The sequence below is a fragment of the Achromobacter sp. genome, assembly GCF_050285585.1.
In the GTDB taxonomy this organism is placed as follows: domain Bacteria; phylum Pseudomonadota; class Gammaproteobacteria; order Burkholderiales; family Burkholderiaceae_B; genus Achromobacter.
Genome location: NZ_JBLZXF010000013.1, coordinates 1 through 54,353, shown reverse-complemented (window position 1 = coordinate 54,353; position 54,353 = coordinate 1). Strand labels below are relative to the sequence as shown.

The window sequence follows — 54,353 nt, the reverse complement described above, 5'->3', positions numbered from 1 at the left end:
CAGCTGGAGCAGCACGCCCGCGCGGCGGCCGCCTAGTCCGCGCGCAAGCCGATCGACGCGGTCAGCGCCCCATAGCTGTCCATGTCGGCGGCGATCATGTCCTGAAAGCCCCCCGGCGTGCTGCTCGCGGGCGTAAAGCCCTGTTCGCGCAAAGAGGCCTGCACGTCGGGACGGCGGACGATCTTCGCCACTTCCGCGTTCAGCTTGGCAACCACCGCCGGCGGGGTCGCCGCGGGCGCCAGCAGGCCATGCCACTGGTCCAGGGCGTATCCGGGCACGCCCTGCTCGGCGACCGTCGGCACGGCGGGCATCAGCGGCGAACGCGCCGGCGAGGTAACCGCCAGCGCGCGCAGCTTGCCGGCCGCGATCAACGGCGCCGCGCTCGACGCGGTGACCACGCCCATGCCCACCTGCCCCGCAACGACGTCGGTCAGCGCCGGCCCGCAGCCTTTGTAAGGCACGTGCTGCAAGGGCGCGCCGGCCGCTCGCGCCAGCATCTCGCCGGCGAGGTGCTGCGGCGTGCCGTTGCCGCAGGACGCGAATGGCAGGGGCTTGCCCGCCCTTGCCGCCGCCAGCGCGTCATCCAGGCCATGCAGGTCCGAGGCAGCCGGCACCACGAAAACCGACGGCACGAACGCCACGTTGATGACGGCCGCGAAATCCTTGGCGGGCGAAAAGCCCAGATTGCGGTAGACGCCCGGATTGATGGCGAACGAACTGTTCACCATCAACAGCGTGTAGCCGTCGGGCGGCGACTCGGCCACGGCGCGCGCGCCGATATTGCCGCTGGCGCCGGGGCGGTTTTCCACCACCACGGGCTGGCCCAGCTGCTCCTGCAGGCGGGCTCCGATGCGGCGCGCCAACAGGTCGGTGCCGCCTCCGGGCGGGAACGTCACGACGATGGTGATCGCGCGGGACGGATAGGCGGCGTCCTTGGGCGCCTCGCCCGACGGCGGATTGCCGCAGGCGGCCAGCGACAGCATGGCTAGCGGAAGAACGGATCGAAACAGGCGTTTCATTTGCGGATCTGTGGCGGAAAGACTCAGGCGTCCAGGCCGATATCGAGCACCTTGGCGCTATGGGTGATCCAGCCGACGGCGATCTGGTCCACGCCGGTGGCCGCCACCGCCTCGGCGGTTTCGGGCGTGATGCGGCCCGACGCCTCGGTGATGGCGCGGCCGCGCGCCATGGCGACGGCGCGGCGCAAGTCTTCCAGGCTCATGTTGTCGAGCAGGACCACGTCCACGCCCAGGGACAGCGCCACTTCCAGCTGTTCCAGCGTGTCCACTTCCAGTTCGATCTTCACCATGTGGCCGACGCCGGCCCGCGCCCGTTCGACGGCCGTGGCAACGCCGCCCGCCAGCGCGATGTGGTTGTCCTTGATCAGGACCGCATCGTCCAGCCCGTGGCGGTGGTTGCTGCCGCCGCCGACGCGCACGGCGTACTTCTGCACGGCGCGCAGGCCCGGCATGGTCTTGCGCGTGCAGGTGACCCGGGCGCCATGGCCCGCGATGGCGCGCGCGATGGAGGCCGTGGCGCTGGCCACGCCGCTCAGGTGGCACAGAAAATTCAGGGCCACGCGTTCGGCGGTCAGCATGGCACGGGCATTGCCGCGTATGCGGGCGATTTCCGTGCCGGGCCGCAGGTCGGCCCCATCGCGCTGCGACACCGAGAATTCGATGCCCGGATCCATCGCGCGAAATGCCAGGCGCGCCAGGTCCAGGCCGGCCAGCACGCCCTCCTGGCGGGCCACGAGCCGGGTTTCCGCCACGGCGTCGGCCGGCACGATGGCGTCGGTGGTGAGATCGCCCGCGCGGCCCAGGTCTTCAAGCAGGGCCGCGCGCACCAGCGGCTCCAGCATGACTTCCGGCAAAGGGGGGACGGCCAGGCGGGAGGCGGTCGAAGGCGCTGCGGCTTTAATGCTCATTTTGAGTATTTTGAGAGTAAAAAAAGGCGCGCAAGAATTGCGCACCACTTATGCTAAGAGCGAGCATAAGGCTTGTCAAGCGTCAGAGCGCGCGGGACAGCGGCAATTTGCTGCCGGCGATGGCGCGTTCGAGCAGCACGTCGCGGCGGAAGCGGAAGAGCTTCGCGGGCCGGCCGGCCGTGCCGGTCGCCATTTCACCGGTCTCTTCCACCAGCGCCTGCTGCTCGATGAGGCGACGGAAATTCTGCTTGTGCAACGCGCGCCCGGCCAAGGCCTCGACGGCCATTTGCAGCTGCAGCAAGGTGAACTGCGCGGGCATCAATTCGAACACGACGGGGCGGTACTTGATCTTGGCGCGCAGGCGCGCAATCCCGGTGGCCAGGATGCGGCGATGATCGTGGCGCATGGGCTCGCCAGGCACCGCGGCGCCGCTGCCGCGCCCGCGCCGCGCCGCTTCGGGCACCAGCCCGGCCTCGAACAGCAATTCGTAGCGCTGCAGCACCATGTCCTCGTTCCAGGAGGCGCCTTCCAGCCCGAAAGTGATGGCGGCACGCTGCCGCCGGCGATTGCGCACGGCGGCGTCGGCGCTGTCTTCGCACCAGGCCGCCAGCCGCGGCACGATCTGCTCGTCGAGCAGCGCGGGCGTGCCGGCGCGCCTGTCTTCCCAGGGGAAATAGCGGTACCAGTCCTGCCAGCCCACCTGCGCCACGCCGGTTTCACCGGCTTCGCGCGTCAGCCCGAGGTAGCTCACCGACATCACGCGCGCCCCGGATTCGTCGGAGCGGTCGCCGTCGGCAAAGGTGTAGAGCTGTTCCACATAGCCCAGAGGATGGTGCGTCTGCGCTTCCACCCAGGCGCGCAGGCCCGCCTGCAGCGAACGGTGCGACAGCTCGAAGGGCCCCGCCGGCAAGGCGCGCGCGTCTTCGGTCGTCAGCACTCGCGGTTCGCCGTGGGTGACGGCGACGAGCACGGCGACGAGTTCTGCATGGAGGGAGCGTTCGACGGATTCAGTCAAGGTAGGCGTATGGAAAAAGTGAAAACCTGGCGCCATGCCGCAAAGCCGCGAGGCGCCGGAAATTATAAGGTTCGGGCTCTGCAACAGCCCCTTGCAAACGTGACAGGCCAGGGGCGCCACCGCGCCGCCGCGCCGTCCTAAGATGAAGATGCTGGAATCAGGCGCGTCGCCATCCCGGGACGCCCGCAAGCGGAGCAAACGTCATGTTGAAAACTGCCCCAGATCCCAACGTCGCCAAGGCCGCCGAAACCGAGAAGCCTGCCGCCACCGATCCGCGCAAAGGCACCGAAGTCATGCCGATGCCCGACCAGAGCAGCAAGCTCGTCGCGGGCATGCCGCGGCGCGGACGCGCCGTTGCAGACCCCGGCGAGCCCGGCGTCATCACGCCCGAAGACGACGTGCTGGACACGTCCTACGAACATCGCAAGGGTTGAACCCGCGCGTCAGGCGACCTTCGCGACCGCGTCCTCGCGCGTGTCGACGACCGTCAGGATGGAGAGAAAGCCGCTGATATCGAACACTTCGCGCACATGCGGCTGCAGGGCGCACAGCACCAGCGCGCCGGCGCCCTGCTTCAGCCGCTTGGCCAGCACCAGCACGACGCGCAGGCCGGCGCTGGAAATGTAGTTCAGGTTGGACAGGTCCAGCACGAAGCGGCTTTCGCCCTTTTCCACGTGGGACAGCAGATCGGACTCGACGCCCGCCGCGTTGGCGCTGTTGATCTGGCCTTCGGGCGAGACAACCAGGACTTCTCCGATTTTTTCTATTGCGAGATTCATAGCGGTTCCCGAAAAGTGGCCGGCGCCCGGCACCTGCGCAGGCGGACGGCGGCGCGATGGCGAGATGATACGCGAGCCGGCGCAGTCTCTCACACTCTGTTCGCCACGCATGGCTATCGTGCATACTTGCGCCTGCACGTGCTCCACTGAACGCAAGGCGACTCATGCCCCCTCAGCCCGATACGTTGGACCTCGTTCCCGACCAGAACGCCGTTGCCGCCGCGCTGCAATGGCTCGAAGGAATTGCCGAACGCGACGCATGGCCGCCCAAGCTGGGCTTCGGACTGTCGCTGAGCCTGGACGAAGCATTGACCAATATCGTGGACTACGCGTTCGACGATCCCGCGGCCGCGGGCTCTCCTCCCGCGGTGACGCTGCAGTGCCGCCGGGACGATACCGGCGTCGCGCTGGAAATCGTGGACAACGGCCGTCCCCACGACCCCACGAAAACGCCCCCTCCCCCCTTGGCGGCCACGTTGGACGATGCCGAGATCGGCGGCCATGGCCTGCGGCTCATGCGGCATTACCTGCACGACATGCGCTATGCGCGCAGCGGCGACCGCAACCGCCTGACGCTGATCGCGCGCGCCGACTAGCTTCGCGGCGCAAGCGATCGAATCACACTATCGGTTTCTTTTTTCAATAGACAGAAAGTACCGAACAAAACGGGCCCAACTGTCACTCATGCATGGACTGCGCGCCGGTTGCGCGACGCCTTGCACTGATGCCGCCCGTGAACGCCCCCTACCGACCGGAAGGACTGACCGCCCGTCCCCTGCACGCCCGCATCGATGCGGGCGCCGTAAGCCACAACCTGGCGCGCCTGCGCGCCGCGTTGCCGGCGGGCTCCGGCGGCCCCAGGCTCTGGGCAACGGTGAAGGCGGACGCCTACGGGCATGGCCTTGCGCGCATCCTGCCCGCGCTGCGCGCGGCGGACGGACTGGCGGTGCTGCACTTGAACGAGGCGCGCGCCTGCCGCGCGATCGGCTGGAATGGCCCCATCCTCGTCTACGGCGGGCTCTATTCGCCGGCGGATGCGCTGCTGCTCGACTCGCCGGGCCTGCACCTCGTGATCACGCATGCCGCCCAGCTCGAATGGCTAGCGCAGGCTCCGCTCGCCGCGCGTCCGGCCATCTGGCTGCGCTACGCCGGCGACATCCACCACACCGGCTTTTCGGCGGACGACTACCGTCCCGCATTCGAGGCGGCCGCCGCTCTTGCCCGCCGCGGCCTCGTCGGGGAAATCGGGCATCTGAACCATTACGCCCGCGCCGATGAGGCCGACGGCGTGGGCGCGGCGGACGCCGCCTTCCGCCAGGTGATCGCGGACCTGCCGGGTCCGGTGTCGACCAGCAACTCGGCCGCCCTGTTACGGCATGGCGAACTGGCGGCGGGCACGCAATGGGTGCGCCCTGGATTGGCGCTCTACGGCGCCAGCCCCTTTGCCGATCGCAGCGCCGCGCAGCTGGACCTGCGGCCCGCAATGTCGCTGCACTCGCAGATCGTGGGCATACAACGCGTGCAGGCCGGCGCGGGCGTGGGCTACAGCGGCGCGTTCCTCGCGCCCTCCGCCACCACGGTGGGCATCGTCACCTGCGGCTATGCGGACGGCTATCCGCGCCACGCCCCCACCGGCACGCCGGTCGTCGTCGACGGCGTGCGCACGCGGCTGCTGGGGCGCGTATCGATGGACATGATGGCCGTGGATCTCGGGCCGGTCCCGCATGCCTGCATCGGCGCCGCCGTCACACTATGGGGCGCCTGCGGGCTGGCGGTGGAGGAAGTGGCGGCCTCGGCCGGCACCATCGCCGCCGAGCTGCTCACGGGCTTGAGCGCGCGCGTGCCGGTGCAGCTGGCCTGCCGGGACGCGGGGCCTTGAGCGGCAGCGCGCGCGCCGGGCGCTGCCCAGGCGCGCCCTCCTGGGCAGCGCCCGGCCCGGGCGGCGGGGCGTCAGGACGCGCCGTCCCTGGGCCGGGCGGGCGCCAGCATCAGGAACAGCAGCGTGGCGCACAGATAGATGATGCCGGTGGCCGCCAGGCCCGCGCCCATGCCCGCGGCCCCGAACATGGCGCCCACCACCAGCGGCCCCGCCATCTGGCCCAGCTTGTCGGCCGCGCGCATGACGCTGGTGGCTCCGGCGGCGCCATAGCGCTGCACGTCCGGCAGCGCCAGCATGTAGGGCGCTTGCGATGCGCCCGCGAAGCAGCTGGCCAGCGCCAGCAACAGCACGGCCGCGGCGGCGGCCAGCAGGCCGCTGTTGAAATACAGGCCCAGCATGCCCACGCTGCCGACCAGTCCTCCCAGCACGATCCAGCTTTTCTTGATGCGGCTGCGGTCCACCACGCGGCCCATCAGCGGCCCCACGTAGATCACGCAAAGCCCGTAGATCATCAGGACCCGCCCGATGCTGGATGCCGCCACCCCCTCGGCTTCGAGATACAGCGGCAGCGCGAACGACAGCAGGCCCACCTGCGCAATCGAAAAGGGAATGACGCTGCCCAGCAGCAGCAGGCCGAAGTCGCGGGTGCACAGCAGCCGCAAGGTATCGGACAGCCGGGCGCGCGTGCGCGCCGCCGCCCGCGCCGCCCGTCCGCGGCCGCGGTCCATGTACGGCCGCATCAGCACCAGCACGCCGGCCAACGGCAGCGCCAGCATCGCCGCGCCCACGCCGAACACGGCGCGGAACCCCGTCTGCTCCATCAGCATCGCGCCCACCGCGGCGCCGGAAAGGTGCCCCGCGAACAGGCCGGCGATCACGCCGGTCATGTTGCGGCCGCGATATTGCGCGGGGCTGCGCGTGACGATGAAGCCCTGCAGCCCCATCCAGGTCAGGCCATACCCCAGGCCCACCAGACCGCGCGCCGCGCTGAACATCAGCAGATTGTCCGCCGCCGCGCAGGCCAGCATGCCCGCGCACGACACCGCCAGCCCCGCCAGCACAGGCACCTGCCAGCCCTTGCGGTCGGTCAGGCTGCCGGCGAGCAGCGAGGTCAGCAGGCCGCATCCCATCTCGACGGAGATGGGCAGCGCCAGCAGAAGATTCGCCGGCAGATCCAGTCCGCCGGCCGGCAGGCTGCGCGCATACAGCGGCAGAAAGCCCAGCGGCAGCGCCCAGGCGAACAGGAAGCCGAACATCACGGGCCGGGCGATGCGTCCGATCTCGGACTCGTCATCGGGCCCGACGCGGCTGCCGTCGGGCAGGGTCGCTCGCGCGGCAAAGGCGCGGTTCATCAGCAGCGACAGCAACAGCAGCATCTCGATGGCGGCCACCAGCGCCACCGCCACCACGGTCACGGCGTCCAGCGCCCGGCCGCGCACGCCCGCCGCGATCACCTCGTCGGACAAGCGCAGCACCAGATCGCCCCGCGCCCGGGGATTGGGATTCGACGCGCCGAGCGGCAGCACCAGGGTAAGGTCGTCGGAACGCGGACGCGCTACCGGCAGGCCCGCCACGTCCAGCGCGCCCTTTGCGTCGGCGCGGCTCAGCACGCGGCCCGCGCCATCCACCAATTCGATCTGCGACACGGCGGGAAAGGTCGCCGCCAGGCGCGAGAATGGCGCGTCCACGCCACGCAGCCGATCCAGCGTCAGGCCGTAGCCGAGCACCCGGTTCAGATCGCGCTGCAGGCCTTCGGCCAGCAGGCCGACATTGTTGCGCGTGACTTCCAGCCAGCCCGAACGGAACGTGGAGATCGTGTAGGCGGCATAGACGCCCTGGGCCAGCATCAGCGCCAGCAGCGGCACGACGAAACGCGCGCGGCCGCCGGCGGCAAGAGAGGTCAGCGGCACCAGGTACTTGAACACGGCCGCCAGGCCCAGGCCCACCAGCGCGGTGACGGCCAGCAGCACCTGCAGGTTGTCCACGATCAGCCTGCGGCTGGCCTCGCCGTCCTTGGACGCAGACAGGACCACGGCGCCGGCGACATTGCCGCCCGCGCCCGCCAGGGGCACGGCCAGCGTCACCGTGCCGTCGGCCGCCGACATGAGCGCGCCGGACGCGCGCCGCGCCGCGTGCTTGTCGCGGCCCGCCGCGGGATCCAGCGCCTGCGCGAGCGCGGCCGCGCCTTCGGGCAATTCGCCCTGCACGGCCAGCGTCCGGCCGTCGGCCCGCAACACCGCGGCGCCAAGCAGGTCGCGCGATCCCGATACGCTGTCCTGAAGGCCGTCGCGCAGGCCGAAGTATTGCTCCAGCGGCTTGCCCAGCCGCAATCCGTTTTCGATATTGCCCGCCGCCCGGCGGGCGATGACTTCCACGCGGTCGGCGGTGGTGTCCACCACCAGCCGGTTCAACGCGGACAGGCTCAATGCGCCGATCAGCGCTTGGGCCAGCAACAGGACGGCCAGGCAGGCCAGCGTGACTTCGAGTACCGGGCGGCGTCTCAGTCCTTCCAGCACGATTTGAATAGGCTCGCTACGCATGAGGCTGAAACACCGCAAAGTATTTACACACGGGCGACAATGGTATTTACAATTAATGCAATTTGCATCTTTTTTTACACCCTCACGCTCCTCCACCGCCTCCAAGTCCATGCCCGCCAGGTCGCTGCGTAGCAAGATTTTTCTTCTGGTCGTAGCGCTTCTTCTGGCGGTGGCCGCGTTCGTGATGCTGACGACGCAGCGCAATGTCACGCGCACGGTGATGAACAGCGAGCACCACGCCGTCAACAACGTGATGGAGCTGGTGCTGCGCGATGCCGAGGCCCGCTGGGGCGCGCTGCTCGCCGACAAGATCACGACGGTGCGCAGCGGCCGCCGCCAACTGATGCAGACGGGCACGGTGGTTGCGGCCGCGCTGAATTCCTACGCCGACATGGCCGAGCGCGGGCTCATGACGCCCGGCGCGGCGCGCGGCATGGCGCGCGCCTGGATCAACCGCCTGAAGCTTGACGACCGCCGCTACGCCTTTGTCTACGACGCCGATTTCCAGGTGGTGGCCAGCGGCAATCCCGACATGATCGACCGCGACCTGTCGCAGCTGTCCGACTTCAAGAACCGTCCCCTCGCCCAGGCCCTGTACGAAGAAAGCCGCAGCTCCGGATACGGCTTCGCCATCTACCGCTGGCCGCCGTCCGCGCAGCGCGGCGACAGCGAGACGCGCTACGCCTACTTCGGCTACTTCCGGCCGTGGAACTGGGTTTTCGTCATCACGGACAGCGCGCAGGACGTCATCGACCAGATCCAGACGCGCCGCGAACAGATGGAAAACTCGGTGCGGGGCATGCTATCCAAGCTGACGCTGGCGCAGTCCGGCTTCATCTTCATCACCGCCGACGATGGCCGGATGGTGGTGCCCCTGCCCGAACGGCGGGCAGGCCTGCTCGACGCCCGCGACGGCAAGGGCGAAACGCTGCGCAGCCTGCTGGCCCGCCAGGACGCGGGCGGCAAGCCGCAAAGCCTGCGGTTCGACGGCGGCGGCGGCCCCTGGCAGATCGACAGCGCGCGCTTCGCGCCGCTGGGCTGGACCCTGGTGACCGCCGTGCCGGAAAGCGACCTGACCGCGCCCGCGCGCGAACTGCTGAACCGCCAGGCCCTGATCTTCGCGGGCATGATGCTGGTGGCCCTGGTCTGCGCCTGGCTGGTGGCCGCGCGCATCGTTCGACCGCTCGAAACGCTGACCCGCTATGCCCGCCAGCTGCCCGAACAGGACCTGACGGCCGCGGCCAGCGTGCCGGCGCACATCGCCGCGCTGCCGGACAAGCACAAGGACGAAGTCGGCCGGCTCGCCGCCTCCTTCCTGTTCATGAACGACAAGCTGCGCGAGAACGTCGCCCGCCTGATGCGCGAGACCACCGCGCGCGAACGCTTCGAAAGCGAGCTGAACATCGCCCGCGCGATCCAGCTGGGCCTGCTGCCCGTGCCCCTGTCCAGCGCCACGCGCGACCAGATCGACCTGAACGCGGTAATGCTGCCTGCCAAGGAGGTGGGCGGGGATCTCTATGACTACTTCACGCTGCCCGACGGACGCCTGTGTCTGGCCATCGGCGACGTGTCCGACAAGGGCGTGCCCGCCGCGCTGTTCATGGCGGTGACCCGCACGCTCATCCGCGCCACGGCCGAAGATGAAACGGATCCGGCGCTGATGATGCAGAAGATCAACAACCGGCTCTCCGAGAACAATCCCAACATGATGTTCGTCACGCTTCTGCTGGGCGTGCTGGACCTGACCACCGGCGAATTGCAGTGGGCCAACGCGGGCCACCTGCCGCCGGCGGTAGTCGGCGCAGACGGCGCCGTGCGCCTGCTGGAAGGACGCAGCGGCCCCGCGTGCGGCGTGCAGGAAGGCCTGGAGTACCGCGGCCTTTCCGCCGTGCTGGCGCCCGGCGAAATGCTGGTGGGCTACACCGACGGCATTACCGAGGCCGTCGATCCGAACAACGCCCAGTACGGCGATCCGCGCCTGCTGGCCGTCCTGTCCAATCCCCCCGTGCCTTCGGCCAAGCTCTCCAAACGTCTGCTCGAGGACGTGCAGGCCTTCGCCGACGGCGCGGAACAATCCGATGACATCACATTGATCGTGATCCGCCGCCCATGAAGAAATCGCTGCCCACTCTTATGCTCTGCCTGGCCTTGCTGGCGCCCTCGGCGAGCATGGCGCAGACGGCCGCGACGCCCGCCGCCCAAGTGTTTCCGACCAAGCCCGCGGCCAAGCCCGACGGCGCGAAGTGGCGCATCGGGTACTTCGAGAGCGGCGACTACAGCGAGTACCCCCGCACGCTCCGGGTCACCGTCGAAGGACTGCAGAAACTCGGCTGGCTCAGCCTGCCCGCCATGCCCGACGGCCTCAACGGCCGGCAGATGTGGGATTTCCTGGCCGACAACGTCCGCAGCGACACGCTGGAATTCGTGCGCGACGCCTGGTGGCAGCCGGGCAATTTCGACGCCGCGCGGCGCCCCGCGGTGCGCGACGCCATCAAGCAGCGCCTCACGGCTCGGCGCGACATAGACCTCATCATCGCCATGGGCACCTGGGCAGGCCAGGACATGGCCGCCATGGGCACGCCCGTGCCGACCGTCGTGGCCTCCACCAGCGACGCCATCGGCGCGCGCATCACCCGTTCGGCCCAGGACAGCGGGCAGGACAACCTGCACGCGCGCGTCCAGCCCGAGCGCTATCAGCGGCAGGTGCGCCTGTTCCACGAAATCGTGCCCTTCAAGCGGCTGGGGCTCGTCTACGAAGACAGCCCGGAAGGCCGCACCTACAGCGCCGTCGCGGCCGTGGAACAGGTGGCCCGCGAACAGCATTTCGAGGTGCTGTCCTGCAATGCGCCGTCCAACGGCGTTTCGCCCGAGGTCGCCACGCGCAATGCGGTGGAATGCTATGCCAAGCTCGCGCCGCAGGTGGACGCCGCCTACGTGACCGTGCACCGGGGCGTGACGCCGGCGTCCATCGACACCGTGGCCGAGATCCTCCGCCAGGCGCGGGTGCCCAGCTTTGCGATGCTGGGATCCGAGGAGGTCAAGCACGGCCTGCTGTTGAGCCTGGCGCAGGCCGACTATTCGTACGTGGGCCTGTTCTACGCCGAAACGATGGCGCGCATCTTCAACGGCGCCAAGCCGCGCGAGCTGTCCCAGGTATGGATCGACCCGGCCAAAATCGCGCTGAACCTCGAAACGGCGCGCGTGATCGGCTTCGATCCGCCCGTGGATATCCTGCTGGCGGCGGACGAAGTCTACGAGGCGCAGTAACCCCGTGTTTCGTCCCGGCCGGCGCAATGACATAGAATAAGGCGCGTGCTCGGCCGTGGAACTAAAGTAGACCTTGGGTTACTCACGCACAGGGTCGTAGGACCGCCACGGCCACGTATCGGACACGCCGGATTTCTTGGCTGCATGACAATTTCATCGGTTACCCCTTCGTCGCCATTCATTTCCCTGGATGCCTTCGCCAAAGCGGCGGAAGGCGGCCAGGACGTTTACGTCGATATAGCGGGCGGCAAGCTGCAAGTGCTGGGCACGGGCACCACGCCCGGCGGCCGCAGCGTGGCCTGGGTGGCCCCCGATGTCGACACGACCGCAATGTTTGCCCAGACGCTGGCGCAGAGCTATGGGCAGGGCATCGCCAGCGCCGTATCGCGCGAACTCGGTTTGGAACCCAACCCCGGCAAGCCCCTGTCGGCGCGTACCGTGGCCGCCGCCATCGATATGGCCGAAACCTCCAGCCATGCCCTCTCGGGCGTGGACTTCATGACGCGCCTGGCCACTTCCGCCGCGGGCAACACCCCGGCATTCCAGCAGGCTTGCAAGGACGCGGGCGTTCAGCCCGCGGCCCTGGACGCCGAGCGCCGGGCCGCGCTGGACCAGGCCATGGAGGCCCGCTTCGACCAGGCGGCGCGCTCGGGGCAAAGCCCGGTCGCCCTCGCGACCGCCGCCGGCTGGCTGCGGGACCTGCTCAAGGCCCTCTAGTTTCCGTCAGGCGGAACCTGACGGATATCACTTACTTGTTTTTACATATCTAGCCGTATAAAGCCGAATTTTGGCCCAATATTTCCATTTTCGAAATATTGTGACGGAGTTAAGCTGCCATAATTCGTCATTTCGGTAGTAACTAGTAGCTTAAGACACGTTTCTTTTCGCCGCCCCATGACCTACCCCAGCGACAGCAAACCCGCTTCCTCCGAGGTGGACATGCCGCCCATTCGCTCCGACGAAGAAGGGCCGGGCTGGGACCCGGGCGACGAATACCTGCTGCGGGACCTGGTGCGCGACCATTCCAGCCGTTTGCAGCGCTTCATCATCAAGCACATCGGCAATACCAGCGAAGCCGAGGACCTGGCCCAGCAGGCGTTCGTCGAGGCGGCCCGCTCCTACCGCAATTTCCGCGGCGAGTCGCAGCTGTCTTCCTGGCTCTACGGCATCGCGCTGAATCTGGTCCGCAACCACCTGTCGCGCGCCCCCGAACGGCGCCATGCCTTCGTCAGCGACAGCGTGCTGGAAGAACAGGCGTCATCCGCGCTTTCCCCCGACCGCGTCCTGGAGCAGAACCAGACCATGGCCCTGCTCCAGGAGTCCCTGGACGAGCTGCCCGAAAACATGCGCGACATCCTTCTCATGGTCGGGCTGGACGACATTTCCTACGAAGAAGCCGCCGCGCTGCTGACGGTGCCCATCGGCACCGTGCGCAGCCGCCTCTCCCGCGCCCGCTCGGCGCTGCGCGAAAAGCTGGCGCAGAAGGGCCTGCGGCTGGACGGCTGAACCGCCCCTTGCCCTACGGCGCCCGGCCCGTGCCCGGCGCGGCCACCGGTTGTACCTGGATGACCGGCCCCTGGGTAGCGTTCGACTTGCCCTCCAGGATGGGCTCCATCGCGGGCGAGACCTGCAGCCACTCCGATGCCCGCACCGGCCCGCCGCTGGCGCGCACCGTCACATTCGGCTCGAACAGCACCCGCGTGCGCTGGCTCTGCGCCAGATCCAGGTACTGGCCCGCCGTCATGGGCCTGTCCACGCCGCCCCAGGTCGCGTTCAGCATGGGCGCGGTGTTCGACGCCGCGCCGGGCGTGCGCACCACCTCGCCGTTGACCGCGACTACCCTGGGCCGGATCAGGAACAGACGCTCGCGGCGCTGCACCGTCTTGGACTTGTTGGAGAAGAAGATGCCCAGGCCCGGGATGTCTCCCAGGAACGGCACCTTGTCGACCTGTTCGCTGTTCTGGCTGCTGTTGTAGCCGCCGATCAGCAGCGTCTGGTCGTTGCCCACGACGGCCAGCGTGCTGATGTTGCTCTTGCGCACCGTGGGCAGGTTGTCGATCTGGCGCTCTTCCTGGATGCGCCCGTCCTCGATGTCCACGGTCAGCTCGACGCGCGCGCCGTCCCGCGATTCGATGTGCCGCGGCGTGACCCGCAGCGACGTGCCCACCGTGACCGGCGTCACCGTGGCCACGCGCTCGCCGCGCGTCTGGATATAGAACGTGTCCGACAGGTCGATCATGGCGCCCAGGTTGTCCGCCGTCAGGATCGACGGCTGCGACAGGATGTTGGCCTGGCCCTTGGTCTGCAAGGCGCGCAGCCGAGCCACCAGGTTGGTGCCCACGCTGACGCCGATCGTGCCGGGCGACAGCCCCGCGGTGCCGTCCACCGGCAGGCCGCCGCTGGGCGCCAGCGCCAGGTTGCCGTAGCCGAAGCTGGCCGAGCCCGCTCGGGCTCCCCAGTTGACGCCCAGCTCGTTCACCAGATCCGAGTTCACGTCCACGATCATCGCCTCGATCTCGACCAGCGTGCTGGGCAGATCCAGCTGTTCGATCAGGCTGCGATAGATGGGGATGCGGTCCGGGATGTCCTGCACGATGATGGCATTCAGGCGCGCATCTGCCTGCACGGTCGGCTCGCGCAGGCGCAGACCCGGCTTGCCGACCAGGGCCGGCGCCTGCATGCCCGCCGCCGCCAGAGTCGGCGCGCTGTCGGCGGCGGGACCGCCATTGACCTGTGGAAAGGCCGGCGGGTTGTCGCGCAGCGGCGCGGCAATGGCGGCCAGCGTTTCATTGTTGTTCCCGCCTCCGCCCCCCGTGATCAGGTTGCGCAGCACGGTGGACAGGCCCGGCGTCACGACCTTCTGGTCGCGGTAGCTGATGGTGCGGTCGTTGACCGAAGCGTGCTTCAGGCGGAACACCGCAACCTGCTGGCCGCCGGCGCCCATCGGCAGCGCGGCGACGGTGCGCTCGACCAGATCCACATAACCGGGCGGGCCCGACACCAGCGCGATGCCCTGATCGGGCAGTTCGCCCCAGCCGAAGCGCGGGTCCAGGATGCCCAGTTGCACCAATGCCTGGCGCAAGGCGCTGATGGAGCTGCCCATGGCGCTGACCGAGCGCGTCTTCATGTCGTTCGTGCGGCTGACGAAGAGCGTGCCCGCATAGACGAACCAGTTGAAGCCGTAGACGCCGCCCAGGCGGTCCAGGAATTCGGTCGGCGTGTTGGCGTTGAACTTGCCGTTGACCGTGCCCGTGACGTTGGGCCCGATCTGCAGCGACAGGCTGAAGCCGCCGGCGAACTCGCGCAACAACGTTTGCAGGTTTTCTTCGCGCGCGTAATAGCTATAAGGCACATTGGGCCAGTTCGGCGCCGCCTGCGCGCCGCCCGCCAGGCCCAGCGACAGCGCGGTCGCCAGAATCATCCGCTTCAACACTCTATCTCCTCGGGTAACGGTCCCGGATATCTTGTTCATGCCAGCCGCCGCAGCGCGCCCGCCCAGAAAGACAGGGCGTTGGCGAAGGCGCCCAAAGCCTCGTCCAGCGCCAGCGCGCTGCTGCCGGGCCTCAATGTCTGCTGCAGCCACAATGCCCTGCCCTGCGGATCCACGACGCAGGCGGCCGCATGACGGCTCAACATGCCCGCGGCCAGCTTGCCGGTCTCGCGCGCCAGCGCGTCGCGGGCGGCGCCCTCTTCGGGAAGCGCGCACAGGCGGCAGGTCAGCGCCAGCCAGCCGTCCGGCGCCGCCTGCAGATGCACGCGGTAGGTATCGTCGATCACGACGGTGAGCCGGCCATCGGCGCGGACAGGGGCCGGCAGGCCATGGCGGCTCGCATAGGCCGAAATCAGGGGATGTGGGACGGATGTCATGGTTGCTGTTCCGGATCGGCGGCCATCTTGCGCACCAGCCGCAGCACTTCGGCAACGGGTTCGATGAGCTCGCTCGGGATGTATTGGTCGGCTTGCGCGTCGGCCATCAACGCGCGCGCCAGCGGAATGTTCTGCATGATGGGCACGCCCGCCTCGCGCGCGGCCCGCATCATCTGCTCGGCCAGCGCGCCCTCGCCCTTGGCCAGCACCACGGGCAGCGGCGTTTCGTCGGGTTCGTAGTAGATGGCGATCGCCAGGTGCGTCGGGTTGGTCACCAGCACCGAGGCCTTGCGCGCGCTCGAAACCGCGCCGTGCATCACCATTTCCTGGTGCAGGTGCTTGCGCTTGTGCTTGATGTGGGGGTCTCCCTCCATCTCCTTGAATTCCTGCTTGATCTCTTCCTTGCTCATCATCAGCCCCTTGCGGTACTGCATGCGCTGCCAGACGAAGTCGGCCAGCGAGATCACCACGTAGGCGAACGCGATGTTCACCACCAGCGTGCGCATCATGCCGCCCACGCCCGCTTCCAGCCCGGCCAGGCCGCTATGCGGCACGGCCATCAGCTCCGGGAGCGCATCGCGCACAACCAGGGTGACCAATACGGAAAGAAATGCGATCTTGACGATGGACTTCAGCAGTTCGACCAGATTCTTTTTCGAGAAGATGTTCTTCAGATTGGCCATCACGTTGAGCTTCTTGGCCGAAGGCTTGAGCTTTTCGAAGGCCAGCAGCACGCCCACCTGCAGGAACTCGGAGAACATACCGACGATCAGCACGATCAGCACGAAGGGCAGCACCAGCGTCACCGCCTCGCGCAGCGCCGCGTCCAGCGCGACGGGCAGCGCCCGCTCGAACGGCATGCCGACGAGCGTGGCAGGCAGCAGGATCAGCCGCCCCAGCGACTCCACGATGCCGTGCGCGTTGCCCAGCATGTAGCCGAACAGCGCAAGCACCAGCAAGGTCTGAGTGAAGTCCTTGCTGTGGGCGACGTCGCCCTTCTGCCGGGCCTCGCGCAGCTTCTTTCCAGTGGGCTGTTCTGTCTTTTCGCCGCTCATGGCGCCCGCCATTGGTTGTCGAGAAAAGGCAGCGCGGAACCGATCTGGCCGGTGGCCTCGGCGGCGTACTCGAACAGCGTGCTCATGTAGAGCACCATCACCAGCAGCGCCAGCGCGCTCTTGATGGGCATGGCCAGGAAGAACACCTGCAGCTGCGGCGCAAAACGGCTGACCAGGGCCAGCCCCACTTCGGCCAGGAACATGGCCACGATCGCCGGCGCGGCGAACAGCAGCGTCAGCCGCAGGAAGCGGCCCAGCTGGTCCAGCATCAGCGGGACGCTTTCCCTGCGCAGCGTGGGCGCCCAGTCCCACAGGTCCCAGAGCCGGAAGCTGTCATACAGCATGGTCAGCATCAGCGCGAAGCCCCCGCCCACCAGAAAGAACACCATGAAGGCCTGGTTGAACAGAATGCCCATGGGCGAAGAGTCGTTGCCCGTGGCCGGGTTGATCGTCGCGCCCAGGCTGGCGCCGCGCTGGTTGTCGACGACGAAACCCACTGCCTCGAAGATCCAGAACGGGATGGCCACCAGAAAGCCCATGACCATGCCGACGAACACTTCCTTCACCACAAGCAGCGCAATGTCCAGCGTGCCCAGTTCCATGACCGCGTAGCGCGGCGCCAGCGCCGGCACCAGCACGATGCCGATGGCGGCGCACAGGGCGTAGCGCAGCATGCCCGGCAGCAACTGCCGGTTGAACAGCGGCAGCATCGCGCACAGCGCCAGTATCCGGGGCTGCGTCAATGCCAGCGTGCCCAGGAAGACTTTTGCCTCTGCGTAGGTGATGCCCGAGATCATCTGTGCGCGCCGCCCCTAGTGGATTTTGTAGAAGAGGTCGAACACGGAGACCGTGAAGTTATAGAGCTCGGCGCTGAGCCAGCGCGCCGTGAGCAGGATGGTGGCGAACACGGCGATCAGCTTCACCGCGAACGACAGCGTCTGCTCCTGGATCTGGGTCAGCGCCTGGAACAGCGAAAACAGGGTTCCCACGATGGCCGCCACCGCGATCGGCGGCAGCGACAGCCACAGCACCAGGTACAGCGCCTGGGTCATGTAGGAAACGAGATCGACGGTAGCCATGGCGCGCTCAGCCGTAGGACAGGACCAGGCCCTGGATCAGCCGCGTCCAGCCGTCGACCATGACGAACAGGAACAGCTTCAGGGGCATGGAAATGGTGACCGGCGACACCATCATCATGCCCATCGCCAGCAGGATGTTGGACACGATGAGATCGATGATGACGAAAGGCAGGTACAGCAGGAATCCGATCTGGAAGGCGGCGGTCAGTTCGGACACGAGGAAGGATGGGATCAGCACCAGCAGATCGTCTTCCTTCAGGTTGCGGGCGGCCTGCTCGCCCCACAGGCCGCGCGCCGTGCGCACGAAGAAATCCCGCTGCTCGGGCCTGCTGTTCTTCAGCATGAAGCCGCGCATGGGCTCCGCGCCCCGCGCCACCGCATCCATGATGCCCTCCAGCCGGTCGGGCGCCGGAGCGCCCGGCGCCACGGCGGCCGGCGGCGCCCGCAACTCGTCCCCGATCTGCATGACCACCGGCCCCATCACATAGGCGGACAGGATCAGCGCCAGGCCGTAGAGCGCCATGTTGGGCGGCACCTGCTGCACGCCCAGGGCGTTGCGCACCAGGGTCAGCACCACGGCGATCTTGAGGAAGGACGTCGTCATGACGGCGGCCAGCGGCACCAGCGCCAACAGCGCCAGGACGACGGCCAGGCTGATGGGATCCGCTCCCCCGCTCATGCGCCGGCCTTGCCCAGGCTGCGCAGGGTCACGCCGATCCTGCCGTCGATCTCCACCAACTCGCCCGTGCCCACGAGCGCCCCGTTGGCGCGCACGATCACGGGCCCGTCCGCCAGCGGGCGCTCCAGGTCGAAGGTTTCCCCCGGCTGCAGCAGGCGCAGTTCGCCCAGGGTCAGTTGGCGTTCGCCCAGTTCGAACGTCAACCGCACGGGTATCGCGTCCATATCGAACGGGGCGCTGGCGCCGGACTCGGCATCCGCCGGCAGTTGAGGCGTCTCGGTCATAAGGGAAGTCCAGCCTTGGGTAACGAGGTAAGAGGATTGTTCGCGGCGCACGCGCAGGCCCTGCCCGCCCGCCGTCAGCCACAGTTCGCCTTCCGGAGACACCAGGTAGTGGTCGAGGAAGATGGTGTCGCGCGGCCGCAGGCCGCGCAGTTCGGAGGCCGGCAGGTCCGTCCAGCCCAGGCGCGCGCCGACGCGCACCGGCACCGCGTCCAGGTCGAGGCCGTTGCCGGCCGGCTCGGCGCGGCCGACCAGGTTCGCCAGCAACATCAACCCCAGCCCATCCGTGTCCAGGGAGGCATGGACGGTGTCGCCGTTGGCCGGGTTGAGGGCGGCGATCGTCCAGGATTGGGGCAGGTCCGTGGACGCGCCGCCGAGGCCCACCACCCGCGCCGGGCCGCCGGGCGACGCTGCGTTCAGCGCCGCCATCGCCTCGGCCAGCAGCGCCTCGATAGCCGTGGCGATCAGGGGCTCGGGCACGGCGCCCGGATCGATGCCAGGCAGGCGGGCCCTCAGCCAGGCATCGATCGCCGCAGGCGGCAATCCCAGCCGCAGACGGGCGCCGGCCCATTCCAGATCGGCTGACAGGCTTGCCGACTGGCGCACCGCGTCGGGCACGCCCGGCGTGAAACCGAGCCGCCAGGCAGCGGATTCAGCTTGCGCGCCGGCAGGCGGCGTCAGCGTGATCCGCAGGTCGGCGCCATGATGCGCGATCAAGCTGCGGGCGCGCGCTACATTGCCGCTCAGGCGCGGCAATGGATAAGAATGAAGAGAGGGTTGCGTGCTGGCAGTCATGGGGATACAGGGGTAGTCAGCGGACCGGCGCCGCGGCATCGGTCTCCGCCAGGCAAGGGTCTTCCGGGTCGTCCGTACTCACCCGCAGCCGCGTCGGCCGGTCCAGGCTTGCCGCCAGCTGAGCCGCCAGCTCGGGCGCCATGGCGCAAAGGCGTTCGCGCGAGCGCTCGTTGGCGCAAATGAAATCGGCCACGCAGCGGCCTTCTTCTTCGTAGACCGACACGCTGACGCCCGGCAGCACGTCGTCCTTCAATTCCACGCGGACCTGCCGCCGGCCGTTGCTGCCGTCGGCCACCAGCAGTTGCTCGGCGCTGTCGCTCAAGGCCCGGGCCAGGCCCTGCGCCTGGCCGCCGGCCGGCGCGGCGCCAGGGGCCGCCGCGCCGAAGAGCGAGAACGGCGAAGGCGCGGCCGCCGGCGCGGGAGCCGTCTCGGTCTCGCTTTTCGACATGGCACGGTCGAAGGCCTGGCGGTCGGCGTCGCTCGCCTGGCGGCCCGCGGCGTGGCCGTCGGAATTCGACAGCGTTCCCATGCCCTGGGGAATGGCCGTTTCCAGCCCGATGCGTCGGTCCATGCTCATGCGGGTTCGAACTCCTCGTGCTGCTCCCAGTCTTCGCGGTCGCGCGACACCGAGGCGGCCTCTTCCATTTCCAGGTCTTCCTTCTGCTCCAGCGCCTTCATGTGCTCGTCCAGGTGGATGCGCGCCAGCTCCACGAACTTTCCCGTCAGACGCACGGCCAGCTGGTGCTGCTGGCGGCTGACCGCCAGCGCCTGGGCCTCCTCGTCCAGCCGGCGCCCGGCGGCCTCGACCGCCTGCTCGTGCCTGCGCTCGCCCTCGCGCAGCCCCGCCACGTCCTGCAGGACGGTCTCGATCTCTCGCACGCGAACCACCCGGCTGCACAGGTCGCGGTACAAGGCCTGTTCATGCCTGACCGCCTCGTTCCGGAAGGACGCCAGCGCCGCTTCGGACGCGCGCCTGGCGGCGTCCGCCTCGGCGTGGCGCAGGCGCTGCCGGGACACGGCGATCTCGGCCTGGCCTTCGCGGAAACGCTTGATCGCCAGCAGCTCGTCGAACACGCTCATTGCGCCCCCACGATTTCAGTCATGCGCGCCAGGGCTTCGGCCAGGGTCGCGCGCTCGTCGGTGCGTTGGCGCAGAAAGGTATTGATCGCGCCGATCCTGTCGATGGCCTCGTCCGTGACGGCGTCCCCCCCGCGCTTGTATTCGCCGATCTTCACCAGCAGCTCCACCTCCTGGTACTTGGCCATCAATTCGCGCAGCCGGCCCGCCGCCCGCTTGTGCTCGGGCGTGATGACCGCGTTCATCACTCGGCTGGCCGAGGCCAGCACGTCGATGGCGGGATAGTGGTTGGCCGCGCCCAGCTTGCGAGACAGCACGATATGGCCGTCCAGGATCGAGCGGGTTTCGTCGGCGATGGGCTCGGTCATGTCGTCGCCCTCCACCAGCACGGTGTAGAGCGCGGTGATCGAGCCGTGCTCGTTCATGCCCGCGCGTTCCATCAGCTTGGGCAAGGTCGCGAACACCGAAGGCGGATAGCCGCGGCGGGTCGGCGGCTCGCCCGCGGCCAGGCCGATCTCGCGCTGCGCGCGCGCGAAACGGGTCACGGAATCCATCAGGAACAGCACGCGCTTGCCCTGGTCCCGGAAGTACTCGGCGATGGCCGTGGCCACGTATGCCGCCTTGGCGCGCTCCATCGAGGACTTGTCGCTGGTGGCGCAGACGATGACGCTCTTGCGCCGGCCCTCGCGGCCCAGCTCGTGCTCCAGGAACTCGCGCACCTCGCGGCCGCGTTCGCCGATCAGCGCCACCACGGTCACGTCCACGTCCGCGCCCTTGACCAGCATGCCCATGAGGGTGGATTTGCCGCCGCCCGCCGCCGCGAAGATGCCCATGCGCTGGCCCTCGCCGCAGGTCAGCACGCCGTCCAGCGCCCGCACGCCCAGCTCCAGCGGCTGGGCGATGATGCGGCGCTTCAGCGGATCCGGCGCTTCCGCGAACACGGGATAGAACTTGCTGGCTTCCAGCGGGCCGAGCTCCGCCTCGTCCAACGGGCGGCCCAGTCCGTCCAGCACCCGGCCCAGCAACCCCGGGCCCACGGGCACCATGTGCGCACGGCCGGTCGGAATGACTTCGGTGGCGGTGGAGATGCCGTACATATCGCCGATCGGCGTGAGCAGGGCCGCATCGCGCGCGAAGCCCACCACCTCGCCCTTCATCTCGAAATCCTCTCCCGGGTTGCGCAGGATGCAGACCTCGCCCACCTTCACCGTGGGCACCACGGCCTTGATGATGGTGCCGATCACCTGCGTGACCCGCCCCTTGATCCTCAAGGTAGGCGTGTCCTGGAGCGCAAGCTCCATCATCTCGGCGATGTAGTCGAACTGACGCATGATCAGGGCCTGCCCATGCTAAACCCGGCTGCCCAGCGTGCGCTGGAAGGCCTGGCGCAGCGCCTGGATCTGGCCCTCCAGGCTGGCCTCGACCATGCCGATCTCGCTTTCCAGGATGCAGGCGCCGCGCGCCAGCCGGCCGTCGGCCAGGATGTCCAGGTAGCCCACGCCCGGATAGGCGGCCAGCAGGTCGTTGATCTGTTCGCGCACCGTATCCACCTCCGCCGGGTGCAGGCGCAGGGTCATCTGCTTCTGGTTGCGCACGACGGCCAAGGCATTACGCACGACCACCATCACCTTCTCGCGATCGTCGAAACCGTCCACCACCTTGCGCACGGCGGCCATCACCAGCTCCACCATCTCGTTCTCCACGCCCGCGAAATATTCCACCGTGCGGCCGACCGTCTCTATCATTTTCTCGGCCTGGTCCAGCAGCGCGGACTCGCGCCCTTCTTCATAGCCGCGCTTGCTCTCCTGTTCGAATGCCGCCCGGGCCCCGCCGACGATCTCGTCGGCCTGCTCGCGCGCCCGCGCCAGCAGATCTTGCGCGCCGGCCCAGGCCGCATGGTCGTCGGCGCGCAGCACCCGCGCGGCGGGGTCGACGCGGCCGGCCAAGGTGCGAGGCGTCAGCGGATCGCGGGAAATGAGGAATGCCATGTGGGATCCGTGTTCTTCAGTATCGACAGCCCGAGCGACAAAGCATCGGCCGCGGTCAGGGGGGAATCGTGGGCCGGCAGATCGGGCAATTTCAGTTCGGCGCGCAGCCGCAGCTCGGGACCGCCGCCGCTCAAGGCGGCGCGCAAGGCGCCGTGGCCCAGCGCATCGACCGCGGCGGCGGCCTGCTCGATCGGCCATGCCGTGCTTTCGGCGATGCCGGCGTGCAAACCCGCGGCCGCGCGGCGCGCGAAATCCATCAGGTCGGCGCCCAGGCTGGCGATCAGCAGCCGCACTTCGTCGCCTGCGATGGCGCGGCGCAGGCGAGGGCCGCAAAGCACGGCGCCCAGTCGGCGCGCGCACAACGCCAGCGCATCCGGCGTCAGGAGCGCCAACGCCAGTTCGGGCCGGCCAGCGTCCGTTACCGGGCGGTCGAGCAGACCGAGACCGCGCAGGATGTCGCGCGACCAGTGGCGGTGCCAGGCGGCGTCCAGGGCAGGCGCGCGCGCCATCGCATCCAGCGCCGCGGCCGGCGCGAACGCCGCGTGCCGGCTGGGGTGCAGGGTGCGGCTGGGCAGCTGGTTGAACTCGACCAGCCGCCTGTCCAGCGCGCTTGCCGCCGGCGCCATGATCATCGGACCTCGCCCACGGGCTCGCGGCGCTCGGCCCTGGCGCGCGCCGGCATGCCATAGCGCCAGAGCAGCCAACCCACCGCGCCGGCCAGGGCCAGCACCAGCAGGGCCAGCGCAACCAGCCAGGCGGTCAGCACGCCCGACGATCCGTCCGCGACCTCGATGCCCAGCACCTGGCGCATTGCGCCGCCGGCAGGGGCCGCGGCGGCCGGCTGCGCCGACACCAGCGCGATCGAGACACGGTCTTCGGTCAGGCCCGGAATGGCATGGGTGACCAGCTTGCGGATCTGCGGCTGCAAGGCGTCCAGGTTGTAGCCCGCCTGGTGCTTGATGAACACCGCCGCGGTAGATGGCGTGGTGGTCTCGCCCACGCCGCCGCGCTCGGGCAGCACCACGTGCACGCGCGCCGCCAGCACGCCGTCCATCTGAGACAGCGTATTGGTCAGTTCCTGCGACAGGGCGTAGATGTAGCGGGCCCGTTCTTCCAGCGGCGAAGACACCAGGCCTTCCTTGCGGAATATCTGCCCCATGCCGTCGAAACGCTCCCGCGGCAGCCCCCGCGCGCGCAGGATGTCCAGCGCGCGCGCCACCTGCTGGCCGTCCACCGACACGGCCACGCCTGTCTTGGTAACCGCCTTCTGCGCCGAGATGCCGGCATCCAGCAGCACCGACAGCACCTCATTGGCCTCGCTTTCGTTGGCGGCCGAGAACAACTCGACCCGCGAGCCGCAGGCGGCCAGGGCCAGCGTCAGGCCGATCGCGAGCAGCCGCAGGGCCGTCACGCCGCGCCTGCCGGCGCGGACGAAAAGGGACAAACTGGAAACTTCCCGCATCACGACATCCTGACCAGCGAATCTATATTCTGCGTGGTGCGCGACACCGCCTTGCCCACCATTTCATACTGCACGGATACCTGCAGCAGGTCTGCCTGCAGGCGCATCATTTCGGCCACGGAAGGCTGCGAGGAGATGGCGTCCATCCGGCTCGATATGCCCTGCCACTTTTCCGAATACTCGGTGGTGGTGCTGCGCAGGCTGGCCAGTATCTGGTTTCCCAGGGTCTGCGGCGCGGCGTCCACCGGCGCCGCGAAGGCCGATTGCAGCGCCGACTGCAGCCCCGTCAGGGCAGGCGCCGCGGCCTCGGGCGCGTTCATGACCGCATTGAAACGTTCGGTGGCCAGCGCCGCGGGCGGCGTCGGCGTGGACAGTATGGGCGGCAAGGCGGCCGAAAGCGCTGCGATTTCCATGTACGCTAGCTCCAAAGTCGATGATCACAAGCAGGCTCGGCGCGCGTCATGCGCCCTCCTGCGGCAAGCCCAGCAACGCGCGCGCCAGGCGCGCGCCCTCTCCGTCGCCGTGGGCGATCGCTTCCAGCAGACGCACGCTTTCCTGGTTGCGTCCGGCCAGTTGCAGCGCGAAGCCGCGCCATGCGTCCAGCAGCGGCCTCTCGGCCGGGTCGGCGGGCATGGCGCTCTCCAGCAGGCGCACGGCGTCCGGCGCCCTGCCGGCATTCAGCCAGGCGACGGCAAGCCCGATCAAGGGGTATGCCTGTCCGGGGCGCAAGCGCCTCAGCGCGGAAAAAATCGCCTCGGCGCGGACGACATCGCCCGCGCCGGCGGCCAGAAAGCCGATTTCCGACAGCATCCTGGCGTCGTCCGCCAGAAGCACAACAGCCGTCTCCTGGGAGACGGCTTGGGCCACGGGGGCATGGGCCACAGCGGGCCTGGGGGGTGAAAGCGCGCTATCGTCCATGCTTCAAGACACGGCCTCCCGCATGATCAGTTGCAGCAGCGCCTGGGCGCGCTTGCGCACGTCCGCCGGGATGCCGGGCGTGCACAACAGTTCCAGCGTGCGGCGCGCCTGATCCAGCTGCTGGCCGGCCATCTGGCATTCGGCGACGCGCAGGGCGGCGTGCCACGAATCCGGATACAGGGTCAGCACCAGCGAATAGATCGTGATGGCTTCCTCGGAGCGGCCCAGCATCTGCAGGCACACCCCCAGCCCCACCAGGTAATGCTTGCGGGTCGGACCGTACTGCGCCAGGAACGCGAACACCGGCAGCGCCTGGGCATACTGTTCCTGGGCGACATGCGCGTACGCCAGCGCATACACCACCTCGAGCTGCTCGGCGGTCAGGCGGCCCGCGGACGGCAACCCTTCGAGCCCCTTGAAAAGCGCCTCGCCAAACCCGTCCCGTTGAATTGCGCTGTCGGCCATCTTCTTTCCTTGTTGCGTTGCCATGCGCGGGGCGTCAGACCGCCATCCGCTTGCCGATGTTCGCAGTGATCTGCGACATGCTGTCGGCGGCGCCGTTGATCATCTGCGACACCATGCGCAGGCCCTCTTCCATCTGCTTGATCACTTTGGTGATCTCTTCCTGGGCCTCTTCCATCCTGGCCTGGAGCTTGCGCGTGATGGCGTCCAGCTCCTTCTTGTCGGCCTGGATGTTGTCGGCTTCGTTCTTCGTCTTGGCGACCGAGATCTTCACCGCGCCTTGCGCCACCTGCGTCACGCCCTGCGTGGCCTGCCCGACCGCCGCCAGCACGCGCGAGGCGGTGCTCACCGTGTTTGCGCCGCCCGAGGCGGCGATGGTCACGGCCCCCATCGTGACGGCCGCCGCGATCGCAAAGGCCATGGTCAGCGCCATAGTGGTCTTCGGATCGGCCCCCGCCAGCTCGGCGATGCCTCCGGCCAGGCCGCCCAGCAGGCCCGGCTCGATCATCAGCAGGGCGGGCGACGCCAGCCCCACCAGCCCGGCGACCACCTTGCCGATGCGCTGCGCCGTTTCCTCGTCGACGCCACAGGCCTGCAGGAATTTGCTGGCGACGGTCGTCATGAGATTGCTCAGGCTGATCTCGGGTCCGCCGCACTCCTTGGATATCTGGTCCGCCAGCGCGATCGTCGAGCCGACCAGGCCCATTACCGCCAGGGCGAGCAGCGGCGCGGCGGCGCCGCCGGTGACCACCGACCCCGCAGACAGCGCGACCACGGCGATGGCCGAGAACACCACCGCGGCGATCTTGCCGATCCAGCCGAAGATCTTGCCGAGAATCCCCTTGCTGGCGGCTTCCTCGCATTTCTTGACGTAGTCCTGGATCTTCTGCAGCTGCGCCTCGTTGTTCTTCTCCATCTTGGTCCGCGCGGAAGCCAGGTTCTCCTTGGCGCTGGCGATCTGCGCGGCATCGGACTTGGACCGGATGCTGCGCAGCAGATCGATCATGTCGTTCGGGGAGAACGATTGCGGCGGCGGCTCCAAGGCGGGCGCGCCGTTGCCGTTGAACATGGCGTCTCCGCGGCCGGCCGCGGCGCCTTTGGCGTCGGGCAGCGAACCCGCCATGCCCATGAAGGTATCGAGCAGTTCGCGGACCTTGGCGGTCGCCTGCGCGGCCTGGGCCGCCGATGCGCCCGCGTCGCCCGGCAGGCTGGCGCCCGGCGGCAGCGCGGGATTGCCGATACTGGGAGAAATGGAATTCATGTCGTTATCCCCTTTGCGTCCGCCCGCTCAGATATTGCGGGCGATGCCGCGGTTCGTTTCCATGCGCGACTGTTCTATGGCGGAGAGCTTGTCGCGCAGGTCGCGGATGACGTCCATCATCTGCTGGGCCATTTCGTTGGCCTGCTGCACGCCGGACTCATGCACCTTGGACTCGGCCTCGAGTTCCGAACGCTTGGCGTCGTGCTCGGCCGCCTTGCGCTCCTGCGCGGCGTTCACGATGGTGCCGATGCCGCTGGCCACGCCGGAAGCGCCCGCGCCCTTGTCGGAATAGCTCTTGGCCATGGCTTCGGACCCGCCGCCGGACAGCACGCTGGCCTGCTTGTAGCCCGCCCCAAGCTGGGCCAGGCCGCCGGCGATCTGGAAGGCGCCCTGCGTCATCGCGCCGATCATGCGTTCCTGCGCCGCCTGGCGCATCTCGTCCGCGGCGCCCTTGAGCGTGTCGACCTGCGCCTGCAGTTCATTGGCGCGCACCTCCCGCGCCGAAGTGCGCATCGTCTGCGCCAGCTGCTGGAACAGCATCATGAAGGCATACATGTCGGCCTGCACTTCCTGCTCGCTCAGCCCAGACAGCGCGTTGAGCGTGGGCCCGGCGTCGGCGCCCAGTTTTCCTTCGGGCGCCTGCAACGGATTGGCCCCGCCGCCCGCCTCCAGCAGCTTCTGGGTCATGGCGGCCAGTGCCTGCGCCAGCGCCTCGCCGTTCAGCGAACCGAGCGCCCCCATCTCGGCCAGCAGTTTCTGCTTGACGGCCTCGTTCTCGGATGCGATCGCCTGCTTGCTGTCGACGAGCTTCTGCAGAACGTCGGAAGGCGCGCTCTTCAACAGGTCTTCGATGTTGGACGGCAGATTCGCGCCGCCCCCGCCTACGGAAGTGATGCTCATGTGATGGCTCCAGTATCTTGGCCGCGCGCGTCGAGGCGCCCGGCAGGGTTCAGGCCTGCGGTCCGGCCAGCGCGTCGCGCAGGACGCGCGCGCGCGCCGCCACGGTGGCGTGCTTTTCCTCGCCGTCGCACATCGCGGCAACGGCGTCCAACGCCTCGATGGCCTCGTCGCGGCGCCCCATTTCAACCAGCGATTCCGCGCTGTAGTAGAGCGGCGCCGGATCCAGCGGGTCTGCCGCGATGGCCGGCAGGTACTGGCGCAAGGCGTCCTCGTGCCGGCCCAGCATGCGGCTGGCGGCCGCCAGCGCCAGCCCGTAGCGGGGTTGCGTGTGGTCATAGGTGACCAGCGCGGAGAACACCTTGAAGGATTCGCTGTAGCGCTGCTGCTCATACAAGGCATGGCCCAGCGAGTACATCGCCTCCAGCTCGGCCGGCGCCAGTCCCAGCACGTCGCCGAGCTTTCCGCCCTCGCGTATGTAGCTGGCCAGCCCGCCGGTGGCCTCTTCCATGGCGGCCTCGAGGTTGCGCGCCAGGGCGGCGTTCTCTTCCGGGGTCAGACTCATGTCGTTCTCCTCTTTCCTGGGCAGCGCCCGGCTCACACCATGGGGCGCATCTTCTTGATGCCGCCCGACGTCGCCGGCGCGGCGAAACGCTGCCGCGCCAACTCCTGCGCCACCTCGTTCTCGACCGCTTCCAGGTCCTGGCGGAACAGCGACTCGGCTTCTTCGCGCTCCTTGGGGCCCAGGCGTTCCGCGCTTACCGCGCGCACCTTTTCCGGATCCAGGCCCTGGTCCCGGTAGAACTCGTCGGCCCGCGCCAGGGCGCGGCGCGCGTCGTCCAGCGCGCGTTCGGCCGCGGCGTGGATCTGTTCTGAGGTTTTGTTCTGGCTCATGTCGGTCTTCCGGATTCGGGGAGGATGGGGAAATGGATCAGCGCATATTGCCGATGATGGACGAGCGGCTGTCCTGCATCTTCTTGATGAAGTTCGTCATGACGTCGAAGGCTTCGTTGCGCTTGTTGGTCATGCCCTGCAGGCGCGTCATGTCCATCTGCTGGGTGTTGGAGAGCGCGTCCACCTTGTTCTTGATGGCCTGGATGGCGGTTTCGATGCTGCCCTTGGTGACATTGCTGACGCCGCCGTCCACTTTCAGCTGGTACTTGTCGGTGTTCAAGTCCATGCCGGCTTCGCCCATCGCCTTCCACATGGCGTCGCGCATCTGGTTGTAGCGGTTGTCGTTTTCCGTTCCGGCCTTGTTCCAGTCGGGAATTTCGCCATCCTTCATCTTGGTGCCGCCGTCCTTGCCGGACTTGAACAGGCCCGCCAGCGCGTTCAGGCTGTTCATGGCCTCGTTCAGCTTGCCGATTTCCGTGTTGCGCTTCTGCACTTCATTGATCTGGTTCTGCAGTTGCGCGTCCAGCAGCTTGACGCGCTCGCCCTGCACCATCATCAGGGCCGTTTCCAGGTCCACCGAGGACAGGTCGATCTGGCCGATGCTGCTGGCGCCGCTGGCGCCGCCGACGGGGTTGTTCATTGTTTTTTCTCCAAGGATGGTGCGCTGCCGCGCGGCCGGGGCGCCGCGGCTGGGTCCGGACCGCTCCGGCCCCGCATGCAGCATGAGTAACCGCAGCGGGCCGGAAGTTCCACGCCGCCGCCAGGCGGCGAGGCCGGCCTCCTCAACGCATGTTGCCGATGATGCCGGACCGGTTTTCCTGCATCTTCTTGATGAAATTCGTCATCACGTCGAAGGCTTCGTTGCGCTTGCCGGTCATGCCCTGCAGCCGCAGCATTTCCATCTGCTGGGTATTGCCCAGCGCGTCGACCTGATTCTTGAGGGACGTCAGGTCGGTCTTGTTGGCCTCGACCGTGGCGGAGTTCTTCTTGATGCTGTCTTCCAGCGCCGCCACCTTGTCGTCGATCTCCTTTTGCCAGCCGGCCACCACCTTGCCCTTGGCGTCCATGGTCCCATTGCCGTCCACGTCGCGCGGCGCATCCGCGCCGGCGGGAATGGTCAGGCCCGACGCCTTGATCTGGTCCAGCGTGGCGTGGGACAGCGCCTTGTCGTCGCCCTGCCCCCACGACAGGCCGTACCAGCCATCCGGGTTCGGGCACTGGCTGGCCTTGAGCCGCGATTGCAGGTCCCGCAGCTCGGTGATCTGCTGCTGCATGGAGAGATTGGATGCCTCCAGCTTGCCGTTCTCGGAGGTCTTGGCGGCGATCGAGTCGTTCAGGCCCGCCATCTCCGCATTGCGGGCATTGACCGAATCCAGCTGGGCGCGCAGGGCGTCCTCCAGCAGCTGGGCCCGCTGGCCTTGCACCGCCATCAACGCGGTCTCCAGGTCCATCGACCCCAGGTCCATGCCCGCGATGCCGCCGACGCCTGCTCCGGAAACTGTGGACATTCTCTTCTCCTCTTGCGGTGCGTCCGCTCACGAACGCCTCGCTGATTAAGGGTTAACCCTTGGAATATTCACGGACACCGAGACCGTCCGGTCCGGCTCCGCCGCCATGCCGTGTTCGTAACGGCCGCCTCGCCTTGGTTCCATCGATCCGGCATGGAACTTTCCCGGCCCCGGCGTTACTACCACTGACTACGCGCGGCCTGTGCCGGCCGCCTGACATGCCCTATGAACCGTATCGAAACAGGCCTTCCCTCCTCCGCTTTCTCCTCGATGACCTCGCAGGCCGACGTCCAGCACGGACAGCCGCAGGCCGGCACGATGCTGGGCCAGGCCGCCATCGCGGTCGACGGCGAGTTTTCCCTGGCGGATTCGGCCGAGGAACTCAGCCTGCACATGGCCGAGAAAACGGAAGACAAGCACCATGCGGAACGCAAGGTGCGCGGCGACGCGCCGCTGCAGACGATCAGCACCGAAGCCATCCTCGCCTACATGGCCCAGACCCACGACGCCGATGGGCAGGCGAAGCTGACCGAACTGGCGCGCCACCTGCTCAGCGGCAAGGGCGATCCGCGCCAGGCGGCAAGCCAGGCTTTTGGCGACGTATCGCAGCAGTACCTGGCCCTGCAATACGCGCTGCGCCAGGGCGAGCGCGAAGGCGCGTCCGAGGACGTGCTGGACGGACTGCGCGAGGCGTTGGCCGACCTGGAACTGGAAAGCGGCCCGCAGATCCGCGCCGGCATGAACACCATCGGCGCCGCCTCGGCCTACTCCGGGGACGCGCGGGGCGTCGCGGATTTCCAGCGCACCTACCGGGACGTCGTCCTGGGCGAATCCGGCCTTGCCAAGACCCTGGCCCTGGCCATGGCGCGCTTCGGCGGCCAGGACGTCGGCCGCGGGCTGCGGCAATTGATCCTGGCGCTGGGCCAGGACCTGGCGGCCGCGCGCCCCTCGTCCAGTCCCGACCGGCTGCAGGCCCTGATGCAGGACCTGTACCAACTGGGCACCGCCGTCACGGTGCTGGAAGGCTGTGCGGAACTGGCGGAAAGAATGGGCCGGGACCACGGCGTCGCGGTCGCGTCCGAGCGGCTGATGCAGGACCTGGTCAACGTCAGCAATGAAAAATGGGTTTCCGAATCGCGCTTTTCCAGCCTGGCCGGCACGCATGGCGTATCCGCCGTGGAAGGCCGGATCGCTTTCCTGGGCGGCGTGCGCGCCGTGCTCAAGGACCTGCCCGTATCGGTCTACGCCGACCCGGATACCCGGCAGTCCGTGCTGAACGCCGCCCAACTGGCGCTGGACGCCGCCATCGACGAGGAATACGAATGAACAGCCTGGACCAGGCACTGAGCGCCTTCGGAGAAGACATCGGCATGCCCGGGCTGGCACTGGGCGCCCGCGGCAATGTGGCGCTACAGCTGGAATCCGGCCGCCGCGTCGCGATCGAGCCCGCCGAGGACGAGGTGCTGGTGTACGTCTCGGACCCCGTGCCTTACGATGCCGCCGAACGCCTGCTGCGCGCCTGGCGCCGCGCCCACCATTCCCGCCTCGACGGATGGCCGGTGCAGGCGGCGCTGCGCGAGCAGGACGGCCTGCCGCGGCTGCTCGCGGCAACGCGGCTGGCCGCCGCCGAGGCCGGCGCGCACCGGCTGAAGCAGGCTGTCGACCATCTGTCGCGCTGGCTCGACGCCGCGCGCGACGACTGACCCCTGGACACGGAGAATCATCATGTCCGACATGCGCATCAACGGCCTTGCCTTCGACCGGGGCATCGACGGCATCTCCTACGCGAGCCGGGATGCCGGCGGCCAGCACCTGCCCGAACGCCAGGAACTTGCGCCCCCCGCCGACGGCGTGCGCGCGCAGCTGGCCCAGCTGCTGGACAAGCCCACCGCCGCCCGCTACCTGGACGACAGCCTGAGGCCGCCGCTGGCCAACCGCGACCTGCTGATGCCGGCCAAGTTCCAGCAGGCCCTGCAATCCGCCCTGGACGGACTGGGCGCCGCCGCCGAGCAGGCGTCTGACCAGGACGACGCCCGCGCCCTGAATCGCGCGTTGCGTCTGCTCAAGGACGAAGCGGGCCTGCGCGAACTGGTCGCGATGTACCGCAGCGCGCTGTACCAAGGATGAACGCCCGATGCCGCTGAAACACGAGGCCCGCGAGCTGCTCAGCCTGCTGGCGTACGTCTATCTGGAAAACAACCGGCCCGAAAAGACGGCCGTGCTGCTCAATGCCCTGCACGCCCTGGGCATGGCGGGGCCGCGCGAGCTCGCCACGCTGGCGCTGGCGCAATTGCGCGCCGGCAAGCCAGAGAGCGCCCTGTCCACGCTGGATACCCTGGCCATGCAAGGCGGCGCGGACGCGCCCTTCCACCTGATCCGCGCGCAGACGCTGCTGGCGCTGGAGCGCCGGGAAGAGGCCGCCGCCGCCATGCGCGCCTACGTCGCCTCGCGGCCCCCCGCCCCCACTGAAACGGAAACGATCTGAGCCGCGCCATGCAAGCCCTCAACCGCGCCGTCGCCGCCGCCACCAGCCGCAACGATATCGTCCTGGCGATACTGATCGTCTCGATCATCTTCATGATGATCCTTCCGCTGCCGACGACCCTCGTGGACGTGCTCATCGGCGCCAACATGACCCTGTCGGCCATCCTGCTGATGGTCGCCATGTACCTGCCGTCGCCGCTGGCGTTCTCCTCGTTCCCGTCCGTCCTGCTGGTCACCACGCTGTTCCGCCTGGGCATCTCCATCGCCACCACCCGCCTGATCCTGCTGCAGGGCGACGCGGGGCACATCATCGAAACCTTCGGCAATTTTGTGGTGGGCGGCAACCTCATCGTGGGCCTGGTCGTCTTCCTGATCCTGACCATCGTGCAGTTCGTCGTGATCACCAAGGGCGCCGAGCGGGTGGCCGAAGTGGCCGCGCGCTTTTCGCTCGACGCCATGCCCGGCAAGCAGATGTCGATCGACGCCGACCTGCGCGCCGGCACGATCGACATGGACGAGGCCCGCAAGCGCCGCTCCGTCGTCGAAAAGGAAAGCCAGCTCTACGGCGCCATGGACGGCGCCATGAAGTTCGTCAAGGGCGACGCCATCGCCGGCCTGATCATCGTGGCAGTGAACCTGCTGGGCGGCATCCTCATCGGCACCATGCAGCGCAACCTCAGCGCCGGCGAAGCGGTGCAGGTCTATTCCATCCTGACCATCGGCGACGGCCTCATCGCGCAGATCCCGGCGCTCTTCATCGCCATCTGCGCCGGCATCATCGTGACCCGGGTGCAGACCGGCGACGGCCCTTCCAACGTGGGCAAGGACATCGGGGCGCAGGTGCTGGCGCAACCGCGCGCGCTGCTGATCGCCGCCGCGATCGCGGTGGGCATGGGCCTGATCCCGGGCATGCCCACCCTGACCTTTCTTGCGCTCGCCGCGGTGGTCGGCACCATCGGCTTCGTACTGCTGCGCGGCACGCGCAAGGTGGTGGACGAGAAGACGGGCGAAATCACCGAAATCCCCGCCCTGGCGGCCGACGGCCAGAAGCCAGCGGCCAAGCCGCGCACCGACGGCAGCGCCGAGTTCGCCCCCACCCTGCCGCTGATGATAGACGTCGCCGCGCAGCTGCAACGCAGTTTCGACGCCGACGAACTGAACGACGAACTGCTCAAGATCCGCCGCGCGCTGTACTTCGACCTGGGCGTGCCCTTCCCCGGCATCCAGCTGCGCTTCAACGACGCGCTGCCGCAAGACACCTACAACATCCTGCTGTCCGAGGTGCCGGTATCGCAGGGCAAGCTGCGGCCCGGCGCGGTGCTGGTGCGCGATACCGAGCAGAACCTGCAGGCGCTGCAGGTTCCCTACGAAACGGACAAGCGCTTTCTGCCCAACATCCCCACCATCTGGGTCGCGGCCGAGCTCGCGCCCACCCTGTCGGCGGCCGGGATCCCCTACCTGGATCCCCACCAGGTCCTGACCTGGCACCTGGCTTTCGTGCTGAAGAAATACTCGTCCGACTTCATCGGCATCCAGGAGACGCGCTTCCTGCTTACCGCCATGGAAGACCGCTTCCCCGACCTGGTGAAGGAGGCGCTGCGCGTGATGCCGGTGCAGAAGATCGCCGAAATCATGCAGCGCCTGGTATCCGAGGACATTTCGGTGCGCAATCTGCGCGCGGTGCTGGAAGCGCTGATCGAATGGGGCCAGAAGGAAAAGGACTCAGTGTTGCTGACGGAATACGTGCGGGTCTCGCTGAAGCGGCACATCAGCTACAAGTACTCCAGCGGCCAGAACATCCTGCCGGCCTACCTGCTTGCGCCCAACGTGGAAGAGACGGTGCGCGGCGCCATCCGCCAGACGTCGGCGGGCAGCTACCTGGCGCTGGACCCGAACGCGTCGAAGAAACTGGTGGACAACATCAAGCGCGCCACGGGAGACCTGCACGCCACGGCGCAGAAGCCGGTGCTGCTGACCTCCATGGACATCCGCCGCTATCTGCGCAAGATGATCGAGCAAGACCTCTACGAACTGCCCGTCCTGTCCTACCAGGAGCTGACGCAGGAGATCAACGTGCAGCCGCTGGCGCGGGTGGATCTATGAACGCGCCGCGCAACGGAGCCCCGTCATGAGCGAAGCGCTGGAACTTCGCGTCCTTAGCGGCCTGCACCGCGACGCGCGCTGCCTGGTCGAAGACGGCGCGGTGCTGGGCGCCGATCCGGCCTGCGATGTCGTGCTGGCCGACGAAGGCATGGACGCGCGGGCCGCGCAGGTGCGCATCGGCGCGGGCGGCTGGGCCCTGACGGCGGGCGACGATGCCCCTGCCACCCCGTTCAACCGCCCCCTCGCGCTCGGCCCGGTCTGGGTCACCGTGGCGCGGCGCGACGATCCGTGGCCCCTGTTGCCGGAATCCGGCGCCGACGCGCCGGCGGCGCCCGCGTCCGCATCGGAGCCGCTGGCGCCCGAAACGCCCCCCGCGCCCGCCGCAACCGCCGCCTCCTCGGCGGAGGAAGATGCCCAGTTGGAACGCCGGCTGCCGCTGCCGCCCGTGCCCGGTCGGCGCCGCAAGCGCGACTCGTGGCCGATGGCGCTGGGACTCGGCGCCGTGGCCCTGACGATCATCGTGGCCATCGCGCTGGCGCTGATCCCTCCCTCCACGGCCAAGCGCGCGCCGACGCCCGATCCGCGGCTGGCCGCCGCCGAAAAATCCGTGGGCCAGATATCCGCCGTGTTCGAGCGCATGGGGCTGGCGTCGCGGCTGCACGTGTCCCTGTCGCGCGACGGCACGGTCACCGTGTCCGGCTGGGTGCGCAACGCCGTCGAACAGGACGCCGTCGCGGCGGCGCTGTCGCAGATCTGGCCCATGCCCGCCATGCGCATCAGCAACGAGGACGAAGCCGTGCGCACCGCGCGCGCCGCGCTGCGCGCGTTCAACGTCAAGTATGAACCGCGGTACCAGGGCGACGGCCGGCTCGAAATCGCCGGCATCGCCAGCAGCGCCCGCGAACGCGCCTCGGCCCTGGACGCGCTGCGCGCGCAGCTGCCCGGCATGACGGTGCTGGGCAACGGCATCAAGCTGACGCAACAGGTCAGCGACACCTTATCGAGCCAGTTGGTCGACGAAGGCCTGTCCGGCGTCACGCTGGCCTGGAAGGCGGACTACCTGGACATCGCTCCCGGCGCGCTGGACGACGACCAGATGCAGCGCCTGCAGGCGCTGGTGACGGACTTCAACAAGGAACACCTGGACGTGGCGCGCCTGGCGTCGGCCAGCGCCGCCGCGCCGGCCGACAGCGTGCCGTTCACGATACGCAGCGTGGTCGGCGGGGCGCAGCCCTTCATCGTGCTGGAGGACGGCAGCAAGCTGCTGGTGGGCGGGGTCTACCGCAAGTACCGCCTCGTCGCCGTGGAGAACACCCGCATCATCTTCGAAGGACCGCGCAACGCGATCGTGACGCGCTGAGCGCGCCATACCCGCATCCGAGACCCGAGCCGCCATGAACGCACCGATCACATTGACCGAACTCGAGGAACGCCTGGCCGCCCCCGGCGGCGCCGAATTGCGCGCATCGCTTTCCCGGCGCATGGCCGCGCTGGAGGCCGCGGCGCGCGCGCAGCTGGAGCGCGGCCTGGCGCCCGCCGCGTTCCAGAATGCCCAGGCCCTGGCCGACGCCGCCCGCGCCGCCCAGGAGGTGCTTGCGACCGGCTCGCCCCCCTCCCTGTCCGCCGCCGGCGCGCCGGCGGCGCCGCTTCCATTCAATTCCCTGTCCCGCTAAGGAGACGCACCATGGCACTCAATGGCCTCACCGGCTCGTCCGGCCTGAACTTCAATTCCGTCAACAGCACGATCTACGACAGCATCCGCACGCAGGAAACGAACCTGCAGGCAACGCTTTCCAGCATGCGCACCAACGCGGACGGCAGTGTCTCCCAGGCCGAACTGCTGAAGATGCAGCAGCAGGTCCAGCAATGGACGATGATGATCGACATCCAGAGCACCATCACCAAGCAGATCGCGGATTCGCTAAAGGGCGTGATCCAGAAATCGAGCTAGGCGGCTCGCGCGTGGCGGCCCCCAACGGGGGGCCTGCCTACACCGATTGCATCATGAAGGCGGGATTGCGCCGCAGCGCGTCGGCGTCGGGTTCGGTGCGCGCGCAGCGCTGCTCCCAGGTCTCGACCTGATTCAGCAAGGCATCTATCGCGGCCATCAGGGTATCCGCGCGGCACTCCGCGCGCGCCACGCCCAGCTGCAGGTGCATGCGTCCGTCCGGAGCCGCGCAGGCGACGACGCCGCCGCCTGCCTGCATGAAGTTCGATTGCGCCGCCAGCAGCGCCTGGGCGCCGTCCATCTTGCCGCCCACCGCGCACGACAGCAGCACCTGGCCGCGCGCGCCGTGCTCGACGATCTGCACGAGATGCCGGCCGTCGAACGCCAACTGGCAGAGGCCTCCGTCGGACGGCGCCAGCGCGGGGATGCCCAGCATCTGGCCGAGTTCGGAGAGCATCCGGACGAATAAGGGATCTGACACGGTAGTCGGCGGGCCATGCCAGGCGCCGCGGGATGCCGGCAGCCTGGATGCCAATGAGGTGAACGAACCGCTCATCTTACCTTCGTTCCCCTCATCCCCCAAGCATTGAAGCCGCGCGCCATCACAACGGAATCGCGGCGCGGGCCTGGCATATCGCGGCCAGCCGGCGGGAGTCCCCTTCGTGCTGGCGCCACAAGCGCAGCAGCCTGTCCGCGCCCGTGCTGCGGGTCTCGACGGCGTACCTGGCGTAGTCCAGCCAATGGCGCTCGGCCGCGGTCAGCCCGCCTTCGGCAACCGCCAGCGTCTCGCGCGCCAGCGCCCACACCTGCTCGTGGCTCAGGGCATGCCGCAACGCCTCGGCGCGCAGTCCACGCAAGCGCAGCCAGCCCCATTCGCGCAGCAGCGCCTCGGCCTCGCCCAGGTTGCGCATCAGTCCCAACTGCACGGCCGAGGGCGCCATCACGATGGTGGCCGCCACGGCGCTGCCGGCTTCCTCGACGAGTTGCGCATCGGCAAAGCCCGCGCCGGGCGCGCGCCCTTCGATGTAGCCCACGGCGCCCAGCCGCAGGTAGAGTTCCTCGATGCCGCCCGGCCGCTTCCACGCCGCGCGCAGCGCATCCAGGCCCGGATGCTCGGCCAGCCGGTAGCGCCAGCGGGCGTCCAGGAAATGCGCGAACTGGGAATACTCGAAATGCCCGCCCTGGGGCATGATCCTTACCTGGCCGCCCGTGTCCGTGCGCAGGCCCGGCCAGCCGTCGGACGCCAGGAACTGCGAGAGCGACGGCCCGCCTTGCAGGTACACGCCCACCGCCGACTTGTAGCCGTCCTCGACCGCCAGCGGCAGGCAACGGCTGGCGGTTCCCGGGCCGAACATCCAGCGGAAATAGTCGCCCAGGTCCTCGAAAGGACGTTCGGGCAGGCGTTGCAGGCGATGGTCTCCGGCGTAGCGCGAATGGCGGAACATGCGGTCCCAGACGGTCAGCCGGTTTTCCTTGAGGCCCGTGATGCGGCCGTTCTCCAGCGGGCTGTTCGCGAACATGGCGATGCTGGCCGGCGCCAGGCCCAGCACCACGTTCAGCGCGCGCGCCGCCTGCCGCACGTCCACCGACGTGCATGGGCTGTTCTGGGCCTTCGCGTCGATGCCCACGCGGTGCAGCCATTCGCGGTGCCCGACCAGTTCCCGATAGATGGGGCGAGGCACCTGGACCCGCGCATACCAGCCCGGATCCAGCGTGCACGCCGGATGCTCCGAAACGTTCAGCACGGTGGCGCCCTCGGCCTGCAGCGCCAGCTGCGCGTCCTCGAGCTCGCGCCTGGCGCGGCGGGCCAATTCGGCCAGTCCGCCCTCGGCCGCGGCGACCGGCGCGAACGCCGTCTCCAGCAGATTGAAGCCGTTGTCCAGGCCGCTCTCGCCAGCCGCCACGGACACGCCTACGTCGCGACCGCCGATGCGCGAGATGTCCGGCGCCTCGTCCCGTGCCGCCTTGATCCGCGCCAGCCTGGCGAAATAACCGTCCACGGGATGGCTGGCGCCGCTGTCGCGGTGCGCCACGGCCATCTCCATCTCCAGGCCCAGCGTTTCGCCGGCCACGGCGCTCACCGGCACGCCCCTCGGCGGCGGGCGGCGCAATCGAAGCGGAAACGGGCGCGGGCGGAACACATGGCGGGCTCTTGGAAAACACGATCGTGCGAGCTTAGTAACGCGAACCGCGTCCGCGTTCCCCGTCACGGCGGCGCCCAGGCCGGATCCGGCCCGGCCCGGCGCTCAGGCAGCCCCGGGCAATGCCTGGAATCCCTGGGCCAGAATGTCCACGAAAGCCTCGGTCACCGCCGAGGGCGCGGTCTGCGCGGGATAGGCCATGCATACCCGCACCGGCAGGCGCGGCGTGAACGGCCGTATCGCCAGCCGGTCCGCGAATACCGCCGCGATATAGGGATTGACGATGCCCAGCCCATTGCCCGCGGCCGCCAGCGCGCAGATCGTCGACGAATAGGTGGTCTCGATCTCGGACGCCGGCAGCACCCGGTGCGCCTGCATCTCGCCGCGCAGCTGCAGATAGACGTCGTCGTCCGCGTTCAGCACCAGCAGCCTGCGCGCGTTCAGGTCCAGGATGTCGATGGACGGCCGCTCGGCCAAGGGGTGGTCGAGCCGCATCACGCAGACCGCCTCGCTTTCATGCAGCTCATGCAGGTCCAGCAGCGCGCCGTCCAGGGGCGCCGCCGTCACCACGACGTCGTAGGTGCCGTGGAGCAGTCCCTCGCGCAGGTACTGGCTGCCCATCGTCTGCATGTTGATATGGACGTCGGGATAGCGCTGGGCGAACGTTTCCACCGCCCCCGGCAGCACGCCCAGCCCCAGCGCCGGGGTACAGGCCAGCCGCAACACCCCGCTGCCGCTGCGGCGCATCGCGGCCACGCGGTCCTCGATGCGCTCCAGGCCCACGAAGTGTCGCTTGACCGTGTCGAACAGGTCCTTGGCCTCGCGCGTGGGCCGCAGCCGCCCGCGCTCCATGTCGAAGAGCTTCAGCCCGCTGGCCTGCTGCACCTGGCCCAGCAGACGGCTGACCGAAGGCTGGGTGGTGCGCAGCATCTGGGCCGCGCCGGTGGTGGTGCCGGCCAGCATGACCGCATGGAAGGCTTCGATCTGACGGAAATTCAGCGGTCGGCTCATGGCGTCGCAGGGTATTGCAAATACGCATAGCCTATGTCTAAAAAAGAATTTTTTCAAATACATGGCGACTCCTACACTGGGTTCCCCAGGGCGCCGCCAGATGCGCCCGCGATATCCCAACCTTCCAGGGGAAGCCCCATGAATCCACGCCGTGCCTGGCGCACCATCCTCAGCGCGCTGTGCCTGGCCGCCGCCGGCGCCGCGCTGCCCGCCGCCGCCCGTGCGCAGGCCAACTATCCCGACCGGCCGGTGCGCATCATCGTGCCCTTCACGGCCGGCGGCAGTTCCGATATCCAGGGCCGCCTGTTGGCCGAACACCTGGGCAAGCTGTATGGGCAGTCCGTGGTCGTGGAGAACCGTCCCGGCGCGGGCGGGCACATCGGCGGGAAGTTCGTTGCGGACTCCGGCCCGGACGGCTACACCCTGCTGCTCGGTTCCATCGGCCTGCATGCGACCTATGGCGTGTACAAGAGCCTCAACTACCAGCCCGCCCAGGACCTGAAGCTGATCACCGTCGTGGCCGAGATGCCGCACGTGGTCGTGGCCAACCCCGCGCTGGAAGCCAACTCCCTGGCCGAGCTGACCGCCCTGGCCAAGGCGAAGCCGGACACGTTGCATTTCGGGTCGGCGGGCGTGGGCTCCTCGGTGCACATGGTCGGCGAGCTCTACAAGATGGCGGCCCAGGCGCCCATCGTCCACATCCCGTACCGCGGAAGCTCCGCCGCCACCAACGATCTGCTGGGCGGCCAGATCCAGCTGCTCTTCGAGAACGTGCCCACCACGATCGGCTACATCGAAGCGAAAAAGCTGAAGGCGCTGGCCATCACTGGCGCGTCCCGCTCGCCCGCGCTGCCCGACGTGCCCACCGCCGCCGAGGCCGGCCTGCCGGGCCTTACCGTCACCTCCTGGACCACGCTTGCGGCCAGCAAGGACGTGCCCGACGCGCTGATCGAAAAGCTCAGCGCCGATCTCCGCCGCGTGTACGCCGATCCCGCATTCCGCGCCGGCCTGGAGCGCCTGGGCATGACGCCCGTGGGCAACAGCCCCGCCCAGGCGCGCGAATTCGTCGAGCGCGAACGCGCCCGCTGGAACAAGGTCATCGAAACCGAACACATCACCGCGGGCTGACATCCGCCCTGGCGGGGCGGCGCGCCCGCCCCGTCCGTCTCATCCTCAACCCCATCCATGAACCGCATGCTTGCCACGTCCATCGCCTGCCGCCGCCTGGGCGCCACGCCTCACCATCATTTCTTCGGCTACTACAACAAGACCGTCTGGCATCGCGACGGCCGCTACCTGCTGGCCAACCGCACCTCCTTCAAGGACGCGCGGCTCACGCCCGAGCTGCCCGCCGAAGTGGGCTACTTCGACCTGGCCGACAACGACCGCTACCATGCCGTGGGCAGCACCACGGCATGGAACTGGCAGATGGGCTGCCAGCTGCAATGGCTGGACGGCCTGGACGAACCGCAGATGATCTACAACTGCCGCAGCGACGACGCCTCCAGCGGCGTGTACCCCGGCTTCCTCTCGGCCATCCACAATATCGCCACGGGCCAGACCCGCCTCCTGCCCCTGCCCATCTACGTGGCCGCGCCCAGCAGCCGCTATGCGCTCTGCGTCGACTATCGCCGGCTCTACATCACGCACCAGACCATCGGCTACAGCGAGCATGCGCCCGCCCCCGTCGCCAACGCGCCCGCCGATGACGGCATCCGCCGGCTGGACCTGGACAGCGGTGAGCACCGGCTGCTCGTCAGCTACGCCGACCTGCGCAATTTCCACCCTCGCGACTCGATGGAACGCGCCATCCACTGGGTCAGCCACATCGAGGTCAATCCCTCGTCCACCCGCATCCTGTTCCTCCATCGCTGGACCGAACGCGTGGAGGACGAGACCTGCTTCCTGCATCGGCTGATCACCATGGACGCGGACGGCAGCGACATGCGCCTGCTGGAATGCTCGGACCATCCCCTGCCGCAACTGGCGGACGATTTCGATCCGAACGCCGTCGGCACCTTCGACTACGAGAAATCCGAATACCAGATCTCGCACCCGCTGTGGCGCGACGACCGCTCGATCATCGTCTGGGGACCGCATGCCGGCAGCATCCACTACCACCTGTACGAAGACACGCCCGGCGGCCGCGTCCAGGTCGTGGGAGACGGCGTGCTGACCGAGAACGGCCACATGACGTTCTCGCCCGTGAATCCACGCTGGCTGCTGAGCGACACCTATCCGGACTCCCGCACCCACGAGCGCGTGCTCTTCCTCTACGACATGCAGACCGGCCAGCGCCATGCGCTGGGCAGTTTCTATGCCGACCCCGGCCTGTCCAAGGAAAACCGCTGCGACCTGCATCCCCGCTGGAGCCGCGACGGCACCCGGATCTGCATCGATTCCGTGCACGAAGGCGAACGCCAGATGTACGTGCTCGACGCCACGCCCATCGTGGGCCAGGCAAGGCGCGACGCCTAGCCTCGGCAAGAAGCATCCAGGCGGCCGGGATCTCGCGCGCGGGCCCGGCCGCCTACTACCATGTCGGTCAAGACAACGGAATTCACACGATCGTCACCCCTGTGTCATGCGCAGCTTCTAACCTCGCTGCCGCTTTCCTTACAAACAACTTAGCGACTCGTTCGCCTATCTATGAGGTTGGAATGTCCTACTTGACCGACAAATTGCGCGCCCCCTACCGCGAAGCCCAGGGAGAAGTGACGGTTCCGGGCCAGATGCTGGATGACATCGTCGCGGCGAACCCGGAACGCCGTACCTTGCTGAAGAACAGCTTCGGCCTGTCGATGCTGTCGGTGTTCGGCGCCTCCACCCTGCTGACGGCCTGTGGCGGCGACGACGATGACGACGATACGCCCGCCAACGGCGGCGACGGCGAGGGCACGCCCGGCGGCCAACCGGGCGAAGGCGGCACCACCACGCCGCCGGGACCGGACTACTCCGTCACGTTCAAGCCGCTGGACGACAAGATCGTCGCGGACACCGTCACCGTTCCGGAAGGCTATGTGGCCGAGGTGCTGTATTCGGCCGGCGACAAATGCGTGATCGGCTCGGCCGGCTACGCGGGCATTCCGCAGTCCTACCCCGCCACCGAAACCCAATCCGGCGGCCAGCACGACGGCATGCACTTCTATGCGCTGGAGGGCGTGGACCCGAACCAGGGCGGCCTGCTGGTGCTGAACCATGAGGCCTTGGACAACGCCACGCTGGACCAGAGCGTCGAGGGCCTGAAGACCCGTCTGTCGAACGTCGGCGTCTCGGTCATCGAAATTGCGCGCGGCAGCGACGGCGCCTGGGCGGTCAAGACCGATTCGCGCTACAACAAGCGCTACACGGGCAACACCGTCTACAACGTCAGCGGCCCCGCCAAGTCGGTGGTCGGCGCCACCGTCGTGGGCACCCTGAACAACTGCTCCAGCGGCGATACTCCGTGGGGCACGTATCTGACCTGCGAAGAAACGCTGAACAACTACCACTACCAGGCCGGCGACACCGGCCAGCCCGCCGACGAAGGCTATGGCTGGGTGGTGGAAATCGATCCCCAGAACCCTGACTCGACCGCCGTCAAGCGCACCGCGATGGGCCGCTTCAGCCACGAAAACACGGCCTACATGCTGGACGAGAACAATCGCGTCGCGTTCTACATGGGCGACGACACCACGCCCGGCTGCATCTACAAGTTCGTGCCGACCAAGCCCTACGATCCGGCCAACCGCGCCAACAACATGGGCCTGCTGGACGAAGGCACGCTGTACGCCGCCCGCTTCAACGACGACGGCAGCGGCAACTGGGTCGAACTGACGGTGGGCAAGAACAACCTCACCACCGGCGCCACCGATCCGGGCAACTTCACGCAAGTGGCCACCGGCACCGTCATCACCGGCACCATCGTCGATTTCAACACGCAGGCCGACGTGCTGGTGAACACCCAGGCCGCCGCGCGCGTCGCGGGCGCCACGCTGATGGACCGCCCCGAGTGGATCACGGTCGGCGTGGACAAGACCGTGTATTGCACGCTGACCAATAACGGCAGCCGCAAGCGCACCAGCGCCGCCAACCCGCGCCCCAACAACTCGCACGGCCACATCATCCGCTGGCACGAGCGCGGCGACTCGCCGCTCGCGACGACCTTCGAATGGGACCTGCTGCTGCTGGCGGGCCGCGACGCCGCCGACGGCGTGGCGCCCAACCTGACCGGCAACGTCAACGGCGACACCTTCTCCAGCCCCGACGGCATCCGCGTCGATCCCAAGGGCCGCCTGTGGGTGCAGACCGACGCCGGAACCGGCACGTCCACCACGGACTTCTTCGGCAACAACTCGATGTACTACATCGACCAGAAGACCGGCGAATCCAAGCGCTTCCTGGTGGGTCCCCTGGGCTGCGAAATCACCGGCATCGCCTACACGCCCGACCTGACGACGTTCTTCATCAACATCCAGCACCCCAACCAGACCTGGAACACGCTGCGCGCAGGCGGGGGCGACGCCCGCTCCGCCACGGTGGTCGTGCGCCGCACGGATGGAAAACCGGTAGGCGCCTAAGCGCCCGGCCCGCGCCCCGGCCTCGCAGGCCGGGGGCAAAGAAAAAGCCCCTGAGTTCTTCACGAAATCAGGGGCTTATACATTCTGGCGGACAGAGGGGGATTCGAACCCCCGATACGCTTTTGACGTATACACGCTTTCCAGGCGTGCGCCTTCAACCACTCGGCCACCTGTCCTATCTGCGACTTTTGCTGCGGATTTACCGCTGCGAAAAATGCGAATCCGCGATTCTAGCAGATTGCGCGCATCAGCGGCAAGGCCCCATAAAAATGGGGGACGCCTTGGCGCCCCCCCATTGGCCCTGCCCGGCCGTCAGGCCGGCGCGGCGGGCGGGTCCTGTTCGCGGTAGGAGCTGACCGTGCCGTCCGGCTCGGTCTCTTCCAGGCGCACCCTGAAGCCCCACAGCCGCGCCAGGTGCTTCATCACCTGCTCGGCGTCTTCCCCGGCCAGCGGGCGGCCGCGGGTCTTCAGGTGGCGCAGCACCAGCGATCGGTCGGCGTCGCGGTTGAAGCGGACCACCTGGATATCCGGCACCTGGTTGTCGCGGTTGTGCTGCGCGGCCAGCAGACGGCGGATGTCGCGGTAGCCTTCGTCGTCGTGGATGGCGACCACTTCGAGCTTGGGATTGGCCTGGTGGTCCGAGATGGCGAAGAAACGGAATTCCCGGATCAGGCGCGGCGACAGGTATTGCGAGATGAAGGACTCGTCCTTGAAGTTGCGCATGGCGAAGTCCAGCGTCTTCAGCCAGTCGCCGCCCGCGATGTCGGGGAACCAGCGGCGGTCCTCGGGCGTGGGCGCCTCGCAGATGCGGCGGATGTCAGACATCATGGCAAAACCCAGCGCGTAGGGATTGATGCCGCCATAGCCGCGCTCATCGAAGCCCCGCTGGCTGACCACGTTGGTGTGGCTCTGCAGGAATTCCATCATGAAGCCGTCGTTCACCAGCCCTTTTTCGTGCAGGCGGTTGAGGATGGTGTAGTGCCAGAACGTGGCCCAGCCCTCGTTCATTACCTTGGTCTGCGTCTGCGGATAGAAGTACTGCGCGATCTTGCGGACGATGCGCACGAGCTCCTTCTGCCACGGCGCAAGCTTAGGCGAGTACTTCTCGATGAAGTACAGCAGGTTCTCCTCGGGCTCGGGCGGGAACACCGAAGCCTCCACGCGCGTGCTCTTCTCGTCGTCGAGCCGCGGCAGGGTCCGCCACAGGTCGTTGTACTGGAGCCGGGCGTGCTCCTCGCGCTCGGCCTGGCGCGCGGCCTCTTCCTTGTAGGAAATCGGCGCCGGGCGCTTGTAGCGGTCGACCCCGTGATGCGACAGCGCGTGGCAGGAGTCCAACACCGCCTCGACGGCGTCGATGCCGTAGCGGTCTTCGCAGGCCATGACGTACTTGCGCGCGAAGACCAGGTAATCGAGCACGCCATCCGCGTCCGTCCATTGGCGGAACAGGTAGTTGCCCTTGAAGAAGGAGTTGTGCCCGTAGCAGGCATGCGCGATCACCAGCGCCTGCATCGTCATGGAATTCTCTTCCATGAGATACGAGATGCAGGGGTTGGAGTTGATCACGATCTCGTATGCCAGGCCTTGCATGCCGCGGCGGTAGAACTGCTCGTTGCGGATGAATTCCTTGCCGTACGACCAGTGGGGGTACCCGATGGGCAGCCCCGCCGAGGCGTAGGCGTCCAGCATCTGCTCCGAGGTGATCACCTCGATCTGGTTCGGATAGGTGTCCAGGCCGTACTCCGCCGCGACCTTGGAGATCGCCTCGTCATAGGACTGGATCAGTTCGAACGTCCATTCCGAACCTTGGGAGATCGGCCGGGCGCGACCGGCGGTCTCCGGCTCCACGAGAGCTCCGGCGATGGTATTCATGCGGTCTCCTTCTTGAACAGATCATGGAACACAGGGAAGATCTCGCTGCGGTCGCAGATGCGCCGCATGACGAAATGCGGCTCCAGTTTCTGTTCGTATTCGGCCCATAGGCTGCTCTTGCGCGCCTCCTGGGAATCCGGCACCTCGATATAGGCAAAGTAGCGGGTGGCGGGCAACAAGTGCTCCGCCAGGAAACGCGCGCTCTTGCCCGCGTCGGCGCCGAAAGAGTCGCCGTCGCTGGCCTGAGCCGCGTAGACGTTCCAGGAACCCGGCGGATAGCGCTTTTCGAGGATGTCGCGCATCAGCTCCAGCGCCGACAGCACGATGGTGCCGCCGCTCTTGGGGTCGTAGAAGAAGGTCTGCTCGTCCACTTCCTCGGCGTTGTCCGTATGGCGGATGAAAACCAGGTCCACGTGCTCGTACTTGCGCGACAGGAACAGGTAGAGCAGCGAGAAGAAGCGCTTGGCCAGGTCTTTCTTGCCCTCGTCCATGGAGCCCGAAACGTCCATCAGGCAGAACATGACGGCGCGCGCCATGGGGATGGAGACCGATACGCGGTTGCGATAGCGCAGGTCCAGGTCGTCCAGGAACGGCACGCGGGCCAGGCGCTCGCGGCAGTCCTCGACTTCCTGCTCCAGCGCCTGGATCTCGTCGGCGGGCGCGCCCGCCTCCCGCGCCTTCGCCAGGCGTTCTTCGGCGTCCTCGAGATCGGCGCGCGCTTTCACGCTGAGCGCCACGCGGCGCGCCAGCGACGACTTGAGCGTGCGGCTGATGCTCAGCATGCTGGGCGAGCCGGAAGTCGTGTAGCCCGCCCGCTGCCACTTCTTCTGGCTGACCTCGCCCAGCTGGGTGCGCGCCATGTGCGGAAGCTCCAGATCCTCGAAGAACAGATTGAGGAACTCGGCGCGGGACAGGCTGAAGGTGAACTGGTCCACCGACTCCCCCTCGCCCGGCTCGGAGCCGCCTTCCCCCTGCCCGCCCTGCGGCCGGTCGAAGGTGTCGCCCTTGGCGAACTCGCGGTTGCCGGGGTGCACCATCTCGCGGTCGCCGCCCGTGCCGTGCCGGAAGGTCGGCTCGGAAATATCGCGAGCGGGCAGGTTGATTTCGCCGCCCTGGTCCATGTCCTGGATGGAGCGGTCACGGATCATCCCGTGGACCGCCTTGCGGATCTGGTCCTTGTAGCGCCGGAGAAAACGCTCCCGGTTGACGGCGCTTTTATTGCGCCCGTTGAGACGGCGATCGATCAGTGAATTCATGATTCACCTCGCTCAGGAAGACTTCCTCACACGGAGGTACCACTCGCAAAGCAGCCTGACCTGTTTTTCGGTGTAGCCCTTTTCGACCATGCGATCCACGAAGCTCTGGTGTTTCGACTTGTCCTCGGCCGAGGCCTTGGCGTTGAACGAAATCACGGGGAGCAGGTCTTCCGTGTTCGAGAACATCTTCTTCTCGATCACTTCGCGCAGCTTTTCATAGCTGGTCCAGGTGGGGTTGCGGCCGTTGTTGTTGGCGCGCGCCCGCAGCACGAAGTTCACGATCTCGTTGCGGAAATCCTTCGGGTTCGCGATGCCCGCCGGCTTTTCGATCTTTTCCAGTTCGTCGTTGAGCGCGCTGCGGTCGAAGCTTTCGCCGGTTTCCGGATCGCGGAATTCCTCGTCCTGGATCCAGCAGTCGGCAAACGTCACGTAGCGGTCGAAGATGTTCTGGCCGTATTCGGAATAGGACTCCAGGTAAGCGGTCTGGATCTCCTTGCCGATGAACTCCGCATAACGGGGCGCCAGATAGCCCTTGATGAATTCAAGATAGCGCCGGCGGATTTCCTCGGGGTAGTCCTCGCGGCCGATACGCTGCTCGAGCACATACATCAGGTGCACCGGGTTGGCCGCCACTTCCGTCTGGTCGTAATTGAAGACGCTGGACAGGATCTTGTACGCGAAACGCGTGGAGACGCCCGTCATGCCCTCGTCGGTGCCCGCGTAGTCCTTGTACTCCTGCAGGGCCTTGGCCTTCGGGTCCACGTCCTTCAACGTTTCGCCGTCGTAGACGCGCAGCTTCGAGTAGATGCTGGAGTTCTCGGGTTCCTTCAGCCGCGTCAGCACCGAGAATTGCGCCATCATGTCCAGCGTTCCCGGCGCGCAGGGCGCCGCGGACAGCGAACTGTGGTGCAGCAGCTTCTCGTAGATGCGGACCTCTTCCGACACCTGCAGGCAGTACGGCACCTTGACGATGTAGATACGGTCGAGGAACGCCTCGTTGTGCTTGTTGTTGCGGAAGGTCTGCCATTCCGACTCGTTCGAGTGGGCGAGAATCATGCCGTTGAACGGGATCGCGGAAAAGCCTTCGGTGCCCTTGAAGTTGCCTTCCTGGGTGGCCGTCAGCAAGGGATGCAGCATCTTGATCGGGGCCTTGAACATTTCCACGAACTCGAGCAGGCCCTGGTTCGCCAGGCACAGCCCGCCGGAATAGCTGTAGGCGTCCGGATCGTCCTGCGAATGGCGATCGAGCTTGCGGATGTCCACCTTGCCGACCAGCGAGGAAATATCCTGGTTGTTTTCGTCGCCCGGCTCGGTCTTGGCGATGGCGGTCTGGCGCAGCACGGACGGATTCAGGCGCACGACGCGGAACTTCGAGATGTCACCGTCGAATTCCTTCAGGCGCTTCACCGCCCACGGCGACATGATGCCGGTCAGGTAGCGCCGCGGAATGCCGTATTCTTTCTCGAGCGTGTCGCCGAACCGTTCCGGATGGAACAGGCCCAGGGGCGTTTCGTTTACCGGCGACCCCTTCAAGGCGTAGATGGGATAGGTCTCCATCAAGGCCTTGAGCCGTTCCGCGATGGACGACTTGCCGCCGCCCACGGGGCCCAGCAGATAGAGGATTTGCTTGCGCTCTTCCAGTCCCTGCGCAGCATGCTTGAAGAACGCGACGATCTGCCCGATCACGTCCTCCATGCCGTAGAACTCCTGGAACGCGGGATAGCGCCGGATGGTCCGGTTGGAAAACAAACGGGAAAGACGTGGGTCGTTGCGCGTATCCACGATCTCAGGTTCGCCGATCGCGGCCAGCATGCGCTCAGCGGGGCTGGCGTACGCCATGGGATCGCGTTTGGCGAGGTTCAGATACTCCTCAAGGGAGAGTTCTGATTCCTGCTCTCTTGCATACTGCGACTTGAAGCCTTCGACGATGTTTTGCACGGAAACCTCCTACAACACGCGAAAAATCCAATACGTCCCTACGTGTCCCCATTGTGCCTCAGCGCCTACGCATTACTAGACAATCTCGCGATAAGCATCGTCGGCTGGATGGTATGTTGCTTTCGCCACACATCAACCAAGAGCACGATCGGGCCCTTTCCGTTTAGGCTGCACCGTTCGGACACAAGTTCCGTCAGGGAATGCAACTTACGTGAATAAGTTCGCTCGTTCGACTTCAGCATATCGCCGGATGCGCGCAGGGATAAACCGGCTGCACATGAAATGCTCAGCAATGATTTGAAGGGAAGAGCGATATCCCGGGGATTCTTATGATGCGGGTGTAAACCCGATGCGCCCGCTATGCGATGGCAGCGGACGGTCTGAACGGCGCGATGCGTCTTCGTTCAGCAGCATGCCGGCCCGGTCGTGAAAAAGCGCCGATGACGCGGCACGGGAATCCGTGGTGACGAGGGCGCGTGGCGCTGAGCGGTTTAATCCTTCAGGGCGTATCGCCAAGTCATGTGCCTATGCTATAGCCAATTGACCGTTTTGTGGCAATTCATTTTGCGCATTGCCGAAAATAGTCGTGTCGCGGGCACGTGCGGATGCGCGCGCGATTGGCAGCCGCAAGCGCCGAGTGCTAGTACCCCTCGGTGCAATGCGGATATGAGTCCGTGCCGGCCCCCGCACGGCTCTCAGCGATAGAATCACGCATCCGGAACGCGCCCGCGCGCTTCCCAGCCCCTCTTTCCCACGTCAGCCACGGGTCTTTGCCGCGTCATGCAGCCCCATTCGAGGCCCACCGCCAACCGCATCAGCAACCTGGCCCGGATGACCGTCAAACGTGGTTCCGCGGCGCTGTGCGCCGCATTGCTGCTGACGCTGGGCGCTTGCGGCAAGCAGGACGGCGACCTGCCGGCCGATGCTTATGTCTGGCAACGCATCTGGACGCCTCCCGTGACGCGGGCCATGTCGGGCAACGCGGATGTGGTCCGGGCATGGCGCGTGCTGATGGCCGAGATGAATGCGACGACTCGCCGCAACGGGCCTCGGCGATCTACCGGCGCTATATAGAGAGAGGCGCGCGAGTGCCATTCAGCGGCACCTTCGGCCGCGAATGCGCCGAGCCCGACTTCCAGGCGGCCGCCTGGTTCCGCTACACCCAGGCGGAGAAAACCTGGAAACGCCTGGTCCGCGGGCGCCCTGGCCTGTTGGCGGCAGCGGCGGCATTGCTGGCCTTGATCGCCGGCGGGGCGGGCATCCTGGCCTGGCGCAATGCCTCGGCGGGGCGCCGGACGCGGGCCGGCTAGGACAGTTCGGGCAGTTCGACGCGCTGCATCAGCTGGCGCCAGGTGTCGGCCACCCGGGCGCGCACGCGCAGATCGGCCCCCACCCGTTCGGTATCGATGAACTCGTAGCGCCGCGCGGCGTCCAGGTGTTCGAGCATCGGCAGCCGGACCATGCCCGCCGCATCGCCCAGCAGCACCGGCGCCAGATACAGCAGCAGCTCGTCCACGCAACCCGCCGAAACCAGCGCGCCGCTCAGGCCGGCGCCGGCCTCCACGTGCACCTCGTTGATCTGTTCCTGGGCCAGCCAACGCATCATCGCAGGCAGATCCACCCTGCCCGGCTCCTCGCCGGGCAGCACGACGACGCGGGCATTCCTGGCCTGCAGGCGCTCGGCCTTGGCCGCGTCTTCGCGGGCCGTGAACAGAATGACCTCCGCGCCATCGAACAGCCTGGCCTGTTCCGGAATCTCGAAACGGCCGTCCACGACAGCCTTGCGCGGCTGGCGCGGTGTGTCCACCCCTCTTGCATTGAGCTGCGGGTCGTCTTTCAGGACGGTGCCCATGCCGGTGAGCACCACGCAGCTGCGCGCCCGCCAACGGTGCCCGTCGGCGCGGGCGTCGGGCCCCGTGATCCATTGCGACACGCCGTTATGCAGCGCGCTGCGGCCGTCCAGCGACGCCGCCATCTTCATCCATACCCAGGGCAGGCCGCGGCTCATGCGGGAGATGAAACCGGCATTGATCGCCAGCGCCTCCTCCCGGCAGATGCCGGTGCTTACCGCGATGCCGGCCTCGCGCAACCGCGCCAGGCCCTGCCCGTTGACCAGCGGATTCGGATCGCCCAGGGCCACCACCACGCGCGCCGGACGGGCGGCAAGCACGGCGTCCACGCAGGGCGGCGTGCGGCCGAAATGACTGCATGGCTCCAGGGTCACGTAAAGGGTGGCGCCCGCCACCGACTCGCCGCGCGCCTGGGCGTCGCGCAGGGCGCGGACCTCGGCGTGCGGGCCGCCCGGCGGCTGGGTCGCCCCTTCGCCCAGCACGCGTCCGTCGCGCACGATGACGCACCCGACCCGGGGGTTGGGCGCGGTGGTGTACATGACGGTCTGCGCCAACGCCAGGGCGCGTCGCATCCAGAAAAGGTCGTCGGTGTCGCTCGGGATCATCATGCACGGGATTGTATGCCGCCCCGGCCGCCGGGCGCAGTCCGGACGGCGCTGCGGCGAGGCTGCCGTTCAATGTCCGTTTCGGGCCGATAGGCGTCTTTCGGCGCGCTCCCCAAACCGTTGGATTGCAGTAAAAATAGCGCTACAACCTTTCGATTTCCCAGCCAGGAGCCCGGTTCCATGAAACAAGCACTGATTGTCATCGACGTACAAGAATCTTTCCGGCAACGTCCGTTTTGGGATGAAACCGAGTATCCGGCCTTTCTGGAGCAGATCCAGTCCCTGATCGATGCCGCCGCCGCAAAGAACATTCCGGTGCTCCAGGTGTTCCACACCAGCGTCGCCAACGACCCCGCCAGCCCCTTCTCGCTCGCCTCGGGCCACGTCCGGACGCTGGAGGAACTGCGGATCGCCCCCAGCGCCGTGTTCCACAAGACCGTGCATTCGTCGCTCTACGCCAAGGACGCCAGCGGCGCCAGCCTGCACGACTGGCTGCTCGCCCATGGGATCGAAGGCGTCATCGTCTGCGGCATCCGCACCGAACAGTGCTGCGAAACCACGTCGCGGCACGCCAGCGACGCCGGCTTCAAGGTGGTGTTCCCCACCGATGCCACCCTGACTTTCGCCATGCAGAGCCCGTCCGGCAAGCATTACACGCCGGCCGAGATCCGCGACCGCACCGAACTGGTCCTGCAGGGGCGTTTCGCCCGCATCGCGCGCGCCGCGGATGCGCTGGCCGCCTAGCCATCCACGGGAGGCGCCATGGTTCCGGTGTATTTCGTGCTGACGCAGGGCATCGTGCTGCTGGACGTTGCCGGCCCGGCGGAAGCGTTCCGGGTGGCCAACAAGCTCAGCCCGGGCGCGTTCGAGCAGCATTTCTGCGGCCCCTCCCGGGAGGTCGAGAGCGGCATTCCCGGCCTGCACCTGGCGCACATCAGGGCGCTTCCGGCGGCCTTGCCGCCGGAAGCGCTGGTGATCATCTCGGGCGTGGTGGGCAAACCGACGCGCCTGGACGACCCTCATGCCCGGGCCATCATCGAATGGCTGGCCCTGCGCCACCCCGCGGACGGCTTTACGCTGATGACCGTGTGCGCGGGCGCGCTGTTCGCGGCGGCCGCCGGGCTTACCCGGCAGCGCGAATGCACCACGCACCACACCTGCCTGGAACAGCTGGCCAGCCTTGATCCCAGCGCGCGCCTGCACGACAACCGGATTTTCGTCGAGGACGGCAAGCTGGTCAGCAGCGCGGGGATCACGGCAGGCATCGACCTGGCGCTGCACATGGTGTCGCGCCACTGCGGGCCTCGCGTGGCCAGCGAAGTCGCGCGCGACATGGTGGTCTACCAGCGGCGCGCCGGCACGGATTCGACGTTGTCACCCTGGCTGGATCACCGCAGCCACCTGCATCCGGGCGTGCACCGCGTGCAGGATGCGGTGATACGCGACCCCGCCGCGCCCTGGTCGGCGCAATCGCTGGCGGATCACGCGCACACCAGCGCCCGCCACCTGACCCGGCTGTTCCGCGAACACGCGGGATGCACGCCGATGGACTATCTCTATCAGATACGCGTCGCGCTGGCGCGCGACTTGCTGCGCGATACCCGCCTGGACCTGGAGCGGGTGGCGGAGAAATCCGGCTTCGGGTCGGCGCAGCACATGCGGCGCGTCTGGCGCAAATTCCAACCGCTCACGCCCAGCCTGGCCCGCTCCGCCGCCATGCAATGACGGAGCCCGCGCGCTGCCCGGCCTACTCCTTGCGCAGCTTCCCGGGCAGCAGGGGGCCCTGCATCTCGCGGATGGCCTCGACGAATTCGCCGATATCCTCGAAGCTCTTGTAGACCGACGCGAAGCGCACGTATGCCACCTTGTCGAGCTTGCGCAGCTCGTTCATGACGAGCTCGCCGATGTGCTCGGAGGGCACTTCCCGCAGGCCGCTGGCCAGCAACTGTTCTTCGATGCGGGCGACCGCCGCGTCCACGTCCTCCGTGCTGACGGGCCGCTTGCGCAACGCCAGGCTCAGGCTGGCGCGCAGCTTGCCGGGATCGTAGTCGCTGCGGCTGCCATTGCGTTTGACGATGGAGGGCATGGCGAGCTCCACCCGCTCGTAGGTGGTGAATCGCTTGTCACAGGACAGGCAGCGGCGGCGACGGCGGATGGCGTCGCCCTCTTCCGAGACCCGGCTGTCGACGACCTGTGTTTCGGCATTGCCGCAAAATGGACACCGCATGTGTGATCCCTAAAGGCACTGGTGGCAATAGTTGAGCATATTGTAACGACGCTCCCGGCCGCCAGCGTCAATACGGGCTAATCCGGACCTTCCCGGTCCGGAAAGCAAAGGGACGGCGCCTTGCGGGGCCGTCCCTTCGACTGGGCCAGCTTGCGGGCACGGAGCCCGCAGGCGGGTGCGGAATTACTTCTTGCCGTAGACCGGCAGGCGCGAGGTCAGTTCATTGACCTTGGCCCGCACCGCGGCGATATTGGCTTCGTCGCGCGGGTTGTCCAGCACGTCGGCGATCAGGTTGGCGGTCAGTTCTGCCTCCGCTTCCTTGAAGCCGCGGGTGGTCATGGCCGGCGTGCCCAGGCGGATGCCGCTGGTCACGAAGGGCTTTTCCGGGTCGTTCGGGATGGCGTTCTTGTTGACCGTGATGTGGGCCTGGCCCAGCACGGCTTCCGCTTCCTTGCCCGTGATGCCCTTGGAACGCAGGTCCACCAGCATGACGTGGCTTTCGGTGCGGCCGGAAACGATGCGCAGGCCGCGCTTGACCAGCGTGTCGGCCAGCACCTTGGCGTTCTTGACCACTTGCTGCGCGTATTCCTTGAACTCGGGCTCCAGCGCTTCCTTGAAGGCCACGGCCTTGCCAGCGATGACGTGCATCAGCGGGCCGCCCTGGATGCCGGGGAAGATGGCCGAGTTGACGATCTTCTCGTGTTCGGCCTTCATCATGATGACGCCGCCGCG

Annotated in this window: 58 protein-coding genes, 1 tRNA gene and 1 pseudogene (1 of these 60 running past the window's edge); 23 read left to right on the top strand and 37 right to left on the bottom strand. The window is 67.7% G+C overall.

All coding sequences use genetic code 11. The annotated features are described in order from the left end of the window. Positions 1–36, top strand: the final stretch of a protein-coding gene (locus ACN6PJ_RS18370; RefSeq protein ID WP_427997275.1) for a tellurite resistance TerB family protein. It extends 651 nt beyond the left edge of the window; the window shows 36 of its 687 coding nt (coding positions 652–687); its start codon lies beyond the left edge, outside the window; the stop codon is at positions 34–36. Here ACN6PJ_RS18370 and ACN6PJ_RS18365 read toward each other — a convergent pair. From ACN6PJ_RS18365 to ACN6PJ_RS18355, 3 genes are all read right to left on the bottom strand, one after another. Further along, positions 33–1,019: a tripartite tricarboxylate transporter substrate-binding protein gene (locus ACN6PJ_RS18365; protein ID WP_427997274.1), complete on the bottom strand. Its 987-nt coding sequence runs from the start codon at positions 1,017–1,019 to the stop codon at positions 33–35. The genes ACN6PJ_RS18370 and ACN6PJ_RS18365 overlap by 4 nt on opposite strands. 23 nt (positions 1,020–1,042) lie before the next feature. Continuing rightward, entirely contained in the window at positions 1,043–1,927 is an 885-nt protein-coding gene (nadC, locus tag ACN6PJ_RS18360; protein WP_427997273.1) for a carboxylating nicotinate-nucleotide diphosphorylase, read from the bottom strand. Positions 1,928–2,009: 82 nt separating this feature from the next. Continuing rightward, positions 2,010–2,978, bottom strand: a complete 969-nt coding sequence (locus tag ACN6PJ_RS18355; RefSeq protein WP_427997272.1) for an NUDIX hydrolase — start codon at positions 2,976–2,978, stop codon at positions 2,010–2,012. Between the two features lie 167 nt (positions 2,979–3,145). On the opposite strand from ACN6PJ_RS18355, the gene ACN6PJ_RS18350 reads away from it, so the two are divergent. After that, positions 3,146–3,376, top strand: coding sequence for a hypothetical protein (locus tag ACN6PJ_RS18350; protein ID WP_427997271.1), 231 nt, complete (start codon positions 3,146–3,148; stop codon positions 3,374–3,376). 9 nt (positions 3,377–3,385) lie between these two features. Here ACN6PJ_RS18350 and ACN6PJ_RS18345 read toward each other — a convergent pair whose 3' ends face one another. After that, positions 3,386–3,721, bottom strand: coding sequence for an STAS domain-containing protein (locus ACN6PJ_RS18345; RefSeq protein ID WP_043544891.1), 336 nt, complete (start codon positions 3,719–3,721; stop codon positions 3,386–3,388). 164 nt (positions 3,722–3,885) lie between these two features. Between ACN6PJ_RS18345 and ACN6PJ_RS18340 the strand changes: the two genes are divergently transcribed. Both ACN6PJ_RS18340 and alr read left to right on the top strand, forming a co-directional pair. Further along, positions 3,886–4,317, top strand: a complete 432-nt coding sequence (locus ACN6PJ_RS18340) for an ATP-binding protein (protein ID WP_427997270.1) — start codon at positions 3,886–3,888, stop codon at positions 4,315–4,317. 128 nt (positions 4,318–4,445) lie between these two features. Beyond that, a complete protein-coding gene (alr, locus tag ACN6PJ_RS18335) occupies positions 4,446–5,600 on the top strand; it encodes an alanine racemase (protein ID WP_427997269.1) in 1,155 nt (384 codons plus the stop codon). 71 nt (positions 5,601–5,671) lie between these two features. Here alr and ACN6PJ_RS18330 read toward each other — a convergent pair whose 3' ends face one another. After that, a complete protein-coding gene (locus tag ACN6PJ_RS18330; protein ID WP_427997268.1) occupies positions 5,672–8,140 on the bottom strand; it encodes an MFS transporter in 2,469 nt (822 codons plus the stop codon). A 109-nt stretch (positions 8,141–8,249) separates the two neighbouring features. Here ACN6PJ_RS18330 and ACN6PJ_RS18325 point away from each other — a divergent pair, with 109 nt between their 5' ends. From ACN6PJ_RS18325 to ACN6PJ_RS18310, 4 genes are all read left to right on the top strand, one after another. Beyond that, positions 8,250–10,253: a SpoIIE family protein phosphatase gene (locus ACN6PJ_RS18325; RefSeq protein WP_427997267.1), complete on the top strand. Its 2,004-nt coding sequence runs from the start codon at positions 8,250–8,252 to the stop codon at positions 10,251–10,253. Next, positions 10,250–11,407 carry an ABC transporter substrate-binding protein gene (locus tag ACN6PJ_RS18320; protein WP_427997266.1) on the top strand — a complete coding sequence of 386 codons (1,158 nt, stop codon included), beginning with the start codon at positions 10,250–10,252 and terminating at the stop codon, positions 11,405–11,407. The genes ACN6PJ_RS18325 and ACN6PJ_RS18320 overlap by 4 nt, the downstream gene beginning before the upstream one ends. Before the next feature lie 144 nt (positions 11,408–11,551). Next, positions 11,552–12,124: a hypothetical protein gene (locus ACN6PJ_RS18315; protein WP_427997265.1), complete on the top strand. Its 573-nt coding sequence runs from the start codon at positions 11,552–11,554 to the stop codon at positions 12,122–12,124. A 177-nt stretch (positions 12,125–12,301) separates the two neighbouring features. Then, positions 12,302–12,913, top strand: a complete 612-nt coding sequence (locus ACN6PJ_RS18310; RefSeq protein WP_427997264.1) for an RNA polymerase sigma factor — start codon at positions 12,302–12,304, stop codon at positions 12,911–12,913. A 13-nt stretch (positions 12,914–12,926) separates the two neighbouring features. Here ACN6PJ_RS18310 and sctC read toward each other — a convergent pair whose 3' ends face one another. The 22 genes from sctC to ACN6PJ_RS18200 form a co-directional block, all read right to left on the bottom strand. After that, positions 12,927–14,828 carry a type III secretion system outer membrane ring subunit SctC gene (gene sctC, locus ACN6PJ_RS18305; RefSeq protein WP_427997330.1) on the bottom strand — a complete coding sequence of 634 codons (1,902 nt, stop codon included), beginning with the start codon at positions 14,826–14,828 and terminating at the stop codon, positions 12,927–12,929. Positions 14,829–14,875: 47 nt separating this feature from the next. Next, the gene (locus ACN6PJ_RS18300) at positions 14,876–15,274 is read right to left on the bottom strand and encodes a CesT family type III secretion system chaperone (protein WP_427997263.1); all 399 of its coding nucleotides are present in this window, start codon (positions 15,272–15,274) and stop codon (positions 14,876–14,878) included. Next, positions 15,271–16,329 carry a type III secretion system export apparatus subunit SctU gene (gene sctU / locus ACN6PJ_RS18295; RefSeq protein WP_427997262.1) on the bottom strand — a complete coding sequence of 353 codons (1,059 nt, stop codon included), beginning with the start codon at positions 16,327–16,329 and terminating at the stop codon, positions 15,271–15,273. Before sctU ends, ACN6PJ_RS18300 begins: the two co-directional genes overlap by 4 nt. Beyond that, complete coding sequence (gene sctT / locus ACN6PJ_RS18290; protein ID WP_427997261.1) at positions 16,326–17,126, bottom strand: type III secretion system export apparatus subunit SctT; 801 nt, start codon at positions 17,124–17,126, stop codon at positions 16,326–16,328. The genes sctU and sctT overlap by 4 nt, the downstream gene beginning before the upstream one ends. A gap of 15 nt (positions 17,127–17,141) precedes the next feature. After that, positions 17,142–17,408: a type III secretion system export apparatus subunit SctS gene (gene sctS, locus ACN6PJ_RS18285; protein ID WP_043544872.1), complete on the bottom strand. Its 267-nt coding sequence runs from the start codon at positions 17,406–17,408 to the stop codon at positions 17,142–17,144. Between the two features lie 7 nt (positions 17,409–17,415). Next, complete coding sequence (gene sctR / locus ACN6PJ_RS18280) at positions 17,416–18,087, bottom strand: type III secretion system export apparatus subunit SctR (RefSeq protein WP_427997260.1); 672 nt, start codon at positions 18,085–18,087, stop codon at positions 17,416–17,418. Continuing rightward, positions 18,084–19,085 carry a type III secretion system cytoplasmic ring protein SctQ gene (sctQ, locus tag ACN6PJ_RS18275; RefSeq protein ID WP_427997259.1) on the bottom strand — a complete coding sequence of 334 codons (1,002 nt, stop codon included), beginning with the start codon at positions 19,083–19,085 and terminating at the stop codon, positions 18,084–18,086. Before sctQ ends, sctR begins: the two co-directional genes overlap by 4 nt. 94 nt (positions 19,086–19,179) lie before the next feature. Next, entirely contained in the window at positions 19,180–19,740 is a 561-nt protein-coding gene (locus ACN6PJ_RS18270) for a hypothetical protein (protein ID WP_427997258.1), read from the bottom strand. Continuing rightward, positions 19,737–20,243 carry a type III secretion system stalk subunit SctO gene (gene sctO, locus ACN6PJ_RS18265; protein WP_427997257.1) on the bottom strand — a complete coding sequence of 169 codons (507 nt, stop codon included), beginning with the start codon at positions 20,241–20,243 and terminating at the stop codon, positions 19,737–19,739. Before sctO ends, ACN6PJ_RS18270 begins: the two co-directional genes overlap by 4 nt. Next, the gene (gene sctN, locus ACN6PJ_RS18260; RefSeq protein ID WP_427997256.1) at positions 20,240–21,571 is read right to left on the bottom strand and encodes a type III secretion system ATPase SctN; all 1,332 of its coding nucleotides are present in this window, start codon (positions 21,569–21,571) and stop codon (positions 20,240–20,242) included. The genes sctO and sctN overlap by 4 nt, the downstream gene beginning before the upstream one ends. Positions 21,572–21,589: 18 nt before the next feature. After that, the gene (locus tag ACN6PJ_RS18255) at positions 21,590–22,228 is read right to left on the bottom strand and encodes an HrpE/YscL family type III secretion apparatus protein (RefSeq protein ID WP_427997255.1); all 639 of its coding nucleotides are present in this window, start codon (positions 22,226–22,228) and stop codon (positions 21,590–21,592) included. After that, on the bottom strand, positions 22,198–22,860 hold the full coding sequence (locus tag ACN6PJ_RS18250) for a SctK family type III secretion system sorting platform protein (protein WP_427997254.1): 663 nt from the start codon (positions 22,858–22,860) through the stop codon (positions 22,198–22,200). The genes ACN6PJ_RS18255 and ACN6PJ_RS18250 overlap by 31 nt, the downstream gene beginning before the upstream one ends. Beyond that, positions 22,857–23,690: a type III secretion system inner membrane ring lipoprotein SctJ gene (gene sctJ / locus ACN6PJ_RS18245; protein WP_427997253.1), complete on the bottom strand. Its 834-nt coding sequence runs from the start codon at positions 23,688–23,690 to the stop codon at positions 22,857–22,859. The genes ACN6PJ_RS18250 and sctJ overlap by 4 nt, the downstream gene beginning before the upstream one ends. Further along, positions 23,690–24,103, bottom strand: coding sequence for a type III secretion system inner rod subunit SctI (sctI, locus tag ACN6PJ_RS18240; protein ID WP_427997252.1), 414 nt, complete (start codon positions 24,101–24,103; stop codon positions 23,690–23,692). The genes sctJ and sctI overlap by 1 nt, the downstream gene beginning before the upstream one ends. A gap of 46 nt (positions 24,104–24,149) precedes the next feature. Continuing rightward, positions 24,150–24,524 (bottom strand): tetratricopeptide repeat protein, encoded by a 375-nt coding sequence (locus tag ACN6PJ_RS18235; protein ID WP_427997251.1) that lies wholly within the window; start codon positions 24,522–24,524, stop codon positions 24,150–24,152. 87 nt (positions 24,525–24,611) lie between these two features. After that, positions 24,612–25,073 (bottom strand): tetratricopeptide repeat protein, encoded by a 462-nt coding sequence (locus ACN6PJ_RS18230; protein WP_427997250.1) that lies wholly within the window; start codon positions 25,071–25,073, stop codon positions 24,612–24,614. 34 nt (positions 25,074–25,107) lie between these two features. After that, positions 25,108–26,331: a type III secretion system translocon subunit SctE gene (sctE, locus tag ACN6PJ_RS18225; protein ID WP_427997249.1), complete on the bottom strand. Its 1,224-nt coding sequence runs from the start codon at positions 26,329–26,331 to the stop codon at positions 25,108–25,110. A gap of 27 nt (positions 26,332–26,358) precedes the next feature. Then, the gene (gene sctB / locus ACN6PJ_RS18220) at positions 26,359–27,231 is read right to left on the bottom strand and encodes a type III secretion system translocon subunit SctB (protein ID WP_427997248.1); all 873 of its coding nucleotides are present in this window, start codon (positions 27,229–27,231) and stop codon (positions 26,359–26,361) included. Between the two features lie 49 nt (positions 27,232–27,280). Continuing rightward, positions 27,281–27,793 (bottom strand): SycD/LcrH family type III secretion system chaperone, encoded by a 513-nt coding sequence (locus tag ACN6PJ_RS18215; protein ID WP_427997247.1) that lies wholly within the window; start codon positions 27,791–27,793, stop codon positions 27,281–27,283. Between the two features lie 32 nt (positions 27,794–27,825). Next, positions 27,826–28,122, bottom strand: coding sequence for a hypothetical protein (locus ACN6PJ_RS18210; RefSeq protein WP_427997246.1), 297 nt, complete (start codon positions 28,120–28,122; stop codon positions 27,826–27,828). 37 nt (positions 28,123–28,159) lie between these two features. Then, entirely contained in the window at positions 28,160–28,762 is a 603-nt protein-coding gene (locus ACN6PJ_RS18205; RefSeq protein WP_427997245.1) for a hypothetical protein, read from the bottom strand. 142 nt (positions 28,763–28,904) lie between these two features. Next, a complete protein-coding gene (locus ACN6PJ_RS18200) occupies positions 28,905–29,630 on the bottom strand; it encodes a hypothetical protein (protein WP_427997244.1) in 726 nt (241 codons plus the stop codon). 225 nt (positions 29,631–29,855) lie between these two features. On the opposite strand from ACN6PJ_RS18200, the gene sctW reads away from it, so the two are divergent. The 8 genes from sctW to ACN6PJ_RS18160 are packed head-to-tail and all read left to right on the top strand — an operon-like array spanning position 29,856 to position 36,168. Further along, the gene (sctW, locus tag ACN6PJ_RS18195) at positions 29,856–30,956 is read left to right on the top strand and encodes a type III secretion system gatekeeper subunit SctW (protein ID WP_427997243.1); all 1,101 of its coding nucleotides are present in this window, start codon (positions 29,856–29,858) and stop codon (positions 30,954–30,956) included. Then, the gene (locus ACN6PJ_RS18190; protein WP_427997242.1) at positions 30,953–31,333 is read left to right on the top strand and encodes a hypothetical protein; all 381 of its coding nucleotides are present in this window, start codon (positions 30,953–30,955) and stop codon (positions 31,331–31,333) included. The genes sctW and ACN6PJ_RS18190 overlap by 4 nt, the downstream gene beginning before the upstream one ends. 22 nt (positions 31,334–31,355) lie before the next feature. After that, a complete protein-coding gene (locus tag ACN6PJ_RS18185) occupies positions 31,356–31,757 on the top strand; it encodes a hypothetical protein (RefSeq protein WP_427997241.1) in 402 nt (133 codons plus the stop codon). A 7-nt stretch (positions 31,758–31,764) separates the two neighbouring features. Further along, positions 31,765–32,115, top strand: a complete 351-nt coding sequence (locus ACN6PJ_RS18180) for a hypothetical protein (protein ID WP_427997240.1) — start codon at positions 31,765–31,767, stop codon at positions 32,113–32,115. Positions 32,116–32,123: 8 nt separating this feature from the next. After that, positions 32,124–34,217: a type III secretion system export apparatus subunit SctV gene (sctV, locus tag ACN6PJ_RS18175; protein WP_427997239.1), complete on the top strand. Its 2,094-nt coding sequence runs from the start codon at positions 32,124–32,126 to the stop codon at positions 34,215–34,217. Positions 34,218–34,242: 25 nt separating this feature from the next. Then, the gene (sctD, locus tag ACN6PJ_RS18170; protein ID WP_427997238.1) at positions 34,243–35,577 is read left to right on the top strand and encodes a type III secretion system inner membrane ring subunit SctD; all 1,335 of its coding nucleotides are present in this window, start codon (positions 34,243–34,245) and stop codon (positions 35,575–35,577) included. 34 nt (positions 35,578–35,611) lie between these two features. After that, positions 35,612–35,890, top strand: a complete 279-nt coding sequence (locus ACN6PJ_RS18165) for an EscE/YscE/SsaE family type III secretion system needle protein co-chaperone (protein WP_427997237.1) — start codon at positions 35,612–35,614, stop codon at positions 35,888–35,890. Positions 35,891–35,901: 11 nt separating this feature from the next. Continuing rightward, positions 35,902–36,168 carry an EscF/YscF/HrpA family type III secretion system needle major subunit gene (locus tag ACN6PJ_RS18160; protein ID WP_043544842.1) on the top strand — a complete coding sequence of 89 codons (267 nt, stop codon included), beginning with the start codon at positions 35,902–35,904 and terminating at the stop codon, positions 36,166–36,168. 37 nt (positions 36,169–36,205) lie between these two features. Here the strand turns inward: ACN6PJ_RS18160 and ACN6PJ_RS18155 are convergent, their stop codons facing one another. The 3 genes from ACN6PJ_RS18155 to ACN6PJ_RS18145 all read right to left on the bottom strand — a co-directional run bounded on the left by ACN6PJ_RS18155 (position 36,206) and on the right by ACN6PJ_RS18145 (position 39,317). Then, positions 36,206–36,646, bottom strand: coding sequence for a type III secretion system chaperone (locus tag ACN6PJ_RS18155; RefSeq protein ID WP_427997236.1), 441 nt, complete (start codon positions 36,644–36,646; stop codon positions 36,206–36,208). Positions 36,647–36,767: 121 nt separating this feature from the next. Next, the gene (locus tag ACN6PJ_RS18150; RefSeq protein ID WP_427997329.1) at positions 36,768–38,210 is read right to left on the bottom strand and encodes a glutamate-cysteine ligase family protein; all 1,443 of its coding nucleotides are present in this window, start codon (positions 38,208–38,210) and stop codon (positions 36,768–36,770) included. Positions 38,211–38,411: 201 nt separating this feature from the next. After that, positions 38,412–39,317: a LysR substrate-binding domain-containing protein gene (locus ACN6PJ_RS18145; protein WP_427997235.1), complete on the bottom strand. Its 906-nt coding sequence runs from the start codon at positions 39,315–39,317 to the stop codon at positions 38,412–38,414. A 138-nt stretch (positions 39,318–39,455) separates the two neighbouring features. Here ACN6PJ_RS18145 and ACN6PJ_RS18140 point away from each other — a divergent pair, with 138 nt between their 5' ends. The 3 genes from ACN6PJ_RS18140 (at position 39,456) to ACN6PJ_RS18130 (ending at position 43,876) form a co-directional block, all read left to right on the top strand. Continuing rightward, on the top strand, positions 39,456–40,445 hold the full coding sequence (locus ACN6PJ_RS18140; RefSeq protein ID WP_427997234.1) for a Bug family tripartite tricarboxylate transporter substrate binding protein: 990 nt from the start codon (positions 39,456–39,458) through the stop codon (positions 40,443–40,445). A 57-nt stretch (positions 40,446–40,502) separates the two neighbouring features. Beyond that, entirely contained in the window at positions 40,503–41,795 is a 1,293-nt protein-coding gene (locus tag ACN6PJ_RS18135) for a hypothetical protein (RefSeq protein ID WP_427997233.1), read from the top strand. A 182-nt stretch (positions 41,796–41,977) separates the two neighbouring features. Next, positions 41,978–43,876, top strand: a complete 1,899-nt coding sequence (locus tag ACN6PJ_RS18130) for a PhoX family protein (RefSeq protein WP_427997232.1) — start codon at positions 41,978–41,980, stop codon at positions 43,874–43,876. A gap of 85 nt (positions 43,877–43,961) precedes the next feature. Here the strand turns inward: ACN6PJ_RS18130 and ACN6PJ_RS18125 are convergent. The 4 genes from ACN6PJ_RS18125 to ACN6PJ_RS18110 form a co-directional block, all read right to left on the bottom strand. Further along, positions 43,962–44,052: transfer RNA gene (locus tag ACN6PJ_RS18125), tRNA-Ser, on the bottom strand. A gap of 136 nt (positions 44,053–44,188) precedes the next feature. After that, positions 44,189–45,745, bottom strand: a complete 1,557-nt coding sequence (locus tag ACN6PJ_RS18120) for a SpoVR family protein (RefSeq protein WP_427997231.1) — start codon at positions 45,743–45,745, stop codon at positions 44,189–44,191. Then, positions 45,742–47,001 (bottom strand): YeaH/YhbH family protein, encoded by a 1,260-nt coding sequence (locus ACN6PJ_RS18115; RefSeq protein WP_427997230.1) that lies wholly within the window; start codon positions 46,999–47,001, stop codon positions 45,742–45,744. The genes ACN6PJ_RS18120 and ACN6PJ_RS18115 overlap by 4 nt, the downstream gene beginning before the upstream one ends. Before the next feature lie 12 nt (positions 47,002–47,013). Next, positions 47,014–48,930, bottom strand: coding sequence for a PrkA family serine protein kinase (locus ACN6PJ_RS18110; protein ID WP_427997328.1), 1,917 nt, complete (start codon positions 48,928–48,930; stop codon positions 47,014–47,016). Positions 48,931–49,719: 789 nt separating this feature from the next. Between ACN6PJ_RS18110 and ACN6PJ_RS18105 the strand changes: the two genes are divergently transcribed. Both ACN6PJ_RS18105 and ACN6PJ_RS18100 read left to right on the top strand, forming a co-directional pair. Then, a complete protein-coding gene (locus ACN6PJ_RS18105) occupies positions 49,720–50,013 on the top strand; it encodes a hypothetical protein (RefSeq protein ID WP_427997229.1) in 294 nt (97 codons plus the stop codon). 14 nt (positions 50,014–50,027) lie between these two features. Further along, a complete protein-coding gene (locus ACN6PJ_RS18100) occupies positions 50,028–50,249 on the top strand; it encodes a hypothetical protein (protein WP_427997228.1) in 222 nt (73 codons plus the stop codon). On the opposite strand, the gene ribD is transcribed toward ACN6PJ_RS18100, so the two are convergent. Continuing rightward, positions 50,246–51,397, bottom strand: a complete 1,152-nt coding sequence (ribD, locus tag ACN6PJ_RS18095) for a bifunctional diaminohydroxyphosphoribosylaminopyrimidine deaminase/5-amino-6-(5-phosphoribosylamino)uracil reductase RibD (RefSeq protein ID WP_427997227.1) — start codon at positions 51,395–51,397, stop codon at positions 50,246–50,248. The genes ACN6PJ_RS18100 and ribD overlap by 4 nt on opposite strands. Positions 51,398–51,574: 177 nt before the next feature. On the opposite strand from ribD, the gene ACN6PJ_RS18090 reads away from it, so the two are divergent. Then, positions 51,575–52,138 carry a cysteine hydrolase family protein gene (locus ACN6PJ_RS18090; protein WP_427997226.1) on the top strand — a complete coding sequence of 188 codons (564 nt, stop codon included), beginning with the start codon at positions 51,575–51,577 and terminating at the stop codon, positions 52,136–52,138. 18 nt (positions 52,139–52,156) lie between these two features. Then, complete coding sequence (locus ACN6PJ_RS18085; RefSeq protein ID WP_427997225.1) at positions 52,157–53,119, top strand: GlxA family transcriptional regulator; 963 nt, start codon at positions 52,157–52,159, stop codon at positions 53,117–53,119. 22 nt (positions 53,120–53,141) lie between these two features. Here ACN6PJ_RS18085 and nrdR read toward each other — a convergent pair whose 3' ends face one another. Then, complete coding sequence (gene nrdR / locus ACN6PJ_RS18080) at positions 53,142–53,621, bottom strand: transcriptional regulator NrdR (protein WP_043544829.1); 480 nt, start codon at positions 53,619–53,621, stop codon at positions 53,142–53,144. Between the two features lie 183 nt (positions 53,622–53,804). After that, a pseudogene (glyA, locus tag ACN6PJ_RS18075) lies at positions 53,805–54,353 on the bottom strand (serine hydroxymethyltransferase); the annotation flags it as partial.

Bases quoted from the DNA above. Each gene is read 5' to 3' on its own strand.
- ACN6PJ_RS18365 (WP_427997274.1), bottom strand. From the start codon at position 1,019: ATGAAACGCCTGTTTCGATCCGTTCTTCCGCTAGCCATGCTGTCGCTG.
- nadC (WP_427997273.1), bottom strand. From the start codon at position 1,927: ATGAGCATTAAAGCCGCAGCGCCTTCGACCGCCTCCCGCCTGGCCGTC.
- ACN6PJ_RS18355 (WP_427997272.1), bottom strand. From the start codon at position 2,978: ATGGCGCCAGGTTTTCACTTTTTCCATACGCCTACCTTGACTGAATCC.
- ACN6PJ_RS18350 (WP_427997271.1), top strand. From the start codon at position 3,146: ATGTTGAAAACTGCCCCAGATCCCAACGTCGCCAAGGCCGCCGAAACC.
- ACN6PJ_RS18345 (WP_043544891.1), bottom strand. From the start codon at position 3,721: ATGAATCTCGCAATAGAAAAAATCGGAGAAGTCCTGGTTGTCTCGCCC.
- ACN6PJ_RS18340 (WP_427997270.1), top strand. From the start codon at position 3,886: ATGCCCCCTCAGCCCGATACGTTGGACCTCGTTCCCGACCAGAACGCC.
- alr (WP_427997269.1), top strand. From the start codon at position 4,446: ATGCCGCCCGTGAACGCCCCCTACCGACCGGAAGGACTGACCGCCCGT.
- ACN6PJ_RS18330 (WP_427997268.1), bottom strand. From the start codon at position 8,140: ATGCGTAGCGAGCCTATTCAAATCGTGCTGGAAGGACTGAGACGCCGC.
- ACN6PJ_RS18325 (WP_427997267.1), top strand. From the start codon at position 8,250: ATGCCCGCCAGGTCGCTGCGTAGCAAGATTTTTCTTCTGGTCGTAGCG.
- ACN6PJ_RS18320 (WP_427997266.1), top strand. From the start codon at position 10,250: ATGAAGAAATCGCTGCCCACTCTTATGCTCTGCCTGGCCTTGCTGGCG.
- ACN6PJ_RS18315 (WP_427997265.1), top strand. From the start codon at position 11,552: ATGACAATTTCATCGGTTACCCCTTCGTCGCCATTCATTTCCCTGGAT.
- ACN6PJ_RS18310 (WP_427997264.1), top strand. From the start codon at position 12,302: ATGACCTACCCCAGCGACAGCAAACCCGCTTCCTCCGAGGTGGACATG.
- sctC (WP_427997330.1), bottom strand. From the start codon at position 14,828: ATGATTCTGGCGACCGCGCTGTCGCTGGGCCTGGCGGGCGGCGCGCAG.
- ACN6PJ_RS18300 (WP_427997263.1), bottom strand. From the start codon at position 15,274: ATGACATCCGTCCCACATCCCCTGATTTCGGCCTATGCGAGCCGCCAT.
- sctU (WP_427997262.1), bottom strand. From the start codon at position 16,329: ATGAGCGGCGAAAAGACAGAACAGCCCACTGGAAAGAAGCTGCGCGAG.
- sctT (WP_427997261.1), bottom strand. From the start codon at position 17,126: ATGATCTCGGGCATCACCTACGCAGAGGCAAAAGTCTTCCTGGGCACG.
- sctS (WP_043544872.1), bottom strand. From the start codon at position 17,408: ATGGCTACCGTCGATCTCGTTTCCTACATGACCCAGGCGCTGTACCTG.
- sctR (WP_427997260.1), bottom strand. From the start codon at position 18,087: ATGAGCGGGGGAGCGGATCCCATCAGCCTGGCCGTCGTCCTGGCGCTG.
- ACN6PJ_RS18270 (WP_427997258.1), bottom strand. From the start codon at position 19,740: ATGAGCATGGACCGACGCATCGGGCTGGAAACGGCCATTCCCCAGGGC.
- sctO (WP_427997257.1), bottom strand. From the start codon at position 20,243: ATGAGCGTGTTCGACGAGCTGCTGGCGATCAAGCGTTTCCGCGAAGGC.
- sctN (WP_427997256.1), bottom strand. From the start codon at position 21,571: ATGCGTCAGTTCGACTACATCGCCGAGATGATGGAGCTTGCGCTCCAG.
- ACN6PJ_RS18255 (WP_427997255.1), bottom strand. From the start codon at position 22,228: ATGGCATTCCTCATTTCCCGCGATCCGCTGACGCCTCGCACCTTGGCC.
- ACN6PJ_RS18250 (WP_427997254.1), bottom strand. From the start codon at position 22,860: ATGATCATGGCGCCGGCGGCAAGCGCGCTGGACAGGCGGCTGGTCGAG.
- sctJ (WP_427997253.1), bottom strand. From the start codon at position 23,690: ATGCGGGAAGTTTCCAGTTTGTCCCTTTTCGTCCGCGCCGGCAGGCGC.
- sctI (WP_427997252.1), bottom strand. From the start codon at position 24,103: ATGGAAATCGCAGCGCTTTCGGCCGCCTTGCCGCCCATACTGTCCACG.
- ACN6PJ_RS18230 (WP_427997250.1), bottom strand. From the start codon at position 25,073: ATGGCCGACAGCGCAATTCAACGGGACGGGTTTGGCGAGGCGCTTTTC.
- sctE (WP_427997249.1), bottom strand. From the start codon at position 26,331: ATGAATTCCATTTCTCCCAGTATCGGCAATCCCGCGCTGCCGCCGGGC.
- sctB (WP_427997248.1), bottom strand. From the start codon at position 27,231: ATGAGCATCACTTCCGTAGGCGGGGGCGGCGCGAATCTGCCGTCCAAC.
- ACN6PJ_RS18215 (WP_427997247.1), bottom strand. From the start codon at position 27,793: ATGAGTCTGACCCCGGAAGAGAACGCCGCCCTGGCGCGCAACCTCGAG.
- ACN6PJ_RS18210 (WP_427997246.1), bottom strand. From the start codon at position 28,122: ATGAGCCAGAACAAAACCTCAGAACAGATCCACGCCGCGGCCGAACGC.
- ACN6PJ_RS18205 (WP_427997245.1), bottom strand. From the start codon at position 28,762: ATGAACAACCCCGTCGGCGGCGCCAGCGGCGCCAGCAGCATCGGCCAG.
- ACN6PJ_RS18200 (WP_427997244.1), bottom strand. From the start codon at position 29,630: ATGTCCACAGTTTCCGGAGCAGGCGTCGGCGGCATCGCGGGCATGGAC.
- sctW (WP_427997243.1), top strand. From the start codon at position 29,856: ATGAACCGTATCGAAACAGGCCTTCCCTCCTCCGCTTTCTCCTCGATG.
- ACN6PJ_RS18190 (WP_427997242.1), top strand. From the start codon at position 30,953: ATGAACAGCCTGGACCAGGCACTGAGCGCCTTCGGAGAAGACATCGGC.
- ACN6PJ_RS18185 (WP_427997241.1), top strand. From the start codon at position 31,356: ATGTCCGACATGCGCATCAACGGCCTTGCCTTCGACCGGGGCATCGAC.
- ACN6PJ_RS18180 (WP_427997240.1), top strand. From the start codon at position 31,765: ATGCCGCTGAAACACGAGGCCCGCGAGCTGCTCAGCCTGCTGGCGTAC.
- sctV (WP_427997239.1), top strand. From the start codon at position 32,124: ATGCAAGCCCTCAACCGCGCCGTCGCCGCCGCCACCAGCCGCAACGAT.
- sctD (WP_427997238.1), top strand. From the start codon at position 34,243: ATGAGCGAAGCGCTGGAACTTCGCGTCCTTAGCGGCCTGCACCGCGAC.
- ACN6PJ_RS18165 (WP_427997237.1), top strand. From the start codon at position 35,612: ATGAACGCACCGATCACATTGACCGAACTCGAGGAACGCCTGGCCGCC.
- ACN6PJ_RS18160 (WP_043544842.1), top strand. From the start codon at position 35,902: ATGGCACTCAATGGCCTCACCGGCTCGTCCGGCCTGAACTTCAATTCC.
- ACN6PJ_RS18150 (WP_427997329.1), bottom strand. From the start codon at position 38,210: ATGGAGATGGCCGTGGCGCACCGCGACAGCGGCGCCAGCCATCCCGTG.
- ACN6PJ_RS18145 (WP_427997235.1), bottom strand. From the start codon at position 39,317: ATGAGCCGACCGCTGAATTTCCGTCAGATCGAAGCCTTCCATGCGGTC.
- ACN6PJ_RS18140 (WP_427997234.1), top strand. From the start codon at position 39,456: ATGAATCCACGCCGTGCCTGGCGCACCATCCTCAGCGCGCTGTGCCTG.
- ACN6PJ_RS18135 (WP_427997233.1), top strand. From the start codon at position 40,503: ATGAACCGCATGCTTGCCACGTCCATCGCCTGCCGCCGCCTGGGCGCC.
- ACN6PJ_RS18130 (WP_427997232.1), top strand. From the start codon at position 41,978: ATGTCCTACTTGACCGACAAATTGCGCGCCCCCTACCGCGAAGCCCAG.
- ACN6PJ_RS18120 (WP_427997231.1), bottom strand. From the start codon at position 45,745: ATGAATACCATCGCCGGAGCTCTCGTGGAGCCGGAGACCGCCGGTCGC.
- ACN6PJ_RS18115 (WP_427997230.1), bottom strand. From the start codon at position 47,001: ATGAATTCACTGATCGATCGCCGTCTCAACGGGCGCAATAAAAGCGCC.
- ACN6PJ_RS18105 (WP_427997229.1), top strand. From the start codon at position 49,720: ATGCAGCCCCATTCGAGGCCCACCGCCAACCGCATCAGCAACCTGGCC.
- ribD (WP_427997227.1), bottom strand. From the start codon at position 51,397: ATGATGATCCCGAGCGACACCGACGACCTTTTCTGGATGCGACGCGCC.
- ACN6PJ_RS18090 (WP_427997226.1), top strand. From the start codon at position 51,575: ATGAAACAAGCACTGATTGTCATCGACGTACAAGAATCTTTCCGGCAA.
- ACN6PJ_RS18085 (WP_427997225.1), top strand. From the start codon at position 52,157: ATGGTTCCGGTGTATTTCGTGCTGACGCAGGGCATCGTGCTGCTGGAC.
- nrdR (WP_043544829.1), bottom strand. From the start codon at position 53,621: ATGCGGTGTCCATTTTGCGGCAATGCCGAAACACAGGTCGTCGACAGC.